This window comes from Arthrobacter alpinus (assembly GCF_900105965.1).
In the GTDB taxonomy this organism is placed as follows: Bacteria; Actinomycetota; Actinomycetes; order Actinomycetales; family Micrococcaceae; genus Specibacter; species Specibacter alpinus.
Genome location: NZ_FNTV01000001.1, coordinates 3,499,510 through 3,555,821 on the forward strand (window position 1 = coordinate 3,499,510; position 56,312 = coordinate 3,555,821).

The window sequence follows — 56,312 nt, forward strand, 5'->3', positions numbered from 1 at the left end:
CGCCAGCCGCCCGCGCGACATCGGCGATGGACGGACCCCTTTTTGCGTGGCTCGTGCCGGATGCGGACGGGCCCTCCCCGGCCGGGAAATTATTGGCAGTACTCTTGTCATTTCCTTGCGTGGTCACGTAAACATGTTAGTCTGCCTGAATCGATGTTTGCGTAAACATTTGTTTGTTTGAGTGGCGAAAATGACGGCGTGACAGTATCGTGGCGGCCAAGCGAAACGACCCTGGCGCGCACTCGGATCCGCTCTTGTCTCAAGACCTGAATAGGAAAATCAATGTCTCTCTTTACCATCGGCGAGCAGGACTTCCTGCTCGATGGGCAGCCTCACCGCATCTTGGCTGGCGCTTTGCATTACTTTCGAGTTCACCCTGATCAGTGGGCGGACCGGATCCGCAAGGCTCGACAAATGGGACTGAACACCATTGAGACCTACGTGGCGTGGAACCTGCACGCGCCCAGCGAGGATGTCTTCGACCTCTCCGGCAGACTCGACCTGGGCAGGTTCCTCGATCTCGTGGCGGCCGAAGGAATGCACGCTATTGTCCGGCCAGGGCCATATATTTGTGCCGAATGGGACAACGGTGGCCTACCAGGTTGGCTGTTCAGCAAAGGGAACCCAGTCATCAGGTCATCGGACCCGGTTTACCTGAAGTTGGTGCGCCGCTATCTGGAACAGCTGGCACCCGTCCTGGTACCCAGGCAAATTGATGCGGGCGGTCCCATCGTCCTGATCCAAATCGAGAATGAATATGGCGCCTACGGCTCGGACGGGGACTATCTAGAGCAGTTGGTGGAACTGAACCGCGAAATTGGCTTGACGGTGCCATTCACCACGGTGGACCAGCCCGAACCAGACATGCTTGAAAATGGCAGCCTGCCGACGCTGCACAAGACCGGATCGTTTGGCTCATGCGCCAGGGAACGGCTGGCCACTCTGCGTCAACACCAACCCATCGGGCCCTTGATGTGTTCGGAATTTTGGGTGGGCTGGTTTGACCATTGGGGAGCGCATCACCACACCACCAACGTTCAGCAGTCGGCACATGAACTAGAAGCCATCCTCGCTGCCGGAGCGTCTGTCAATGTGTACATGTTCCACGGCGGAACCAACTTTGGGTTTACCAACGGTGCCAATGACAAGGGCGTCTACCAGCCCACTGTTACCAGTTACGACTACGATGCCCCGTTGGATGAATCTGGCCAGCCAACCGAAAAATACTGGGCCTTCAGGGAAATCCTGGGCCGTTATACGGAACTTGATCATCAGGACGTCCCGGCTGCCCTGCATCCCGGCCACGCGTTTGAGGTCTCCTTATGCCAGGAAATTCCACTCTGGAATTACCTTGATGCGACAGCCGCCTGGTGGCAGAGCCAGGACCCGGCAAGCACGGATGATGTGGGGCACTTTAGTGGATTCTCGGTGTACCGGAGCGAAATCGAAACAGTGGAACGCTCCGTCCTCGCCTTCGATGAGGTCCGTGACCGGGCCCAGGTGTTCCTGAACAGGGAGCACATCGGGACGTTGTCCCGAGATCAGCGAGAGTGCGCGCTGGTGCTGCCCGCGGGCGCCTCAGGGACGCTTGAGATCCTGGTTGAGGATCAGGGGCGGGTGAACTATGGGGACCGGCTGGGTGAAGCAAAGGGGCTGATCGGCCAAGCCCGGATCAATGGAGTCCGGCACAGTGCTTGGGAGCTTTCGCCGGTCCTGCTGTCAGACGTCAGCGAGCTGGCCGGCGCTTTGGCTGCGCTTCCCGAGACGAAGGCGCAGGCGTTGGCGGGGCCGGTCTTTGCCCGGGGCACCTTCGATCACCCGGATGAATCTGATCTCTTCTTGGACACCCACGATTGGACCCACGGCATTGTCTGGATCAACGGCTTCTGCCTTGGCCGATACAACGTGCGCGGGCCGCAGCGAACGTTGTATGTCCCTGGCCCACTACTGACAGCCCGCGGCAATGAAATCATTGTGCTGGAGCTGCAGGCAGCAACTCGTGCCGTGGCATCATTCGTCGCCGAACACGATCTGGGGCACACGGAGTTCTAGCCCGGAGCGGAGCATTGCTTAGATGAAATCCATCTCCACCTGGAGAAAGGATTCGGCCGAGACGATGGCACCGACAAACGCGTCCTCCTCGGTAGGGGACTTTCTGGGGGTTCGCGTGTACCACTCGTGAAGGTCCGTGTGGACCCGGACAACCCGACCCTCCGCGGGTGTATAGAACAGGCCGAAGCGTTGGACCGGCCATTCCGCCGGGGTCTCTATTCCCACGAGAAGGGCGGCGTTAAGGGCCGGGTTGTACCACTGCGCGATGGGGCGGCGCCGATCTTCGAAGAACAGACCCGCCGCGTATCGGCCTGCCGCAATGGGCCCCATGGCCAAGCACAGACGTTCGCGCCATAACGGCAGGATCACTGCGTCATGACGTTGCCAAACTGCTGGGACCAGGGGTTGGTCGCTGCGAGAGCCCACGGATTAATTCTAGCCATTCCGGCTGTTCTGAACAGAGGGCAGTACATCGAATTCCCGAAGGGCGAGGGAGCGGCCTATTCGCAGCCCACTCCGTCACCATCGCGGTCAAACTTTGACTCGAATCCTGGCTGGCCGGCATGGATGGGTGCGGCTCCCGCGGCACGCACGGCCGTGCAGTTCTGGTAGTAGGGCGCCGCCGCTGGCACCTCGACCAGCGGGGCAGGTGCAACTGGCGGGGCTGCCACAACAGGAGCTGGCGGAGCGGCAGCTTCCACCGGGGCTACGGGTGCAAGTGGCGCCGGCGGTGGCAGGATGACCGGTTCAACCGGCGGTGGCGTCTGGTTGGTGGGAACTTCAATGTCGTTACAGCTGTCCAAGACCTTCGCCATGGAATCGTGCTCTGCCGCCGTTACCCATAGGCTGTACGTTGCCTTGACCGAGATCTGCCGGGCCACGTAATCGCAGCGGTAGGCCTTGTTCGGCGGCAGCCAGGTGGCCGCGTCTCCGGCGCCCTTTTGCTGGTTCGTGGGGCCGTCCACGGCCAACAGGTTCAGGGGATCATTGGCCAGAGCGGTGCGTTGTTCCACGCTGAGCTGCTGGGCGCCCTTTTGCCATGCGTCATTGAGTGCCACCACGTGATCGATCTGTACGGCGCTGCTAGTTGTTGAACCGCGCACAAAGGAGATGGTCTCGGCCGTGTAAGGATCGGCTAGAATTCCGGTCAGGATCACGCAGTTGCGCGTTCCAGTTTTGATTGTTTTGGCCGTCAGATCGCGATCAAGGATGTCGTTGCGGGTATCGCAACCGTTCCTGTCCACATCGGCCCATGCCTGGCCAAAAGCCTCACGACTGTACCCCGTTTTCGGCGCCCTGCCCTTGATGGGCAAGGTGGCAAGAACCTCGCGTGCCTTGGCTGCGAAAGCCGGCTGTACGTTGGCGGCCAGATCGGCGTTGCCGGCGTCGGGAACATTGTCCCCATCCACGGGTGCCACATCATCCTCGGTGGGAGAAGGGCTGGGACTGGGTGTTGGGGACTGTGTAACCACGTCCGACGCCGGAGCGGACTGTGGTGCCGGAGCGCCGCCGCACGCCGTGGTGATGAAAAGGACGGAGGCAAGCACCGAACCCATGATGAAATCAGTGGCGCCAAAGCGGCGGTTGGGACGTGCAGCAGGCAAGGCGGAGTTCTCCCCAAGTAAAACGAACGGTGAACCACCAGCTTATCCGGCACCACCGAGAAGGAGGTCCACCGGACCCGCCCCGCATCGCGGCTACGGCGGGAGGGTCAGGCTAGTTCGGCCAAAATGCTGCGCAAGATCTCCTCGCCCGCCAGAACACCCCGCACGGAGGTGAGGCGCAGATGGGACGCCAGGTATCCGGCGTCGTGCAATTCACCATGCAGGGGCCGGAAAGCCAGATCAGCGCTTTGCAGCATGCCCTGATCCAGCAGGGAATCGCCGGCGGCAATGACGGTGTCGGAGCCGGTGCGGCGGCCTACTTCGGCCAAGGTGTCAGTCTTGTTGATGGGCAGCGGCACGCAATACAGCTTGCGGCCTTGGATGGAGACGCTCCACCCGGCGTCGGCACATACCTGATGGAGCTCGGCCACGAAGGAATCAGGCATGGACTCGCGGTCAATGATGGCGTAGACAAACAAGTCCTCGGCCCGGCGCAGGCGCAGAATCCACGGGGCAAACTCCGGATTCGACAGGTGGGCCTCGATGCTTTCGAGCGGAGCACAGGCGGCCGCCATCTTGGCCGAGAGTTCCGTGTGCCAAGCCGCATCGGGAACGCCGTTGTGCAAGAGCACGCCACCGTTCGAGGCAACCGCGTATTCGGGCACCGGACCCGGCAATTGCACGCGCTCATACTGCGCTTGTGTGCGCGTGGTGACAGGTACGAAGGTCGCGGCGGCCTTCACCGAAACCAGCAGCTCCTCCGCTGCGCGGGTCATGTAGGAGAGTGGGGCGCCGTCGTACACCTCGGCAACAATGAGTGACGGGGCGTCCTTGTCGGCGCCGGTGAGCCAGAGCGCGTTTTTGGAGTAGATCAGGGTGCGGTCAAGATCGCACGCAACCAAGGTGGAAGTGCTCATGCGTTGTGAACCGCCTTGCCATCGGCGCCCACGGCGCTCTTGTCGAATTGAGGGTGGATCAAGCCAACGCAGCTGTAGGGCAGGCCCGGGACTTCCTCCACGGGGACGCCACGCTGTTCGGCGAGCAGCAGAACATGGGCCACATCGGCCCGGGCCTCGGGGTTGACCAGAACACGCCACGGCACCCGGCGCAGCAACACCCGGGTGGTTTCACCGACGCCGGGCTTGACGAGGTTCACGTTGTTAATCCCGTACTCGGTACTGATCCGTTCCACAGCCTCCCAGCCAATCCAGCTCGGCTGGGGTTGGGCACTCTGGTGCTCGGTGCACTGGCGCTCAACTTCTCCCCGGACGTACTCAAAGTGGGAAGCGATGGCGGCCAAGAAGTCATTGGAAACATCGTTGGCGGCCAGCTCGGAGTAGAACTTGGCCCCGTGGAAATCGTTCGGGCCAATGTGCTCGAGATTGAAAACTGTGCGGGACACCAGGCCCGACACCGTGGAATTCAGGCAGGCCGACGGAATCAGATAGTCCTCACGGGTGCCAAACATGGAGACGCAGTGACCCGGATCGGCCAGGACGGCAAGATCATCCGGGAAGCGAACGCCGGAGCTGGCGGCAAAGTCATCCAGGGCGGCGGTGAGCTCGCGTGAGATGGCGCCCTTTCCCGTCCAACCATCAACGAACAGGATCCGGGCGGGATCGAAGTTGGCGGCCAGATACCGCAGCGCGTTTTGATCAAGGCCCACGCCGCGCACAATACTCATGGTGAAATGCGGCAGCTCAATACCGTGGACCGTCTGGGCCCAGCGGCGCATGAGGACACCGATGGGGGTGCCGGCACGGGCCAGCGACACCAACACCGGTTGCTTGTCCCTGGCAGCCAGTGCCAGCTCGGTCACTACGCCAACCGCTGTAGCAATCCGGGTGCCGGCGCGCTGCACAGCCTCCTCATACAATGCCTGGTATTCGGCGCTGGGGGAGTACTCCACCGGCAATGATTCGGCATAGTTGGCAGCCCCTGACTGAATGGCGCGTTCACGATCGGCCGTGGGCGCCTCAAGGGCAACGTGGCTCAAATCCTTCAACAACCACACCACCTCATCGGCCGCATAGGATCCGAAATCCGGCCCGGTCAGTGGCGTGGGCAGGGTTGGCAGACTCATGAGGCATCCTCTGGTTGGCTATGGGCTGCGGCGGTGGGTGAATCAACGCAAAGCAGAACAACGACGGCGTCATTGGTGACCGCCCGCAGCGCCACTGCCAGCGGCGGCAGGCCAGGGACGGAGCTGTGCAGAAGTTCGGTGCGTTCCGTGCCCGGTTCAGGGAAGGCCACAATGGTTCCGGGACGTTGCCCCGAACCATTGAGGTTGTAGGCGAAGCGCGGCCCCGGGCCGTCGTTCGTTTGATCATGGCTCGCAAAGGTCAGTGCGCTGGCGATGGCGTAGGAGTCCCTGTCGAGTGGAACGATCGGAGAACGGGTAGTGGTGGAGAAACGCACGTCGCCATCCGGGCGCAGGCGGTCCAAAGCTTGGGCCACAGCCAGCGGAAGGGACATGTTTTCTTCACAGCCCAGCACCACGAACGGGCCCTGACAGCCGGCCTCGTCCAGTTGTCCGGATAGATGCCGGGCAATTGCCGCGACTGTGGCCAATAGTGGCGCGGAGGCGTTGCCAAAGCGGTCACTGCGCACGGGGGAAATGAAACTGCTGGCGATCTCGAGAATCGACACTCTACCGGCAACGTCAACCGACGGCTTTGTTTCCGGCAGGCCCTCGATCAGGGCGGCGGCGCGGCCCAAAATATCCGTTCCAAGCTCGATCCATCCCGTTCCCAGGGCGGCCACGGCGATGCGGCAGCCCAGCTCGGTGGCCAGCGCGTCAAAGCGTGCCCGGTCTGCTGCACTGCGCAGATCGATCAGCGCAGCCACCACATAGACCGGATGCGGCACCAAGGCGTGAAGCTCGCGAATGGTGTTGATGACGGTAGAGCCGGTGCTGAGCTCGTCGTCCACCAAAATCACCGGTCCGCCACCGTCAAGCCAGCGTGGATCCGTGGGCACCATGGCATGCGAGGTGGCGTGGGAATGCCCCTCCTCAAAGCCGGCAACAGGCACAACCCCCGGCGTCGCATGGCGGGTGGAGTGAATGTAATAGGCGCCGAGGGAGTTGGCCACGAGGCGCCCCAGGCCAGTGGCCGTTTCTGCATACCCAATGACGACGGCGTCCGGCACCTCGGTGTGCAGCGGTGCCACGAGCTCGGCCAGGGTGGAGATCGCCTCGTGTCGCTGCCCGGTGGGCTGCTTCAAAACGGACGTGAGCGCGTCCGCCGCTGCGGTGAGAGTGGCGGCCGGCAACGGGTGGGTGGTCCCGGCGTCGGAAGTTAGCCTGAAAAGTTCCCCAGCAGTGAAGGCACCCAGGAGTTCCCCCGCCGCAATGACCAAGGCGGGCTCGGTGGGCACGTGCTTGGCGAGGACCCGCGAGACCAGCAGATGGGCACGCTTGGGATTGCGGCGCAGAGCCAGCCCCACGAGGTCCTCAACGGCTACGGCGCTTGCGGGATCGCTGTGAATGGCCACCCCGAGTGCCTCGGCGACAAATGTGCCGGTCCAGGGGTGGTTGGCAGTCTTGCTCATGCCATGCTCGCTTCCAGAAGATCAACGAACGTGACGTTTGCCGCGGAGACGCCAAATGCGTCAGCCCGTAGAAGCGTGCGCCTTGCCCAGGCTTGGTGCGGTTTCATCTCGTTCATTTTGTTGCCGTAGGGCGAGGCTGCCGCGCCGCCATTGACATTGCCTGCGATCGCCAGCGCGTCGAGGTATTCCTCGTGGCTGACAACACTCATGGCGTGAACCAGAGCCACATGCGTGGGGTGAATGACTGTCTTTCCGAGCAGCCCATTGGCCAGGTCCAGCTCGATCTCGCGAATCAAGGTGTCCAAGTTTGCCGTCATGATGCGTTGGCGCAATTGTTGTTCCTGCAAACCCGCAAAGGGTGTGACTCGCAGCTGTGGCCGGAGCACCCGCTCGGTGTTGGAATAGTGTTCCCAGACAGGACCGGAGATGACGAAACCGCCCTCGGGCCGGCCCAAAACGTTGACAATATCGCCAATGACTCCGGCCACCACGTTGACGTCATAGATGGTGAGGTCGCGTGAGCGGCGCAAGCCAAAGGCGCTGGACATGTCCGTGGCGCCAATTCGCACGGACAAGATGTCCTTGCGGTTCGCGGCAAGCAGGGTGTAAACATTGGTCAGGGCTGCTGCGCGGGTCTCCAAATGGATCACGGCGGGAGACTCAAGAATGGGCATGAGCCGCAGCCGTTTGGTGCCGGCCGAGGCCGGGCCGGGCACTGCGCCGTAGTCCTTGCCATCGGACCTGCCGTCGAGGCCGAGCTCGGCCTGAATCGTGTGGAGAGCCGCAATGAAGGCCGCACCAGTGCCGGTCTCGTTGTCGAATTTGGGAATCACAAAGCCGGTCAGCACGCCCGTGGCGCTGCCGGCGCGGCGGGTCACGGACAGCATCTGTTCCGGCGTCCGAACACGCACAAAGAGCAGCGGCAGATCCTCGTCGCGGGCGGCCAGATCCGAGAGGGTCGCCACCACGTTTTCTTCAGCCCTTGCCACGTCGGCGTCGGGAATTGAATCCTCAAGGCACAGCACCATGGAGACACAACCGAGGTCGCGTTGCCGAAGCACATCCTTGACGAGATCGGGCCGGTTGGCAGGAGTGTACAAGGTGCCACCCAGCGCCACAGCCTGCAGATCCGGGGAACTGACCGCCGTTAGTTCAACGGGCATCCGGTGAAAAAGCGAAGTCATTTGTGAAGCGGTCAATGAACGAAAATGTCGCATGGGCCCTTTCAAACGGTTATCGACAGGTCACCTATTGGGACTGCCGGGCGGTGCTTTGGCAACGGTGCATTAACGGCCATAGGCCGAGGACGGCGCCCTGTGGGTCATGGAAAAATCGAATTCCTGCCAGATTGCCACGTCCTGCCAATCGAGCGGCACAGGTTCGGCCCGGAGCTCGAGCACATTGCCGATCCGGTGGACAAGAAGGACCATCTGGGTTCCCTCGGCGGCTGGCGGCAGCGCCACGGTGTCGCCCGAGAAGAGCCTGACACCCATGGCGGAACTGCTGCGGTTGATGAAAATGGCGCGACGCAGTTCCCGCACGTGACGCAAGGTGATCAGCGCATCGCTGCCCACATAGCCCACCAACTCGCGATTTCCGCTGGTCTCCACGGGGCTTCCGGCCTTGTGGCCGTCGGCGGTCTGGGCACCAACCACTCGACGGACGCTTTCCCAGACAACGGCTGTGCTGCCCGAAACAAGCAGGGTGCCCACGGAGGATTGCAGCGGTGAGAGCCGCAAGGCCCGATCCACCAAATTCAGTTCATACACGTCCTCGATGGCAGGCGCCGGGAAAAGCAGCGCTACCTCGTGATCCTCATGTCGGGCCTTTTCACGTTGCGCCACAAGTTTTTTGGCCCGCGGCCCCATGGACGACGCCGGAGCCCCGCCTCCCAGCACCAATCCGGCCGAACGCTGTGGCGGCGTTGCCTGGGCAGGCGGAGCCGCGTGGGCCGCTGCCTGCGGTGTGGACCGTAGTGTCAGGGATGGTGCCGCGGGTGCCACCGGAACAGCTGGTGCCAACAGCGGCGCGTTGGCGCCTTGGCTGATTGCGGCTCCGGCCGTGGGAGCCGAAGCTTGTGCCGACGCAGCTTTGATGCGGCGACGCAGGAACGTAATGTCGGTGCGCGGAGAAGAAGAGACGTTCACGGGGCCGCCCTACAGGCTGATTCCGTAGTCCTTGGCCACGCCGGCCAAGCCTGTGGTGTACCCCTGGCCCAGGGCGCGGAACTTCCAATCATCGCGATGCCGGTACAGTTCGCCGAAGATCATGGCCGTTACGGAGTCCACGTTGGTCACGGACAGGTCAAAGCGCACCAATTCCCGGTTGTCAGCCGTGGCCACCCTAATATGGGCGCTGCGAACCGAGGCAAAGGTGCCCTGACCCCGGAATTCGGGGTCTACATAAGCCAAGAAGATGATCTTGGAAATGTTCGCGGGCACCTGAGACAGCTCGACATCGATCTGTTCCTGATCGTCGTCGTCAATGAAGGTGACCGAGGCATCCGCGCTGACCAGCTGGTTGAAATAAACCAAATGATCATTGGAAAGTGCCTGACCGGAGGAATCGCACATGACGGCGAAGGGCACCAATTCGGCCTGAGGCCCCCGGCTGGGGATGGCGTCCCAGCCCATGCCAACCACAACGTGGTCAAGGCCGGGATTTTCGCCGGTCAGGGCAGCATTGGCCCCTGCCACTAGTGTTGCCAAGATTGGCCCTCCAAACGCAATGGGTCCCTTTCGGAAGCTGGTTGTTGCAGTTGCAAGGCAGCATCCTGGGCGGAGAACTTGTCAGCCAGGAAGCGCCCATGGGTGGAGAGTTCCTCCACGGCGCCGATGCGGATCTGATTGAGCAGATCCCCAAGGGTTTGTTCAAGGGTTGCCAACTGCTCGGCAAACATGAACGTTGCGGAGGATTCCTCCTCGTGATGGACAGGGGGGAGCGCCAGATAGGCCTGCAGGGGTGTTGGTACATAGCTGCAAATCATGGCATTGAGCAAAACCCGTTGCTCAGTGGAGCATCCCCGGATGCGAATGTCGGCAACGGCGTCCCGCATGAGATCACCCAAGTGGCGCAATTGCGACATCAGCAGGGGCGGCAGAGTGCTCCCCGACCTGCGTACCGATGCACGCAAGGAATCCACCGAGGCGCCCATCTGGGCGATTTCCTCGGTGACCGGGTCAACGGTGGGGACAGCAGGCACGGCAGGTGACCCGCCACCACCAAATCTGCCCCCGATAAAACGGCCAATCATAGCGCTACCCTTGCTTCCTCGAACGTTCTTCCAGCCTACTCGCGATCAGTCTGGCGTGAACGCTCCAGGTACGGCTTGGCCTTGGCCAGGCCGTCCTCCAGCGCGTGCACGGTGCCTTCCATGTTCTTAGCGGCCGAGGCCCGGAAGGTGTCGATGGCATCCATGGTTGCGAAAACGTTGTCAAACGCCTTCTGCAGAGTTTCCACACTCACGCCTGAGCTGGCCGCTTGCTGGTGGATGCGAACCGTCTGATCCTTGAGCATCTCCGATGTCTTCAGGATCATGTTGTTGGTGGTTGTGTTGATGGCGTCGATTTGGTCCAGCACCATCTTCTGGTTGGCCAACGCCTGGGCAACGATGACGGCCGTGCGCAGCGCCGAAATGGTGGTGGTGCGCGCCCGGTCAACACCCTTGATCAACTCGAGGTTGTTCTTGCGGATCAGGTCCATGGCCAGGTAGCCCTGCACCGAAACGGCCAGCTGGGTCAGGATGTCCTGGTGGCGCTGGCGGATAGGGTAGAGAACATCGGCTTCAAGTTTCTGGGCCTGGTCAATCTGGCCCGAGGCGCGGGTTGCGTCGATCTTCTCGACACAGGCAGCATCCAGGGCCTTGGCGAACACAGCGTATTCGCTCAGGCTCTGCATGGTCTCCCACAGCTTGATCTTTTCTCCGGCAAGGGAGGCGTTGTCCTTGAGGAGTTCGTCCTGACCCGCCATGAGGGACTTGATGATGGCGTCCAACTGGGTCTGGGCGGATTCATACTTCTGGAAGTACTTGGCCAGCTTGTTGCCGCCGGGAATGAAACCCAGGATCTTTCGTCCAACGCCAAGATCGGCATTGTTGGGGGTGAGGTCTTCAACCGTGGTTCGCAGATCGTTTAGGGTGCCGGCCACCTGGGCCTGAGCGCTGTTGCCACTCTTCTTAGCCCCGGCCATAGACGTGGTTGAACGCTCCAGCATGCGGCTGGAGGCATCTGAAGACGTTGTCATTTCCGAGCCAGCCAGCTTGGAAATGCCATCGACCTTGGTGGTGAATTCCGGGCTACGAGCATCGAACGTGGCGATCTCGGCAATAAATTCCTTGGCCTGGCGGCTGATTTCAACCTGACGCTCAGCCGGAACTGGGACCATGCCGGGGGCTTCTTCAGCCGCAACGATCTCCGGGGCGTCCGGCGCCTTCAGGACAAGGGCTGTTTCGGATTCGGTGGGAGGGGTCAAAGGTGAAGTCATTGTTGGATCCAATTTCCATTTGCGGGTGGTCGAGGAGAGTGGCACTGTGCGCATGCCCCACACATTTGCCGGTGTTGGGCCCACGCGCCCAAGTGGCCCCAAATCCAGACGCGCCAGCGGCTGAATTTGGGGAGGGCCTGGGGATTAGCCCAAGGGAACGCCGAAATCGGTGGCGATGCCGGCCAAACCGGTAGCGTAGCCCTGGCCTACGGCCTTGAACTTCCACTCAGCTCCGTTGCGGTAGATTTCCGCGAACAGCATGGACGTTTCAGGGGCTGCGTCTTCACTGAGGTCAAAGCGCACGATTTCAGCATCGTTGCTTTGGTTCACAACACGGCAGTAGGCGCCGCGTACTTGGCCAAAGTTCTGGCGGCGAGCCTCAGCCTGATCGATCGAGACAACGATGACAACGCGCTCAACGTCCGCGGCAACCTTGGTGAGGTCGATCAGGATCTGTTCGTCGTCGCCGGCGCCGTCGCCTGAACGGTTGTCACCGAGGTGAGTGACGGAGCCGTCTTTGGCAGCGGGCTGGTTGTAGAAGATGAAGTCATCACCCGAACGCACCTTGCCCGTTGCGGCCACCAGGAGCGCCGAGGCGTCCAGGTCGAAGGCTTCGCCGGTTGTGGTGCGCGGATCCCAGCCCAAACCAACAACTGCTTGCTGCAGTCCTGGATCGGTCTTGGTCAGTGAGAGGTTGTTGCCTTTTGCGAGCGTCAGTCCAGCCATGAAATCAAGTCCTTACGTTGGGGATTTACGAGGGTTTAGGTGCTGCTACTAGTCCAGAACAATTCCGTAATCGGTTGCAATGCCGTGCAACCCGCTGGCGTAGCCCTGGCCAACAGCGCGGAACTTCCACTCTGCACCGTTGCGGTAGATCTCGGCGAAGATCATGGTGGTCTCAGAGGCGGCATCCTCGGACAGGTCGTACCGCACGATCTCCGTTTCGTTCTCCTGGTTGACAACGCGGCAGTATGCGTCGCGAACCTGGCCAAAGTTCTGGCCACGGGCGTCGGCCTGATCGATCGAAACTACAATGACAACCTTGTCGATATCTGCAGACACCGTCGCGAGGTTGATCAGAACCTGTTCGTCATCACCGTCCCCCTCACCGGTTCGGTTGTCACCAAGGTGTACAACCGAACCGTCCTTGGATTCGAGCTGGTTGTAGAAAATGAAGTCATCATTGTTGCGCACCTTGCCGCGGTTGGTGACCATGATGGCGGAAGCATCAAGGTCAAATGCGGCGCCGCTCGTGGTGCGCGGGTCCCAGCCCAAACCAATCAGGGCCAATTGCAGCCCGGGGTCTGCCTTGGTCAGGGAAAGGTTGCTGCCCTTGGACAATGTCAAAGATGCCATGAAAACTGAACTCCTCTAATCGCTAAGCGACGCTAACAAAATGATGAAAAATGCGGTTGGCGAACCCTAAAGGGTTGCGGCTGCCGGCTGAATCAGGTCCATTGCAGTGCGGCCGTTGGCGCGGTCACCGATAGCGGTGAACTGCCAACCCGCGCCCTCGCGGGATACTTTGGCCATGATCATTGCCGTGTGGGTGCCGGAATCTGTCAGTTGGAAACGGGCAACCTCGGGGGATCCTGCCGTGGAGTCGTCAACGAGGCGGCAGAAAGCATTTGCGACGGTGTCAAAGGTCTGTCGGCTGTAGCTGCTGATGACAAAAACGATCTGCGCAACGGCCGGCGAGACCGCGGCCAGGTCAACAAGAATGACCTCGTCGTCGCCATCTCCCTCGCCGGTCAGGTTATCGCCCGTGTGGCGGGTAGAGCCGTCCTTGCTCTGCAGCTGGTTGAAGAACACCGTGTCGAGTGCCTTGCCGTTGGCATCGAAGAAGATGGCCGAGGCGTCCAGGTCAACATCGGCTGCCTTCTTCAGGCCACCAAAGAGTCCGCGCTTGGCGGGTGCGGCAGAGTCCCAGCCCAAGCCCATCCGCACTCGGGTGAGTGCAGCGCCGTCGTTCTTCTTCAGTGAAAGGGCCTGGCCCTTTTGCAAACTAAGTCCCATAACGTTTTTACTCCTTGTGAATTAGGTGAGGAAACAGTGGTTCGTCAGCTGGTTAGCTGGTCAACTTTGGGTTGCGCCGCCGCGGCGAGGCGCTTGTTGCGGGCAATAGAGGACAAGAAGGCGGCGGCGATGAACACTACACCGATGATGCCGGTGATGACCTCGTTGACCTCAATGCTGATAGTCAGAAGCAAGATGATGGATAGCGCGCCGATGGCCCAGTGCGCGCCGTGATCAAGGTATTCGTAGTCGTTCAGGGTGCCTTCGCGAACCAGGAAAACGGTTAGCGAGCGGACAAAGATGGCGCCGATCAAACCAAGGCCCAGGGCGATGATGATGGGATCGGAGGTAATGGCGAATGCGCCGATGACGCCGTCGAAGGAGAAGGACGCGTCAATAACTTCCAAGTACAGGAAGAGCATGAAGGCGGCCTTGCCCACGGCCTTTCCAACGCCCTTGGTGGGCTGCTTGTTGGATTTCTCAATGATTGCTTTCGCCTCGGCGTCGGTGTCTGCGGCGTCCGTGTCGCCGTCGCCGTCGACGTCGAAGAGCTCGCCCAGGCCGTTGACCAGCAGGTAGGTGACCATGCCCAGGATCCCGGAGATCAGGACGTCAACTTCCTTGCCGGGGCGAACCATGGTGGCCGAGACAACAAGGATGACCATGGCAATGGCCATGGATGCCCCGTGGAGGCGGCCAACGAATGCCAAGGGCTTTTCCAGGAATCCGAGCCAATGGATTTCGCGCTCTTCAAACATGAAGTCCAGGAACAGCATCAGCAGGAACACGCCACCAAATGCTGCAATCTGCGGGTGTGCGTCATGGAGCAGGTAGGCGTAGCTGCCTTCGGTGTGGATATCGCCCTTTTCCAGCGCCAGCTGGATGGCCTGCACCGGGTTGAGGTTGGCCGTGACGCCTACAATCAACAGCGGGAAGGCGATGCGCATCCCAACAACGGCAATCAAAATACCCACGGTCAGGAAGATTTTTTGCCAGAACGCGCTCATCTTCTCCAAGATGCGCGCGTTGACCACAGCGTTGTCAAAGCTCAGGCTGACTTCCAGAACACCGAGAATCGCGCACAGAATCAGCGCTTCGATGCCGCCATAGAAAAACGCGACAACCAGCGCCACGGCGGTGATCCCGAAGGACCATCCAAAAGTTTTCATGAACACGCGCTGACAAGCTCCTCAAGAGTTCCCCGGAGATACATGGGGGATGGGTGGTCGATGTGGGATTGTCCACACGCGGCCCGACGGCTCACGCGCGGATCGTTCAAACTCAATTATCTCCATTCACTCTATATATTCCTAATGGTTGGGGCACCGAAAAGGTTCCCCAATTCTCATTAAAGTGACCCTTCCATGCTGCCCTAAGTGGCCAAGAATGGGGGCGTGGAATTGGATTTTCACTACGGGGTGAATTAATGATGAAAAGAGGTGTTGACGCACCCACGTCATGAGGCCGTGATTAGGGGCACCAAGAACCGGGACACAGTATGGTCAGCGCAGGAGTAAGTTTGCGGCCCGCCGTTCAGGCGAGTGAATCTTCCCTCGAGTTGAGAGTTGGTTGATGGCTGCAGCTTCAATGGCGAATGGGGGCGCAATCATGACCGAGATTTCGTTGGATGCAAAGGGACAGATCAGGCTCGACATCCTGACCCAGTGGGCACTTGAGGCGGAAGTGGCCGGGCACCCGGTACCCGAACGCGTTGACCTTCAAGTCATTGCCCACACGAAGATTGTGGCAATCGAGGGAGCAGGCGCCGCACTCGTTCAACTCTGGGAGCCAACCATCAGCTGGATGCTCAAGCAGGCAGGGTTCGGGGTGATTGATCCATTCAGGCACCTGCCGGAGGAGCTACTCAAGCCGGTTGGCCACGCGACGCTGCCTGCCGCCGTCGTTCCGGTGGAGCTCGCTCCCGCTGCCGTCGTTTCCGATTCCGTGCCCGGGGGAAAAGCTCCGAACGCGGCGCCGGCGGCCAAGACACCCAAGTGGGAAACGGCGGCTCGGGAGCAGGTGCGGGATGCCATCAAGCGTTACATGAAGCCACTTGAGGCCCTGCGCGCCCGTGACGCCAATGAAGGCGATACCCGGCTCGTGGTGACCGACATTCTGTGTGAGGGATTGGACTATGACAAGTTTCGGGACCTGACCACCGAATACATGGTGCGCCAGGATTTTGCCGACTACGGCGTGCGGATCGACAAGCAGCTTGTGGCGTTTATTGAAGTCAAGCGGATCAGTCAGAAACTCAATGAACGCCATCTACGCCAGGTCCAGATGTACGCGGTGAATGAGGGCATTGAATGGATGGTCCTGACCAACGGCTCGGTATGGCAGGCCTATCATCTGACCGGTGGCCTGCCGGTGATCGTTAATATGGCCTTTGAAATTGACCTCCTGGGCCCGGCGTCGCTTGAGGAAAAGTCTGAGCTGATGTTCCTTTTGCATCGTGAAGCGCTCAAGCGGCGGCGCATAGATGAATCGTGGAAGCACCGTGCGGCCACCGAGCCTAAAGCCCTGTTGGAGCTCATTCTCTCCGAGGTCATGCTGGAGCAGATCCGCAAGGAAGTGAAGCGCCGAACTGGGATAACGACTACTCAAGAGGCGCTGGGTGAGGTCATTCGAACCGAGATCGTGGACCCCAAGCTCATCGCTAAAATTTACAAGAGCTGACACCACAAGCACCTAAAGTAGAGGGCATGACAACGCAAGAATTGACGCTGCCCAAGGCCGAACTCCACCTGCACATCGAGGGAACCCTTGAACCGGAACTGATTTTGGAGATGGCGGAGCGCAATGGAATCGTCCTGCCATTCCCGACGCTGGAGTCACTGCGTGCACAGTACGAGTTCACTGATCTGCAATCTTTCCTGAACCTGTACTACGCCAACATGGCTGTCCTGATCACCGAAGCCGACTTTGCCGACATGACACGTGCCTACCTGCGCCGAGCCCAAGCCGCAGGAGTTCGGCACGCCGAGATCATGTTTGATCCCCAGGCCCACCTGGCCCGTGGCGTTGAACTTACAACAGCTGTCGGCGGCATCGCGGCAGCCCTGGCTTCAAGCGAGGCCGATTTTGGCATCAGCACGGGGCTCATCGCCGCATTTCTGCGGGATGAATCGGAAGCCTCAGCCTTGGAGGTCCTCGAGGCTCTGCTAGCCATGGAGGCGCCGATCATCGGCATTGGCTTGGATTCTGCCGAGGTGGGGAATCCGCCGTCGAAGTTTGTCCGACTCTTTGAGCGTGCGAGGAAAGCAGGGCTTCACCTCGTCGCCCACGCTGGCGAGGAGGGACCGGCCAGCTACGTGACGGACGCCCTGGACCTGCTGGGTGTTGAGCGGATCGACCACGGAATTCGCTCAGTCGAAGATCCGGCCCTCGTGGCTCGGCTCGTTGCGGAGCAGGTGCCGCTAACTGTGTGCCCGCTGTCCAATGTGCGCCTGCGTGCGGTCAACACCCTGGCCGATCACCCCTTGCCACGCATGGTCGAGGCCGGCATGAACGTGTCAGTCAACTCTGACGACCCGGCCTACTTTGGTGGCTATGTTGGCACCAACTTTGCGGCGTTGGAGAAGGAATTTGCTTGGGGCGCCTCGGTTGCCCAGACGTTGGCCAGCAACTCCATCCGTTCATCGTTCGCCAGCGACGCCCGCAAGGGCGAAATGTTCGCTGAGCTCGATTCCTGGGTTGCCGCTCAGGGCTAGCCGTCGCCGAAGACGGGGTTGAACCGCACTTTCCGGGCGTCTCCTCCACGAAGACGGGGTCAACTCGCGAACCGCCCCACAAGATACGCCGTTCTCGCGGGTTGGCCCCGTCTTCGCGGTCGGCGACGCCGCGGCGTCCTCGCTAGGCCAGGGCGGAAAGCTGACGAGCGGCCGCGGTTACCGGGCCGATCTGTTCAATGAGCAGCACGGCTCCGAGTCCGCACATGATGATGCCGCTGGAGAGGGTTACGCCGCGGGCTGCACCGGGTCGCGAACGCAGCAGCTTTCGCGAGCCTGCGGCCACCAGTGTGTAGATAACGGCCGTTGACAGAACGAAGGACAGGCCGAGAATTGCCGATTGCAGCGGCACCGATAAGGCCGCATCGGTCTTGATGAACTGCGGGGTCAGGGCTACGAAGAGCAGCAGTCCCTTCGGATTGATGCTGCTGGTTCCGAATCCCTGCAGGAAGGATCCCCACGCCGAGCGGGAGGCGTCCGGGGCGGCGACCGTCCCAGCAGTGGTTGCAGTGGGAATTTCGCCGTTAGGCCCCACGGTTACGAAACCCGCTCCGCGCCAGGACTTGGTGGTCACGAACCCCAGCCACAGAAGGTAGATGGCGCCCGCTACGGTCAACCACAGCAGCAGGCTGGGGATAGCCGCCATGAGTGCGGCGATGCCCGCCGCCAGCAAGACCGTGTGCAGGACGTAGCCACTGCACAACCCAGCCACGGCGGGGACAAAGCTGCGACGCCCAAGGCCCGCAGCAATGGCGAATGCCCAGTCCGGACCTGGCGTGCAGGTCAAGGTGATGGCGACGATGAGGAATCCCGTGAGGGCCTGCGGTTCCATGATGCTCCTGCCGGGTTGTTGGGCTACGGCAAGCTTAGGGAAACATTTGCAAGAAGTGCTTACCTTTTTGACCCCGAATCCGGGCCGTGGCGATAAACTAATTGCGTGATTGATGCAATTGATAAAGAAATTTTGCGCACCCTCCAAAATGATGGACGCATGAGCGCCACGGCGCTTGCCGCGGAGATTGGGCTGACGGTTGCGCCGTGCCATCGCCGCCTGAAGGACTTGGAGGGCTCGGGTGTCATTAGCGGGTACCGGGCGATCGTGGATCCGGTGGCCGTGGGACTGGGTTTTGAGGCACTGGTCTTTGTCTCGTTGGCCCAGGTGGACCGCGCCACGATCGATGAATTCGAAGCCGAGGTGTCTGGCAATCGCCGCATTACATCCGCCCAGCGCCTTTTTGGCGATCCGGATTACATTCTGAAGGTCGTGACCAAGGATCTCGATGACTACCAAAAGTTTTACGACACCGAACTGACCAGTCTCCCGGGCGTTCTGCGCCTGCGCTCCACCTTGGTCATGAAGAATCTCAAGCCCAGCGCTGGCCTGCCGCTCTAGCTCCTGTCCTGCCAAATTCGCGTCGAAGTCAGGCGTAACAAGGCAGCCATTGTCCCTTGCAGGGACAGGAATTCGGCAACTTAGGGTGTGGTCAGTCCACATCATCCGCGTTTTGCCCTACAGTGGTGACCATGAAAATTGCGCTCTTTGCCACCTGCATCGTTGACGCCATGTATCCACGCACCGCACAGGCCACTGTGGCGATCCTGGAGCGGCTGGGGCACGAAGTTGTATTCCCTCCCGGGCAGGCCTGCTGCGGCCAGATGCACGTGAATTCCGGCTACTTCAAGGAAGCCCGTGCCGTTGTTGCCAACCATGTGCGGGCCTTTGACACGGAAGATTACGACGTCGCCGTGGCGCCTTCGGGGTCCTGCGTCGCCAGCGTGAAACACCAGCATGAGATGGTGGCGCGCCGCTGTGGTGATGCCAAGCTGGAAGCCCGGGCCGCCGCTGTTGGTGCCAAGACCTACGAACTGTCCCAGCTGCTGACTGACGTCCTGGGCATCACCAACGCCTCCGAGCAGCTGGGCTCCCACTTCCCGCACAAGGTCACCTACCACCCCAGCTGCCACGGCATGCGGCTGCTGCGCTTGGAAGACAGGCAACTGAACCTACTGGCCAGCGTTGGTGGAATTGAAATGGTGGAACTTCCCGAGGCTGATCAATGTTGCGGATTCGGCGGCACCTTCTCCATGAAGAACGCGGACGTTTCCAGTGCCATGAACGCAGACAAGGCAGCCAATATTTGTAGCACCGGCGCGGAGCTATGCTCCGGCGGCGACGCCAGCTGTCTCATGCACATTGGCGGTGGGCTTTCCCGGCAGGGGAGCGAGGTTGGGACCCTGCATTTCGCGGAGATCCTGGCCAGCACGCTCGAAGAGCCAGCCGCCGTCAATGGCTCAGTCAAACTGGCAGGGAGCAAGCGATGAGCAACAACACCTTTCTGGGCATGCCCGCCCTCCCCGTCTACGGCCATGGCAACCTCAACGCCACCGAACCGTTCCCCAAGGCCGCGCACCGCGAACTGGCCAACACCCAGCTGCGAGCCAACCTGGGCCATGCAACCCACACCATCAGGGACAAGCGCCTGAAAGTTGTGGCGGAGCTGTCCGACTGGGAGGACATGCGCAACGCCGGAAGTGCCATCAAGGACGCCACCATGGCGAACTTGCCAGCCCTGCTGGAGCAGTTCGAGGCCAACTTCACAGCCCGTGGCGGAATCATTCACTGGGCCCGCGATGCCCAGGAGGCCAACGAGATTGTCACCGCCCTGATCCGGGAAACCGGGGAAACCGAGGTGGTCAAGGTCAAATCCATGGCCACCCAAGAAATCGGCCTCAACGAATACCTGGAAGAGCAGGGCATCGCCGCCTACGAGACCGACCTGGCCGAGCTTATTGTGCAGCTTGACCACGACAAGCCCAGCCACATCCTGGTCCCTGCCATCCACAAGAACCGCAGTCAGGTCCGTGAGATCTTCCTGCGCGAAATGCCTGTGGTGGATCCGAATCTTACGGATGAGCCGGCCCGCCTGGCCGAGGCCGCGCGCAAGCACCTGCGCAAGAAGTTCCTCTCCGCCAAGGTGGCAGTCTCCGGGGCCAACTTTGGCCTGGCTGACACGGGCACGCTGACAGTGGTTGAATCCGAAGGCAACGGCCGCATGTGCCTGACCCTGCCGGAAACCCTCATCACCGTCATGGGCATTGAAAAGCTGCTGCCCACCTGGAGCGACCTCGAGGTGTTCATGCAGCTGCTGCCGCGCTCCTCCACGGGTGAACGCATGAACCCGTACACTTCGCTGTGGACGGGCGTCACCCCCGGTGACGGCCCGCAGAACGTGCACCTGGTCATGCTGGACAACGGCCGGGCCGCAGCCCTGGCCGATGAATACGGCCGAACGGCGCTAAATTGCATACGCTGCTCGGCATGTATGAATGTTTGCCCCGTGTACGAGCGCACCGGCGGACACGCCTACGGCTCCACCTACCCGGGCCCCATTGGCGCCATCCTGTCCCCACTCATGACGGGCATCAAGAGCGAAGAAAACAGTTCGCTGCCTTACGCCTCCTCACTGTGCGGCGCCTGCTTTGACGCCTGCCCCGTGAAAATCAACATCCCCGAAATCCTTGTCCACCTGCGCGGCGAGGACGTGGATTCCAAGCGCGCCAAGCTCAAGGTGCCCTCCCAGATGGACCTCATGATGAAGGGGGCCGAGTGGGCATTTTCCAGCGGATCGCACCTGAACCTGTTGGAAAAAGGTCTGCCCCTGGGAAAGCTTGCAGCCGGGCGCAGCAAGGTCATCAAGAAGCTACCGGGCATCGCCGCCGGCTGGACGCAGAGCCGGGACATTCCAGCCCCGCCCGCCCAATCGTTCCGCACGTGGTGGGACAAGGAACACAAGCCGGGTGCCGCCGTCGTGCCGGCTTCCACAAATAGTGAAGGGGAGCAGCCGTGAGCGCCCGCGAGGACATCATGAACAGGATCAAGTCGGCCCTGCGCGACGCCCCGGGGACCCCCGAGGTGCCCCGGGACTACCGCCGGAGTTCAGACATGACGGCGGAGCAGCGGCTCGATCAGCTCGTGGACCGGTTGGTGGATTACAAGGCCAACGTGTTTGTCACGCCCGCCGCGGAGGTGCCCGCCAAGTTGGCTGAACTGCTGGCCGGCAGCTCCTCGATTGTGGTGCCGCACGGACTGCCCCAAGAGTGGCTTTCCGAGGTGAAGAACGACGCCGGGACGCTGGTAGTGCACGTCGACTCACCGGATACGCGCCTTGCCACCGCCGAGCTGGATGCCGTGGAGGCCGTGGTGACGGCAGCGGCGGTGGCAGTGTCGGAGACGGGCACCATCATGCTCGACGGCAGTGCCGATCAGGGCAGGCGAGTGATCTCGCTGGTCCCGGACAGGCACATCTGCATCCTGCGTTCGGAACAAATCGTGGAGGTGCTTCCGGAGGCGATTGCTCGGCTGGAAGCAACGCGACCACAGACCTGGATCAGCGGGCCCAGTGCCACGAGTGATATTGAGCTGGAACGCGTCGAGGGCGTCCATGGTCCGCGCACGCTGGACGTCATCATCCTGACGTAGCGGTCCACCCCAAAGGTTCCCAAGTTTCGCCTGCCGTGGAAACATGGCTGGCATGAGGTCTTCGGAGTTGTTGGTGGATGCATTTGGCAGGATCGACACGATCGTTTTGGGTGTCTTGGACGGGCTGGACGCGGACGCGATGAATTGGCGCCCCAGTGGAACAGGTAACTCCATCGGGTGGCTGGTGTGGCATTTGTGCCGCATACAGGACGAGCAAATTGCTGATGCAGCTGGTACGGAATCGGTGTGGCGTGTCGGTGAATATGCCGAGCGCTTTGGGTTGGAGCTTAGTCCGGCCGACACGGGCTACGGGCACTCTGCCCATCAGGTTGACGCTGTTCGCTTCGCGTCAACCGTGCTGCTGGAGAATTACCACGACGCGGTGCTGGCGCGGAGTCTTGAATTTGCCGGTGCCCTTGAGGATTCCGATCTGGACAGGGTTGTGGATACTCGATGGGACCCTCCAGTAACTCTTGGCGTTCGGCTCGTCAGCATCATCGACGACTGTGCCCAGCATGGCGGACAAGCCAGCTATGTCAGGGGCCTTTCCGAAGCGCTGCCAAAACGTTCCCAGGACCGACTGCCGTTGCTATGACGGTGCATCAGTCGAAGTTCATTCCGGCATCGGCTCCCATGGTCAGGGTGGTGCTGGCGCCGTCGAGCTGTTCTCGGATGATGTCCGCATGCCCGCTGTGTTGGGCCGTTTCACGCAGAATGTGCAGCAAGATTCTGCGCACCGTCCAATACTCCCGTCCGGACTGCCATGGTGCACTGGGCAGCGGAATCAGGAGGTCAAGATCCTCGATCGAGGCAATCGCCTCGGCCGTGGTGTTCGCCCCGGCTTGGTAGTTTTGCAGCAACTTCTCAAAAGTTTCCTCGGGATGCACAGTATGGGATTCCAGGCCCTCGTCCATGTTGAAGACCGCGTCTTCATCGGCTTCCTGGAGGGTCTTGATCCAGCTGGCCTCTACTGAAGCAACGTGTTTGACCAGGCTGCCTAGGGTTAGCTGGCTTGTGGTGCTGCGGGTCCGGGATTGTTCTTCTGAGATGCCGCGCATAGGGATGAGAAATGTGTTGCGTTGATCTGCCAGCATCGCGACAATGTCGACGAGCTCACCGGTGGACGGTTTGGAGGTTATATCCATGATGGGTTCCTTTGTGGCTCCAGAATTGGTCCGGGAGGGGATCCTCGCGTGCAGTTCAAGCCTTGGCGGATGTGGAGTGGCTTCACCACCCAAACTAGACGGCACCGGATGTGGGCGGCAAGGGTTGATGGATGCTTAGGCGCCTCGGCCTACTTTTCCCAGGGTGCCTTGAATGGAAAATACTTCTCCAGAAAGTCTGTGACGATTTCACGTCGCCGCGATGGGCTGGCATCGCCATTGCTGCCGTCATTCAGGCATAGGAAATCGGCGCTTCGTTGGGCCAGGATCCGTTCAAGCGAGGCCAATCCGGCAGTGTTGGAGGTGTCGACATAGATGCCCTTGCCATCCTTTTGCATGACGGCTCGGCCGGTCAGCAGGGCGTAGTAATGGTAAAGCGAGTTGGTCACGGAGATATTGCTGGCGGCCCTAAAGGTGCTGGCCGCAGTGGCGGAAAATTCCGGCGTGAATTCTTGTTCCAGTTCCCTCAGTACGGATCTGCGCAGCGGTGCGGCGCTGTGTTCCAGATGATGCGTGGTGAAGGCCCCGAAACGGTCCCACAAGAGCTTGCGGTTGACGCGGGCTGAGTTCTCAAAGCCGCTCCGCTCGGCCTCGTTTTCACCAAGGCCAATCCTGTTGGGCGAAAGCATGAAGCGGGTGATTCCGCCTGCAGTAAAGAACATATCCGGGGAGATGGGCCGGCCAAAGAACATGTCGTCATTGGAATATAAGAAGTGTTCGGACAAGCCCTCAATATGATGCAATTGCGATTCCACTGCCATGGAGTTGTGCGTTGGCAGCACTGAAGCATCCGCAAAATGCTCCTGGCTGCGCACCAGAGTGACCCTAGGGTGAGCTGCCAGCCAAGCTGGCGCGGGGGAGTCCGTGGCAATGAAGATGCGCCTGACCCACGGGGCAAACATATACACGGAACGTAACGCATATTTCAACTCATCAACCTGACGGAAGCGTGATTCATGATCGTCGCCGTCGCCAAGAACTGCATCTGCTTCAAGGGCCCGCCGGGCTTGTTGGTACTCGGCGCTGCTGCCGTCCACCCAGGAAAAAACCATGTCAATGTCAAAGCGGATATCAAAGACATGGTCGATGAACATGTTCTCGATGGTGGGCCAATGGAGTCCGTAAAGTTCAACCGAGCTGCGGGCGGCATCCGTGCGGTCGATCCTGCGCCGGGTGAGTGAATTTTCCAGTGGCAGATCGATCTCGTCTTCGGAAAAGGACCAGAGCTCGAGCTGGACGCCCCACGCCGCGCCAAAGTAGAGGCCACCCACCGGGTCCACCCGCGGCCGGAACAGCCGCATGATGCGCGTCTTGGTCGATCTGGCCAATGACCCGTCAGCCAGCAGCACGGTGGACTTCCTGGTGTCGACGCTGCGGGCATAGAACGGTTCATTGTCGAATCCCTCCGCCAGCGCCCGCTGGAGATCCTCACGCAACAACGCGTCAATGGCCAGCACGGGGCGAAGATCGTTCCCGCGCACCAAGAGATAGTCGATCGAATGCTCTTCGAGGATGCTCCGAATGGAGAGGAGGTCGGCCACCATGGCTTCATGCGGTGTCTGTGGTGCACTCCGGGCACCAAAACGGGCAGCGCCATTGACCAGCGCCAACCTCCCTCGGTGTAAAACCACATCTTCCCGAGCCAGAATTGCTTCCGCCCCCGGTGACATCTCCAAGGGCCTGTGGAGATGCGACGAGCCCTTGGAGCGGCGACTGGGTGGCGTGGACAAGGCGGCCTCCTGTTCGGCTCGGGTGGACGCGTGGGTTGACCAGCTGCTACTGGCTATTGCTGGCGGCGCGCTTTCGATTGAAGAGCAGGGCAACAGCGATCCCGGCCAGCCAGAAGTCCTTGGCCAGAGGTGTGCCGGCAACCGTTGGGCGGACCCCGTCGGCCTCGGTCATGCCCGGCGTCTTGAGGTAGGTGGCAACAAGGCCGCCAGAAAAGGCGCCCAGGGCCAGCCCGGCGAGGCGGCTGGGAATGAATGGTGTGAGGATCAGGGCGCCGAGGCCGATCTCGGAGTAGCTTAGGTACTTGCCAAATTGTTCAGGCTTCAGATGGCCCACCTGCGGGATTGCGCGTTGGGCCATTTCCTGTAAGCCGGCTGCGTGTTCCGCCGGAAGGTTGAGTTTGTTGATGCCGGAGTTGAGGATGAACCCTCCCGAGACAAGGCGAAGTGCTGCGTTGCTGATGCTGAATCCCATGGTGAACTCCCGTGCGTCGTGGCGGCGATTGTTGTTTCAGCCTAGGGTTGCGAACCAGTCATGGCTAGTCCCGTGGCCCCAGCGTCGCGGCGAGTCCCGCGATTATTGCCTTTAGGCCCACTTCAAACGCCGCGTCGGCGTCATTTCGCGTGGCAGCGCGTGCACCTCGACGTTCGACGGCGGAGCTGAAGTTTGGCGCCTGGGGTGCCAGTTCGCCGGCGTCGAAGATATTGGCTGGGGCATTGACGTCGTAGGCGGATCCGTAGATGAACGATTCCAGTGCCACCACGGCGTCGATGACCGATTCTGGTGGCCAGCCCGCCGCTAAGAATCCTACGGTGACAGCCTCATACATCGTGACGGTTGCCGGGGCATTGGTGACCGGCAGCAGTGCAATGACGGGTATCAGCGGCAAGTGTGAGGCGAAGACGTCCCGGTAGGATCGCGCCCAGGTGCTTACGGCTGTTTCCCAAGGTTCCAGCGCGAAGGCGGAAACGTCCACGCGGCCCATGAGGTGGTCCTCCACGAGCAGCAGTACGTCCTGCTTGGACTGCACGTGGTTGTACAGGGCCGAAGGTGCCACGTTCAATGACCTCGCAAGCGCCGCCATGGTCAGCCCTTTGTAGCCGTCGTGGCTGACCAGCTTCAGCGCAGCCTTGGTGATCCGGGCGGAGCTGAGCAGTGCCCGCGGCGGGCGACCTGCCCGGCGTCGTGCTTGTGCGTGCGGCTCTACGGGCTCGGCCAAGGCCAGCTCCCCTTTCCGGCGCAAACAAGGCGCAAGATTTTTCGGTCAGCCCTTTACGGGCGGTGGTGATGTCCATTACAGTCTATTCTAAATGAACGACATTCATTTAGTGAAGCGGGTCACCAATGCTTCGCATGAGAGGGAAACATGACATCGGCAGGAAATCAGTCAATCGACCGCGACGTCGTCATCATCGGCGCCGGACCGTCAGGGCTGACCGCAGCCCGCGAGCTGAAAAAGGCCGGCCTGAGCGTGGCCGTCATCGAGGCGCGCGATCGTGTTGGCGGGCGCACCTGGTCCAACACGATCGACGGCGCCTGGCTTGAAATTGGCGGCCAGTGGGTCTCGCCAGACCAGACCGCGCTGATCGGACTCCTCGGGGAGCTCGGCCTTGACACGTACCCCCGCTACCGCGACGGCGACAGCGTCTACGTTGCCCCCGACGGCACCCGCACCCGCTACACGGGCGAGATGTTCCCCGTCTCCGCGGACACCGAAGCGGCCATGAACAAGCTCATCGACACCCTCGACGCACTCGCGGCCCTCATGGACCCCGAAAAGCCCTGGGACCACCCGCAGGCCCGCGAACTCGACATCATTTCCTTCCACCACTGGCTGCGCACCCAGTCCAGCGACGAGGAGGCCTGCAACAACATTGGCCTGTTCATCGCCGGCGGCATGCTCACCAAGCCGGCCCACGCCTTCTCCGCGTTGCAGGCCGTGTTCATGGCCTCCTCGGCGGGTTCCTTCTCCAACCTGGTGGATGACAACTTCATCCTCGACAAGCGCGTTGTGGGCGGCATGCAGGGCGTCTCGCTCGCCATTGCCGCTGAACTGGGCGAGGACGTCATCCTGAACTCTCCGGCCCGAACCGTCCGTTGGGAAGAGAACGACGGCGGCTACCGCGCCACCGTGATTGCCGACGGCGCCACCGTCACCGCCAAGCGCGTGGTCATGGCCGTGCCGCCAAACCTGTACAGCCGCGTGTCCTTTGACCCGCCGCTGCCGCGTCGCCAGCACCAGATGCACCAGCACCAGTCGCTGGGCCTGGTCATCAAGGTCCACGCCGTCTACGACACCCCGTTCTGGCGTGCAGACGGCCTCTCCGGCACCGGCTTCAGCGCCTCCTCTCTGGTCCAGGAGGTGTACGACAACACCAACCACGAGGACCCCCGCGGCACACTCGTTGGCTTTATCTCCGACGAAAAGGCCGACTACGCCTTCACTCTCACAGCCGAGCAGCGCAAGAAGGAAATCACGGCCTCCCTGGCCGAATTCCTCGGCGACGCCGCGGCAGAACCGGTTGTCTATTACGAATCCGACTGGGGCTCCGAAGAATGGACACGAGGCGCCTACGCCTCCAGCTACGACCTCGGCGGCCTGCACCGCTACGGCCCCGACCAGCTCACCCCCGTTGGACCCATCCACTGGTCCTGCTCCGACCTCGCCGCCGAGGGCTACCAGCACGTTGACGGCGCAGTCCGCATGGGCCAGTTCACCGCCGCGAAGCTGATCGCAGAGCTGGGGTAACACCGTGGGCATGGGCGGCAGTCCGGCATTTTTCCGGCGACTATCCGACGCGTCGGCCGCGGGCGGCCCTTGGCGTCTCCTTTACGTCGCCTACAAAAAATGCCGGCACTGCAGCCCCAGCCATAATCTGCCAGCTGCGGGCGGGTGGGCCACGGAGCGGGGATGGATTTTCAAGGTCGCTCAGCGACCGAGGAAATCTTACTGCCCGCGAGTGACCCGGCCGTTCGCAGCCGGGACAAGCACCATGACACAGACGTCCTGAGGAGGACCCTATGCGGTATGTAGTTGGATATGCGGCCAATGCCCGTGGCGGCGATGCCGTCAACCTGGCCGTGGCGCTGGCCCGCAGGCAGGGTGCTTCCCTGGATTTGGTGATGGTGATGCCCGAGGATTCGCCCTACAACGGGGTTTATCCGCCTGTGGCCGGGTTTGGTGACATTCTGGCCGAGCAGATTTCACATTGGATCGATGAGGGGCTGGCCTTAGTCCCGGACGACGTCCCGGCACAGGCCCACATTCGCCGCGGAGAATCAGAGGCGGAAGCCCTGATAGCTGCTGCCGAGGAATTGGGGGCTGAGCTGCTGGTCATCGGGGCCAGCAGCTCAGGATTGTTCAAGCGCTTCTCCATCGGCTCTGTGGCCAGCGCCCTGCTGCACGCCGCCACGGTTCCTGTGGTGCTGGCCCCTTCGGGCTATAGCCGCACGGATCCCATCACGCGCCTGACCTGCGCGCTTGGTACCCGGGCCGGGGCTGAAGACGTGCTGCGCACCGGGCTCGAGATGGCCAAACGCCGTTGCCTGCCACTGCGGCTCGTCTCGCTCGTAGCCCTGGGCCAAGGTGATGCAACAGCCAGTATCGAGGAAGCGCGCGCCCATCTGCGCAGCGTTGCGGAAGCCAGCCAAGGCCTGGCCGCGGCCGACCTCGACAAACCCGAGATCGACGTCGTTGTTGGTCATGGGCGGACCATTGAGGACGCTGTGGACGGGCTGAATTGGAAGAAGGGCGAGATCCTGCTGATTGGCTCCAGCCGCCTGGCCCAGAACAAATCCATCTTCTTGGGCAGCACCGCCAACCGAATCCTGCGGGCCCTGCCAGTTCCCATGATTGTGGTGCCCCGCAATTTTGAATTCCCTACCAACGAGGTGACGAAGTGAGCACACCAAAAACGGCCGTGAATGCCGCTGATCGTGGCTTGAGCGAAAAGGGCCTGAAGGCCGGGTCGGTGGGGCTGATTGGCGCCGTCGTGATTGGCGTTTCCTGCATCGCCCCGGCCTACACGCTGACCGCCGCGCTAGGGCCAACAGTTTCTGAGGTGGGCGTGCACCTGCCGGCCATTTTCATTGTGGGGTTCATCCCCATGCTGTTGGTGGCGTTGGGCTATAGGGAACTGAACAACGCCATGCCGGACGCCGGAACGTCCTTCACCTGGGCATCGCGCGCCTTTGGCCCTTGGATTGGCTGGATGGGCGGGTGGGGCCTCATTGCCGCCACCATCATTGTGCTGTCGAACCTGGCCGCAGTAGCCGTCGACTTCTTCTACTTGATGCTCGCGCAAATCTTCAGCAACGATTCCCTGGCAGACCTGACAACTGTGCTGCCGCTGAACATCGCCACCACTTTGGTCTTCATCGCTGGGGCCTGTTGGATTTCCTACAGGGGAATGGAAACCACCAAGACGTTCCAGTACGTTTTGGTGGCGTTCCAACTCTTGGTGCTGGGCTGGTTTGCCATCGCAGCCTTCGCCCATGTTGCCAATGGCACGGCCTTTGATGCCACAACCATCACGGCCGACTGGTTCAACCCCTTTGCCGTTGAATCGTTCTCTCAGTTTGCGGCGGGTGTTTCCCTCTCGATCTTCATTTTCTGGGGATGGGATGTCACCTTGACCATGAATGAGGAAACCAAAAATCCCGAGAAGACCCCGGGCCGTGCAGCCACCGTAACGATCCTCGTCATCATGGCCATCTACATGACGGTGTCTCTGGCCACGTTGGCGTTTGCCGGTATTGGCACCGAGGGGCTGGGCGCCGGAAACCCGGAAAACCAAGGCAGCATTTTCGCTGTCCTGGCCGGACCGGTCATGGGCCCGTTCGCGATTCTGATGTCCCTGGCCATCTTGAGCTCGTCGGCGGCGTCCCTGCAGTCGACCTTCGTGTCGCCGGCTCGGACCTTGTTGTCCATGGGGCACTACCGCGCCTTGCCCAAGAGCTTCGGCAAGATCAGTCCCACGTACAAGTCACCGAGCTACGCAACCATCGCAGCAGCAGTCGCAGCGGCAGCTTTTTATGTGATTACCCGCACGCTCTCGGAAAATGCCCTCTGGGACACCATCACAGCCCTGGGCATGATGATTTGTTTCTACTACGGCATCACGGCGCTGGCCTGCGTTTGGTACTTCCGCGCAGAGGCATTCCGTGGAGCCCGCAATTTCTTCTTCAAGTTCCTGGCACCACTTGTGGGTGGGGTCATCTTGTTGGTCATGTTCTTCAAGACCGCCTACGACTCCATGGATCCTGATTACGGCTCGGGCTCCAACATTGGTGGTCTAGGCCTGGTCTTTATCCTCGGCGCAGGGGTGATCCTGCTTGGCGTGGTTCTGATGTTGATCATGAACTGGCGCCATCCGGAATTCTTCAAGGGCCAGGTGCTCAGCCGGGCCAGCCAGATCTACAACCCGTAACGGGCCATACGGAAAATGCCGCCGTTCGTGCTAAATGCCGCCGTTGCAACGGCGGCATTTAGCACGAACAGCGGCATTTTTGCCGTACGTGGGTTTAGCTCTGCGGGCGGCGAGCTGCTTCGCGCTCTTTCGCCAGCTGGGCCTCGGCGCGGGCCTTGGCGTGAACGGCGCGTTCCTCAACCAACCACGCAGGGGGTGCCTGCAGCAGTGCGGTGATGTCCGCACTGGTGAGCGGCTCGGTGATGTTGGACCGGTTCAGGCCGCCAATGGAGATGTTCAACTTCTGCGCAATGACGGGGCGCGGGTGCGGTCCGTTGCGGCGCAGATCCTCCAGCCAGGCCGGCGGAGTTTCCTGCAAAACCTTGAATTCCTCCCGGCTGATCGCGTTCTCTTGGAATTCCACGGGAGCTGCGGGCAGGTGGATGCCCAGCTTCTTGGCCGCGGTGGCGGATTTCATTGCTTGGGGGGAAGGTTTAATGCTCATATCTCTAAGGGTACCGGTGCGCGCGCGGTAGTTTAGGGCAAAAGGGTGCGTTAGGGTAAACAGGTGTCTGAATCCCGCGAACTTACAGTGACCTTTGTCCCGGGTGTGACCCCCGGAAAGTGGATCCACCGCTGGGAGGAGCGCATGCCCGGCGTGCCCCTCGTGGCGAAGCCGGTTCCCGAATCCCACCAGCTGGATGCCGTGCGCGCCGGCGAGGTCAATATGGCGTTCGTGCGCCTGCCAGTGGACAAGACTGGATTGCACGTGATTCCCCTCTATGAGGAACTCTCCGTTGTAGTGGCACCCAAGGACCATCCCATCGCGGCGTTTGACGAGCTCGCCGTGGAAGACCTGGCGGACGAATACCTTCTCGCCGACCCGGATGATTTCCCGGAATGGCGGGATATTTCCACCGAAATCGCGGCCGGAACCCGCAAGCCATTGCCGCCCATGGCCTCGATAGAGGAAGCCTTGAACCTAGTTGAAGCCGGCCTTGGCATCCTCATTCTGCCCATGTCCGTGGGTCGCCATTTCAGCCGCAAGACCCTGCGCTCGCGACTGCTTCATGGCGTGGCGCAGACCACCGTCGCGTTGGCCTGGATCGACTCTTTCTACCCACTGCCTGAAGAAGACGAAGCTGTCATTCAGGAGTTTGTCGGTGTAGTCCGCGGCCGCAGCGCCAACAGCTCCCGCCAGCCTTCCGTTCAGGCCAAGCAGGATGCTGCCCCCAAAAAGGGTGCCAAAGTTGCCAAAGGTTCGACGCCGGCCCGCACCGCTGCGGGCAAGGGCAAGTCTGCTGGTTCCAATCTGCGCGGAGGCGGTCGCCCCGGCGGCAAGGCCAGGGCGCAAAAGCGCGGCCGCCGCTAAGTGCGGCACAACTTGAACAACAAAAACGCCGGTTCCGCATCATGCGGAAACCGGCGTTTTTTGTTGGGACACTGGGCCCACAACTCCGAGGGCCCCCAATGCCGGGTCGCTAGCGACCCGGCATTGGGAGGAGTTGGTGATCAGTGTGCAGAGGTGTCGATCTGCTGCTGCTTCTGCTTGTTCACCAAGGTCTTGACCTGGCCAAGATCGGAAACAACGTTGGCCAGCTGCTTCTTGGAGGTGGGCCACTGGCTTCCCTTGAAGTTGTTGGCGTCGGGGCCTTCCCAGCGAACAGACTGAGCCTTGCTGTCCAGGGTCGACATCACCTGGGTGATCTGATCGATCGCCTGTCCAAGCTTGGAGACCAAATCCGCCATGTCTGCGGGATCGTTACCAATCATTCCACCTGCCATGATGCACATCCTTTTCTAAAAGTGTTGTTGCGGCGTTGCCGCTCCGGTGTCACCCTGTCCGGGAGATTCCGGCTGAGCGATTACTAAGAATCTATCCCGCCCCGGCCCAAGGCGTCGATGGGGTGGGCTACCCATGTAGGACTGCCCATGCCATTGTGACGCCTCCACTGGCCTTCGGAATCATTGACAGTCCATGGGGGCCGTGCCATATTGACGGCAGGGGCACGGTACCCATTCATGCCAGGGATTGCCGGCCCGAAAAGGAGGCGCGGCCATGAAATCGGCACTGTGGGAAATAGAGACCTTTGACTACCACGCGGCGGGGGAGCCCTTCCGGATTGTTCCTGCGCTGCCCTTTACAATCGACGGTGCTACAGCCTTGGAGCGTCGCGAGCACGCCATGACGGGCGACGCCAACAAAATCCGAAAACTCCTCGTAAACGAACCGCGGGGGCACGCCGCCATGTACGGCGGGTTCATTGTGCCGCCTAACGATCCCGGCGCCCATTTTGGGGCCTTGTTCTGGCATCGTGAAGGATTCTCCACGGTCTGCGGCCACGGGACCATGGCGCTGGGCACCTGGGCCGTTCGCAGCGGCATGGTCCGGGCCCCGGACGACGGCGAAACGGACGTGGTGATTGACACCCCGTCGGGGCGGGTCACCGCGAGGGTGATGATGGCCGGGGGAAAGGTTGCCGAGGTCGCTTTCCACAATGTGCCCTCATATGTGGTGGCCCGGGACATCGAGGTCAAGACGGCAGACTTTGGCCGGTTGCGTGTAGACCTGGCGTGGAGTGGCGCACTGTACGCCTCGCTTCCTGCTGCCGCGGCGGGTCTGGAGGTCACGCCGTCGAACCTGGCAAAGGTGGTTGCCGCAGGGCACCAAGTGGCAGCAGGTTTAGCCAACGAGCAAGCCGTGCACCACCAGGCCGATTCGCGATTGTCCGGCGTCTTCGGGACCATCTTTCACGAGCCGGTGGCGCATTCCGGCCCCGGTCTGGCCCAACGAAATGTGAGTGTATTTGCCGACGGGCAGGTGGACAGATCACCCAGTGGGTCCGGGACCGCTGCCCGTGTTGCCTTGCTCAGCGATTCCGGTGAGCTGGCCGAGGGCGAGGTGCTTGAGCACTATTCCATGATAGATTCGCGCTTTGCGGCACGTGTTGTAGACCAGGTCCATGGACCCGGTGGCGGCTTGGTTGTAGAAGTCAGTGGCCGCGCCTTCCCAGTAGGTGAGGGGAAGTTTACCCTGGACGCCGACGATGAATTGGGACTGGGGTTTGTGCTCCGGTGAACTGCACGCTGATTATCTAGCAGTGCTGAGATGAAAGGCAGTACTGGCATGGAACACAGCACCGAGAAGCGCCGCAACCGAGGATGGCGGCACTTATCCATTGCCAAGGTCCTCACGCTTGGCACCTCACCCATACCGTCGTGGGTTGCGTTCGTGATGGCTTTATTTGTCACAATTTCTGCCTTTGACGATGTTCGCCTGTTCATCATGACGGGCCCAACGGGGGACCACCCATGGTGGGTGCTTGCCGGAACCATTGCCTACTTGGGCCTGTGGATGGCGTTGGCCTTCCTGCCCAAATTGGCACCCTATGGCTTTGTGCTGTTGTTGGTCACCATGTATCCCCAAGAGGCACCCGGCGGGGCGATCCTCCTGGCATTCGGGGCGCTCGCGGTTGCTGCCTACCGGGTTTCTGTACGCGGGCTCGTGGTCATAGTTGGCGCTTTTTTGGTGTGGCAGATGGCGTGGACCACGGGCATCTCAGCCTTGGGACCGGCTGGGCTCTGGGGACTTTTCCCTGCTACCTTGATGCTCGTGACGCCGGGACTGGCCGTGAAGTTTCAGCGCGAACGGTCCTTGCAAACAGCGCGTGCTCAGATGGCGGCCGAAGAGGTTGCGGCGAAAGCGGCGCTCAATCAGCGCACGGAACTGGCCCGCGAACTCCATGATGTGGTTACCCACGGGCTAACCATGATTGCAGTTCAAGCAAACTTGGGCACCCTCTCCAAAGAAGAAGGGGAACAGCACCGGGCGCTAAGTGAAATTGGCCAGATGGCGCGCAACTCGCTAGATGACCTGCGCCGTCTCCTGCAGACCATACGAGCCGACGATCCTCCGGTTTTGCCTTCCATGGAGGCCGAAGTTGCGCCCAGCTCGGCAACAATCGACCTTGGCCAGAGTGTGGCCGATGCGCAGAAACGGCTCAGTGGCCTCGGGTTTCCGACGGTGGTCACCACCTCCGGAGACTTGGACCGCACCCCAAACGGCCTGCGTTCCACAGTTCTTAGAATCTTGCAGGAGAGCTCCACCAATGTTGCAAAACATTCTGGGGCCGGCACCGATTGTGAAATCTCCGTAGACGTGCACGAGGACAGTTTAGAGCTCTCGATCAGGAACCGGGTGACCTCGGGCAGGCCCAGGCTGCCAGTTTCTGGCACCGGGCTGGTGGGGCTGCGGGAGCGGACATCGCGCCTGGGTGGGACCCTCGAAGCCGGGCAGCAGCGCGGCTACTGGACTGTTCGGGCAGTGCTGCCGTTCAAGAGGCGTGAAACGCTCCACTAAGTTGTGAAGCCTGATTCTTCTCAGACGCAGGAGCCGATGCACCAGGGCCCAGGCTTGTCCACTTGTCTTGTCCGTGTGGACAGATTTTGCCGATTCTAGCCACAAGGGCCCTGTCCATTTGGCTAGATTGCATCAGAAATGTTGCTGACTGCGCGCTCGAGTCCGTAGCGTCAGAAGAGCGCGGTAGGGGCACTGAACAATCTGCTTGCATCACCGAGCATCTCGCCAAACCAGTCCGAAGGAGAAGACGATGAAGGCTTTACGCGTATCTTGCACTGGTCGTAAGGCACAGCCCGGGGCGTCAAAGACACCCGGCATCTGGCCAACGGGCACCATTCCTGTATTCGGAGTCTGATTCCGAGTACGTAGACTGTCAACATGAGTGTGAGCGCTGAAGAAACCGAGCTTATTGCCACGTCAGATCCAATCGACGTGATCATTGTTGACGATGAAAAATTCGTGCGCGGGGCGTTGCGGACTTATTTGTCCCAGGCTGCAGACTTAGTGGTGGTGGGTGAAGGCGAGAACGGCGCTGACGCTGTCCGCCTCGCGCACGAGTACCACCCGGATGTCATGCTTATCGACATTCAGATGCCCGTTATGGACGGCATTGCCGCCATTCGGAAGATCGTGGCCCAGATCCCAGAGATCCGAATCCTGGTGGTGACTGGGCATATCTCCGACACCTACCTCAAAGCAGCCCTGATTGCAGGAGCCAGCGGGTACGTTGTCAAAGACGCAGAGCCAGGGCGAATCGTTGCCGCCGTGCGGGAAGTCCACGCCGGTGACTGCCCGATAGATCCTGCTGTGACCCACCTCCTTGTCGCAGATGTTCGCAAGAGTCTGCCTGCCCGCAGGCCCCGCCCTGACATCGATCTTTCGGATCGGGAAACCGATGTCTTGCGGCTACTTTGTGAGGGGCGCAGCAATAGCGAAATCGCAGCTGCGCTCTTTCTCTCCGAGTCCACTGTTAAGTACCATCTTGTCCGTTTGGGCAGGAAATTTGATGCCCGCGACCGTCTGCAATTGGTGATCACGGCGCTTAGAACGGGGGTCGTGGCGTAGGGGGCTGATAAAAAGACTGTCCAAAAGGATAGGGGGTGAGTTGTGCTCTGCCTGTATACCTTGCGGCGCCTGAGACTTATGCTGGGGATCATCCACGCCACGGTGGGCCATGCTCACCCCGTTGAAAGGCTCCTGTCATGAAATCACCTTTTGTCACTGCGGGTGTTACGGCAGTCATTGCAGTAGGTCTCATTTTGTCTCCCGGCCTTTCTCCGGCGTCGGCCAGCACAGGCGATGAAACTGTCTCAACCACTACAGCCACCTCCCAGGTTATGAATTCTGGTTCCGTAGCCTCGACGTACGGCGTTTGGTACTTGCCGTGCAGCTTTGCCGGTCTCCGGTGGTGCTAGAAACCACCAAAATCATTGGTTCGGCGCCCCGGCGGAACGAGCCTGCCCCCTTTGGGCGTTCAACGTGATGATCAAACGATCAGCGGAAGTGTTGGGGGACGCCCATAATTCACCCTCTCGCGTGTCGCAGTTGTTGCTGCGCGCCGTGGCATCGGGCTGACACACGAGCGCCCTTCCCTCCGTTGGTTTTCCGGCCGTCGGTGGGAGGGGCGTTTTTGTGTTTCCAAATGTTTTTCGTAACGTGCAGTTCCAGAAGGAGCCGCACCGGTGCGATTTAGCGTTCCGTAAGCGGCTTGCGGGCCAGCCACGCGGCCACAACGGCTCCGGAAATGTTGTGCCAGACGGAAAATACGGCAGAGGGCAATGCTGCAAGAGGCGAGAAATGAGCCGTGGCCAAGGTCGCGGCCAACCCCGAGTTCTGCATGCCGACCTCGAAGGCGAGGGCTCGGCGTGCCTTGGCATCGAGGCGTCCCAGCTTTCCAGCCAGGTAACCAAGGCCCAGCCCGAAACCGTTGTGCAGGATGACTGCAAGGAAAACTATGCCACCGGCTGCAACGATCTTGGACGCAGATCCGGCCACCACAATGGCCACAATGACGGAAATGACCACGGCTGAAATCCAGGGCAGCACCGGGAGAACAAAATTCACCAGGCGGTTGAGGAAAAGCCGTGCCAGCAACCCCGCGATGACGGGTACGAGGACGGTCTTGAGGATGTCGACCATCATGGCGCCGGCGTCAACATTGAGCAAGGAACCGGCAAGGAAGAGCGTCAAGGCCGGCATGACGATGGGTGCAATGAGTGTGGATACGGTAGCCACGGCAACTGACAAGGCCACATCACCCTTGGCGAGGAAAGCCATCACGTTCGAGGCTGTGCCGCTTGGTGCGCAGCCCACCAGGATGACGCCGGCGGCCAGTTCCGGGGTCAGATGCAGTCCCATGGCGATGAGCCAGCCAACCCCGGGCATGATGATGTAGTGGGCGCACAAGCCCAGGGCTACGGCCCACGGGCGCTTAGCCACGGCCGTAAAATCGGGCAGCGTCAGCGTGAGCCCCATACAGAACATGATGATCCCCAGCAAATATGGCACGGATGGAGCCATGGGCTTGAAAGCGCCCGGTAGCAAGAATCCAAGGACGCCGGCGACAACCACCAATAGCGGGAAAACGGTGACGGCGATCAGAGCGGTCCGGTCTGCCGGGGCGGGTTCTGTGGTCTTTGACGTTGCAATGGTTGACTGAGGCACCTAATAATCTTGCACCTTGCCGGCCACGTGACCGAATCAGTCCACTATGTGCAACAGCTTAGAACCCCTGGGCCTTGCGGTAGCGCTGCATCTGCTGGTGGCGACGAACCAGGCTGTCACGGCGTGGAGTCTGCTCCAATGAAACTTCCTCCGCCGTCAGGTCGATGTGTTTTTCGCCGAACTGCCACAGCAGCAGGTCATCGAGCAGCCGGTCGGGGCCGGGGGAGTACCTATGGTCCAGCGCCTTACGGACGTTGGAGATGATTTCCGGTTGCAGCAAGGCCGCCAAGTCCATTGTTTTGCCCAGCCCGTGTGCTGCGACCAGCTCGGCAGCCCAGCCCCAATCGTCGTCGGCCTTCCTGTCAACGTGCGGCAGCAAGGTCTGCCAGACGGCCTTGATCCGGTTGGGCGTCAGCGAAACCTTGCCCTCGCCGTCGGCGTCCCAATAGCTTGTGACGGTTTCATACCTGTCATGGAGCTCGGAAAACGCCGATTCGACGGTCTCCAGCATGGCAGCGGTGGCCGTGAACTGCCTGTCAAAGTACGGGCTCCACGCGCGCGGATCCTGAGACTTGAAACGGATATCGTGCTCAATTTCGCTCCATGCATGGGCAAAAATGGTGCGAATTTGGCACTCGAAAAAGTAGCTGCCATTGGGCTTGTTCTCGGGATCGAGCAGCTCCTGGTAGCCGCGGACCACATCATTTTGGATCGTGCGCAGGATCAAATGACGGCTGGAATATCCGTAGGTGCCGGATTCAATGGAACCAATATCCTTCTCTGTATCGCCGCGGCAGTCGAAGATGTTCCGCTTGCGCTTGATCAGGTTGGCGGCTTCGGCGTTCTCCCCCGGCAGGGTGGTGATGACGCGCACGCCCACCATGTCGGTCAGGTTGCGTAGAGGTTCAGGGAACAGCAGGGTCGGAGCAGCATCCGGTTCGGCCACCATCCTGGACGCCTTTTCCCTAAAGGACTCAACGGTCTTGGTGCGGCTCGTGACGAAAAGCGGTTTGTCTTCGGCTTCGGACAAAATCTCCCGGACCAGAGACTCCATCTCAGCGGTGACCTTTTCCAGGGCAGGCCGTGTTCGCTCATAGTCTGCCACTGAGGCGCTGACCGCCGGACGCAGTGATTCATCGAGACGATCCCAGTTGCTACCCATTACCCGAGCCTAAACGCCCGAGCAGGCCGGATGCGAGCAGCACCGCCGACTGTGACACAAATTCTCGATTAACTTCTGTTCCATGCGGTCGTTGGCGGTGTCACGGCGCCGGTGGTGCCCCGGTACTGTTCCGCACGATCAGCTCCGGAACCAAGGTGACCGGGGGCAGCTCACTCCTTGCAGGATCCAGCCGGTGCAGGAGCCGTTGGACGGCCAGTTTGCCGATCGTCTTGAACGGTTGAGCAACTGTGGTCAGCGACGGGTAACTGAATTCGGCCAGTGCGACGTTGTCGACGCTGACGATGGAGATGTCCTGTGGGATTCGCTTGCCGCTTTCATGAAGTGCGCGAATCAATCCGAAGGCCATCTCATCGCTCGAGACGAACATTGCCGTCAGATCAGGGATGCGGGCCGCAATGAGCCCATTCTTGTACCCCGATGCAGGCGACCAATCGCCCTGCAGCTCCGGAGGTGCAGCCTTTCCTGCCCGTTCCAAGGTGGTCCGCCAGCCCTCGCTGCGGTCGCAAGCTTCGATCCAGTTTTGTGGGCCGGCCAGATGCCACACCGTCTCATGGCCAAGGTCCAAAAGGTGTTGCGTGGCCAGCTCCGCGACGAGGGCCTGATCGATGACAAGCAGTTCACTTGACTCGGTTCGCGAGCCGTCAAGGGTGACGATCGGCGTCGTGGTGCCGATCCGCTCTACGACAGGGCTCGAGCGGATCATGGGAACAGCAAGGATGATGCCGTCGGCGCCACGATCCACGAGCCCCTGCACGGCAGTCTCGATGGCGTGGTCATTCATGGAGGAGATGGGCGCACAAATGACCGAATGGTCCAGTTGAGCCGCTGCTAATTCAATACTGCTGACAACAGTGGACCGTGCGTAAGAATCGGTGTTGAAGAGGACCAGACCAATGATTTGAGTCCGCCCCGTGGAGAGGCTTCGGGCCGCGTAATTACGGTGATATCCAAGCTGGCCTATGGCAGCTTGCACGCGATCCCGTGTGGCCGGCCGCAGACTGTGATGACCATTTAGCACCCGCGAGACGGTTTGCGGTGAAACCCCAGCAATCCCAGCAACATCACGGATGCTGGGAGGACGTGTGGGTGGGTTGCTCATTTGTTGTTCCAAGCTGCAAAGGTCATGTCAAGAACTGTAGCTAGGACTGTGGAGGTTGAGCGCCATCCCCAACCGCCACAGCGCCAAGACCTGGAGAGTTCCCTGCCCTTGATGGTGACCACGTAAAAAACGACGGCGGACCAGGGCGAGTGCCTCAATGCCCGTCAGCTCACCGGGCCTCGCGGTCAAGTCCGTCACAATGTGACAAGTGCTCTTCACAAAAGCGCAACCTTTCGAAGGATGAAGACTTCTTCGTGTGGCCCTTCAGCAATGGCCTCTACCGGGGCACCCTAGAGTGGAACGGCGAATTTGGTGCCCTTGGGCTTGCAATTTCCCATGGCACCGAACTCATTACAGCTGAAAAGCGGCCCCGGTGAGAGCGGAATCACTTGAAAGAACGTGCCTGAAACTTCATGTTATCGAAAACCTGATCCAGCGAGTGAGATCTGCATCAGGCCTGGCTAGAAGCATCTTTCAGATGAGGGAGGGTTGGTCACCGCCGTGCTCTTTTGAACGGCTTGCCCTTGTAGCTGGCCTTAAGATGGTGCCATGTTGACTGTTATTGGTGAAGCGTTGATTGATGAAGTGGTGCGGATGGGGCAGGACCCTGTGCCTCACGTAGGCGGAAGCCCCATGAATGTGGCGGTGGGTTTGGCTCGATTGGGCCATCCTGTGCAGTTCCTCGGCCGATTTGGCCAGGACGCCTACGGAGACATGGTGGCGGGTCATCTTCACGCCAATGGCGTCATGGTTCCCTTGGCTGCCGATTCGCAAGCTACTTCCGTTGCCCGGGCCGTGCTCGACGCAGATGGCGCGGCCACCTACGAATTTGATCTGGATTGGTCGTTGCCGGAACTGGGGGCCGGAGCCGCCGGAACCGCACCGAACTACATGTTGGCAGCTACAACTTTGTTGCACACCGGTTCGATTGCCACCATGTTGGCGCCAGGGGCTGCACAGGTCCTGGATGCCGTGGTGCAGGCCCATCCGCACGCCACGATCGCCTATGACCCCAACTGCCGCCCCAGCATCATTGCCGACGTGTCCTATGCCCGGGATCAGGCGGAGAAATTCGTGCGCCTGGCCGACGTCGTCAAGGCCTCCGATGAGGATCTGGCGTGGCTGTACCCCGGCGTTGACCCTAAGGAATCGGCACGCGCGTGGCTTGCCACTGGCGGTTCGGAAGGCCCCGCCATCGTGGTTGTCACCCAGGGTGGAGACGGCCCGTGGGCAGTATGCGCCGCCGGCGAAGTTTCCTGCGCGGTGCCGCCCATCCGGGTTGCCGACACCGTAGGCGCCGGGGATTCCTTTATGGCAGCGTTGCTCTCCACCCTCGTGGACCGTGAACTCGATGGCGCCCAGCGCCGTTCCGAGCTGCGGTCCATGAGCACCGACACGCTCTCCGAGGTGATCGGCTATGCCGCACGGGCCGCCGCCATCACTGTGTCCAGGGCTGGCGCCAATCCACCCAGCCGCGCCGAACTGCAGGACTAGCGACAGCGCGCGTCCGCCGTACGGCGCGAAGTTGGATAGCCTTGGGTATGCGTTTAATTGCCAGTGACATTGACGGAACCATCTTGGGCCACGACGGCCGGATCAGCCGCCGCACGGTGGATGCGTTCGCGGCCGCTGCCGAGGCCGGTGTTGAAATTGTGTTCGTGACAGGGCGACCGCCGCGCTGGCTCGAACCGATCCGTGAGCAGCTGGGCCATGCGGGCACCGTCATCTGTTCCAACGGCGCCGTGAGCTACGACCTGGGCGCCGAAAAAGTCCTCGGTTCCCACCTCTTGCCGTGGGAAACGGTTGAGAAGGTACGCGGAATTGTCAAAGAGCTGGATCCGCAGTCGTATTTCGCGCTGGAGTCGCTGACCGGACTCCACGTTGAAGAAGGCTTCTTTGGCTCCAGAACCCCGGCCAGCAGCGCTTCCGTGGTGCCCGCCGTCCTGACCCCTGGGATAGCCGACGCCGGCATCGTAAAAATGCTCGCGGTTCGCCACACCGGCAATGCCGACGAATTCCTGGAGCTTGTTTACCCGCACATCGGGGTATTGATTGGCGTGACGCATTCAGCGCCGGATCTGGCCCTGCTGGAAATGGGGGCGCGCGGCGTCAACAAGGCAGTCACGCTGGCCGAGTACGCCGCGGCCCGCGGGATCGACGCCGCCGACGTTGTGGCCTTTGGTGACATGCCAAATGACATAGAAATGCTGGGGTGGGCAGGTTCCGGGTATGCCCTTGCCAGCGGCCATCCCCAGGCCCTGGCCGCCGCAGCCCTGGTGGCTCCACGCTTCGAGGACGACGGCGTTGCCCAGGTCATCGAGTCCCGCCTGGCCGCGCTTCGCCTGGCCTGAAGGACGGAGCGACGTTGACCAAGACAGTGAAGCCGTACCTGGCCTCCCAAAATCCCCTTGCGATCGCACATCGCGGCTATTCTCGGGAAGGGTTGGAGAACTCCCTCAAGGCCTTCAGGGCGGCCCTTGAGCTTGGTTATCACTATGTTGAAACGGACATCAACTCCACGGCCGACGGCGTCGCGGTTGTCTTTCACGATTCGACCCTGGACCGGACCACTGACCAAAAGGGTTCCATCTCGGAATTGCCGTGGTCGAAGGTAAGCACGGCCCGCATTGGCGGGACTGAGCCGATAGCCACCTTGGATGAGTTCTTTGCCGCGCTGCCAACGGCGCGCTTCAACATTGATGTCAAAGACGCCGGATCCGTGGCGCCACTCGTGTCCGCGATCGAGCGCTACAGTCTGCATGATCGGGTGTGCATCGCCTCATTCTCTGACAGGCGGCGGCGCAAGGTCCTGGCCGGGCTCACCCGACCGGCTGCAAGCTCTCCGGGTAAGCGACTTCTGATGGCCTACTTCTTCCTCGAGGCCTGGCTGCCAAAGGCCATGCTTCGCGCGCTCATGCGCCGCGTTGATGTCCTGCAGATTCCGCGAAGCTTCAAGAAGCTGGAGTTGGTCACGGAGGCCAAGGTTCGCAGGGCGCACGGGCTGGGGTTGAAGGTTCATGTGTGGACCATTGACGATCCGGCCCGGATGCATGAGCTTTTTGACTTGGGCGTGGACGGCATTATGACGGATCGGTCCGATCTTCTGGCCGAGGTCATGCGCCAGAGGGGCTACTGGACGTAATTTTTCAGTGGTGTCGGTGTGCGGTGGCAGGATGGGGGCATGCGTATTCTCATTGCCCCTGACAAGTTCAAGGGGACCCTGACCGGCCCGGAAGCGGCCGCGGCCATGGCCGAAGGTGCCCTGCGTGTTTACCCCGATGCCGTGGTGACTGCCCTGCCGATTGCCGACGGCGGTGAGGGGACCGTTGAGGCTGCCGTGGCGGCGGGTTATTCGGAGCGGTTTAACACCGTGATTGGCCCCATCTTGAAGCCCGTAGGCGCCGTGTGGGGGTTCAATGAAGACAGCAAGGTGGCTGTGATTGAAACCGCACAGGCCAGTGGCTACCTGCTTAGCGAACCTACCGTTGAAAATTCATTGCGTGCCCATTCCTACGGTTCCGGCCAGTTGGTGGCCGCCGCATTGGATGCCGGGGCTGTGGAAATCATCATTGGGCTGGGCGGCTCGGCCATGACCGACGCCGGAACGGGCGCCTTGCGTGCCCTGGGCCTTAAATTGCTGGACGTTCACGGGAACTTGGTGCCTTTGGGCGGTGGCCCCTTGGCGGATGTTGTGGCAGTGGATGCCTCCGGCCTGGACCCGCGCTTGGCGGGCGTGAAGGTTCGGATGGCCGTGGATGTGGATAATCCCCTCTACGGCTACAACGGCGCTGCCCACGTATTTGGCCCCCAAAAGGGTGCCGATCCGGACGCCGTGGAGTTGCTGGATGCGGGCCTGCGAAACCTGGCATCGGTGGTGCGGGAGTCTACTGGGATCGACATTGACATTCCCGGGGCTGGGGCAGCCGGTGGCTTCCCGTCCATGTTTTTGGCCTATGCCAAGGCCACCGTGGAGCGCGGCTTTGACCTGGTCGCGAGCCTCATCGACCTCGAATCCGCACTGGATCAGTCTGACCTCGTCATTACCGGTGAGGGTTCCCTGGATGCGCAGTCGTTGTCCGGAAAGGGACCCCTCGGCGTTGCCGACGCTGCGCACGCACGGGGACTTCCCGTCGTCGTGGTTGCCGGAAGGATCACGGTGACGCCGCAACAGCTGGCCAAGCACGGCGTTGTTGCTGCCGTCAGCGCCACGGATGTGGCTGGTTCTCCCGAGGCGGCGCTGGCCGATGCTGCGCGGTACACCACTATCGCGACATCCGAGGCGCTCAACGGCATCTGAGCGCCTCGGACGGACAGTGGGGCTAGGACTTTCCGAGCGTTGCCTCGGCGGGCTGGTCATCGGGATCCAGCGGGTTGGTGGCCGTACCACGCCACTTCGCCAGTGCGTTCATGCCGTGGTAAATGATCAGTGCGGCGGCGGTGCCCAGCGCAATGCCCTCAAAAGTGAGGTTCCCTGCGGTCCAGGTGAAGTTGGCGATGCCAATGATGAGCGCAACGGCGGCCGTGGTCAGGTTGATGTTGTTGGAGAAGCTGACCTTGTTCTGAACCCAGATGCGCACACCCAGCACGCCGATCATGCCGTACAGCAGGGTTGCCGCGCCGCCCAGCACGCCCGCGGGGACAGTGGCGATGACTTCGCCAAACTTGGGGGAGAAGCTTAGGAGCAGTGCGGCAATGCCGGCCACCCAGTAGGCGGCCGTTGAGTAGACCTTCGTGGCCGCCATGACGCCAATGTTTTCCGCGTAGGTGGTGGTGCCGGAACCGCCGCCGAAGCCGGCGAGGGTGGTGGCCACGCCGTCGGCAATGATGGCGCGGCCCGCGTACGGGTCAAGGTTTTCACCCGTCATGAGTGCCACCGACTTCACATGCCCAATGTTTTCGGCAACCAGCACCAGCACCACGGGGATAAACAAGCCCAGAACGGCGAAGTGGAAAGTTGGGGTTTGGAAGTGCGGCAGGCCGATCCAGGCTGCCTGATCGATCTTGGAGAAGTCCACTTCGTTGCGCAGCACGGCCACACTGTAACCAACAATCACGCCCACCAGAATGGCCAAGCGGCCAAGGATTCCACGGAACAGCACGCTGACTAGGATGATGACCAACAGCGTGACCAGAGCCGTGACGGGGGCCAACTCAAAGTTATTCCGGGCCGACGGCGCAAGGTTCAGTCCGATCAGGGCCACGATGGTTCCCGTGACAGGTGCCGGCATGAGCCGGTTGATCCAGGAAGATCCGAACTTCTGCACCAGCAGGCCAAGAACGGCCAAGGTTACGCCGGCAATAACCACGCCTCCGAGTGCGCCGGCCACGCCGAACTGCTGCTGGGAGGCCAAGATCGGGGCAATGAAGGCAAAGCTGGAACCCAGGTAACTGGGCACCTTGCCACGGGTTAGGACCAGGAAGAACAGGGTGCCAATGCCGGAGAAGAACAAGGTGGTGGCTGGGGGCATGTTCGTGATCAGGGGGACCAGGAACGTTGCGCCGAACATGGCGACCACATGCTGCATGCCAATGCCGATGGTGCGCGGCCAGCTCAGGCGTTCATTAGGGGTGACAACCTGGCCCGGCTTGATGCTGCGCCCGTCTCCGTGAATGCTCCATTGTGTGCCCAGCAAACTCATCCGCTTCTCCGATTCTGGGCCCACGCATGTACGCGGCCCGCAGATAAGAATATCGGACGGTGTTCACGGGTGCGGAATATGGCCTTCGTTGGCCAGGAGAACCACGCCGAGAAGATCGTTCAGCGCGTGCGCCAGATCCGGATGAGCTAATTCATACCGGGCCCGGCGGCCTTCGGCAATGGCAACGGCCAGTCCGCATTCGCGCAGGCAGGAGAGGTGATTGGAGATGCTTTGCCGCGAGACGTTCAATTGTTCCGCCAAATCGGCCGGATACGCAGGCGCCTTGGCCAGGTTCATCAGGATTTCTGCCCGGGTGGGATCGGACAAGGCATAACCAAAGCGGGCCAACACGGCTGCATTGCTAATGGGCTTCATTCTCAATATCATACATTAGTTGCTGAATTCATCTGACGCTGTACTATTGAGGTATGTCAGGACACGATCATTCCCACTCCCACGCAGGCGCCCCGGGCGAAAGTCACCAGGGCCGCATTGCCGTGGCACTGGGAATCACCCTGGCGGTTTTTGTTGTCCAGGTTGTTGGATCCGTCCTCACCGGATCGCTCGCACTGCTTTTCGATTCGGCGCACGTCCTGACCGACGCCGGAGGGCTCGCGATGGCCCTTTTGGCGGCACGCTTGATGACCCGGCCCGCAACCAGCAAGCGCACCTGGGGCTTTGCCCGCGCGGAAGTCTTGGCAGCAACGGCGCAGGCCGCCGTGCTTCTCGCCGTTGGCCTTGTGGTTTTGGTGGAGGGAATTCAGCGGCTCTTCAACCCCACCGAGATCGCCTCCAACGAGATGATCATTTTTGGTGCGATCGGCCTACTGGGGAACATCATCTCCATGTTTGTGCTGTTGGGTGGGCGCAACAAGAACTTCAACATGCGCGCAGCATTCCTCGAGGTCATCAATGACGCACTGGGCTCGGTGGCCGTCATTGTCGCGGCGATCGTCATCTCAACCACCGGCTGGATGCAGGCCGACGCCGTGGTGGCCATGCTTATCGGCGCGCTGATCCTGCCGCGTACCGTGAAACTGCTGCTGGAAACCATCAGCGTGCTGCTCGAATCAACGCCGTCGGGCCTGGACTTGGATAATGTCCGCGTTCACATTCTGGAACTTGAGCACGTCATCAGCGTTCACGATCTTCACGCGAGCCAAATCGCCACGGACCTTCCCGTCCTGTCAGCCCATGTGGTGGTGGACGACGAATGCTTCTACGACGGCCACGTCCCTCAACTGCTCGACTCCCTGCAAAGCTGCGTGGCCGGGCACTTCGAGGTCAGTGTTGAGCACTCAACGTTCCAGCTGGAAACCGCCGCCCACGCTGAACACGAACACGGCGCGCACCACTAACTGCAGGCTCCTTGGCTGTGGTGACCGCTTAAGCCAGGTGGCGGAGCCGGCATTTTTTGTAGGCGACGTAAAGGAGACGCCAAAGGCCGCCCGCGGCCGACGCGTCGGATAGTCGCCGGAAAAATGTCGGGCCGCCACAGCGGTCCGGCCGGTGCCTCGGTGCTAGGAGATGACGCCGTCCACGAGGGCCTTGGCCTCGGCCTGAACCTGGGCTAGGTGCTCGGCTCCCTTGAAGGACTCGGCGTAGATCTTGTAGACGTCTTCGGTGCCGGAGGGTCGGGCCGCGAACCAGGCGTTCTCGGTGGTGACCTTCAGGCCGCCGATGGCTGCCCCGTTGCCGGGAGCCTCGGTCAGCTTGGCCGTAATATCTTCGCCAGCCAGGGTGGTGGCCGTGACGTCGGCGGCTGAGAGCTTGCCCAGTGCCGCCTTCTGTTCCCGGGTTGCGGCGGCATCGATGCGTGCGTACGCTGGCGCCCCAAAGCGGTCGGTCAGCTCACCATAGTGCGCCGAGGGTGACTTGCCCGTGACGGCCGTGATTTCCGAGGCCAGCAGGGCCAGGAGGATGCCGTCCTTGTCCGTGGTCCAGACCGAGCCGTCCTTCTTCACGAAGGAGGCGCCGGCGGATTCCTCGCCACCGAAGACGCCTTCTCCGGAGAGCAGGCCGGGAACAAACCACTTGAAGCCCACGGGGACCTCGACGAGCTGGCGGCCCAGGTCTGCGGCCACGCGGTCAATGATGGAGGAGGACACGAGCGTTTTGCCCACACCGGCGGTGGCGGGCCACTGCGAACGGTGCGTGTACAGGTACTGAATGGCCACGGCCAGGTAGTGATTGGGGTTCATGAGCCCACCGTCCGGGGTGACAATGCCGTGGCGGTCCGCGTCGGCGTCGTTCCCGGTGGCAATGTCGAAGGGGGCACCGGCCTTGAGCTTGTTGATCAGCGATGCCATGGCCGAGGGGGAGGAGCAATCCATGCGGATCTTCTCATCCCAGTCGAGAGTCATGAAGGCCCACTGCGGGTCAACGGTGGGGTTCACAACCGTGAGGTCCAGGTTATGGCGTTCGCCGATTTCGCCCCAGTAGTCCACCGAGGCACCACCCATGGGATCCGCACCAATGCGAACACCGGCAGCGCGGATCGCATCCAGGTCCAGCACGGAGGGGAGATCGTCAACGTAGCTGGAGAGGAAATCGAACTTGCCCGTGGTTGAGGCCGCCATGGCCTCGCTGAGCTGCACACGCTTTACGCCGCGCAGATCATTTTCCAACAGTTCGTTGGCGCGGTTGGCAATCCACCCGGTGGCATCGGAATCGGCCGGACCGCCGTGAGGCGGGTTGTACTTGAAGCCGCCATCGCCCGGGGGGTTGTGCGAAGGTGTCACAACGATGCCATCGGCAAGGGCCTCGGTGCGGCCCTTATTGTGCGTAAGGATGGCGTGCGAAACAGCCGGTGTGGGCGTGTAGCCGTGTCGGGCGTCGATCAAAACCTCCACGCCGTTGCCTGCCAGAACCTCAAGGGCCGTGTTTTGTGCCGGCTCACTCAAGGCGTGGGTGTCCTTGCCCATGTACAGCGGGCCCGTAATGCCCTGCCCGGCGCGGTACTCCACAATCGCCTGAGTGATGGCGGCAATGTGGCCCTCATTGAAGGAAGTTTTCAGTGAGGAGCCGCGGTGCCCGGACGTGCCAAAAGCCACGCGCTGCGCCGGATCACTGAGATCGGGCGAAAGATCGTAGTAAGCATCCAGCAATGCAGAAAGATCAACAAGGTCTTGGGGAAGGGCAACAGTGCCCGCGCGGCTAGCCATGGTTCCAGCATGACAGAGCCGCGGGCCGAATAGCACGCGCTGCCCATTCTATGAACGGCGATTACCATCCTGTGACACTTTTAATGGAAGTTCCCCGGGATATAGGAGACAAGCTGCACTACGATGAGAGGCAACTTTACATAACCGAATTACCCCGTCACGGGGCACAATGTTCAGCAGGAGCCAACCGTGTCCAACCAGCCAGAGAACCCCCAGCCCCATGAGGGTCAGGCGCCCAGCTACACGCCGCCGGGGTACAACGCCCCCGCCGTACCGCCGCCATATCAAGGCCCGCCGGCCAATCAGGCTCCCCAGAACCCCTATGGGGATTCGAACCAACAATTCCAGCCCCCTATGTACGGCGCACCGCAGGCGTATCAAAACCCGCAGGCCTACCCGGGCCAGCAACCTTACCCAAATCAGCAGTTCCAATACGGCTCGTACCAGGGCGCCCCGGGCTACATGGGTGCCGCTATCGGCCCGCGCGGACTGAGCCTGACCAGCATGATCCTAGGCTTGGCGTCCCTCGTGGTGGGGGTTGGATTCTTCATTGTTCCGCAGATCGTGGGCATCGTCCTGGGGCATCTGGGTTTGCGCAAGGAAAACCCGCAGGGTCGGGGCTTTGCCATCACCGGCCTGATCACCAACTACCTGGCGCTGCTGATCTGGGGTGGCATCTACATCATCATGATCTTTGTTATTGCAGTCTCGGAAAGCGGTTCGAGCTACTAAATAACCATCGGCGCTTTCTGGAACAGGGCGTCCCTTAACTGCCGGCGGCATCCTGGCCTTTCGCGCAAGCGACGAGCCAAGATGCCGCCGTCAGTCCTTTAATGCTGTGCCTACATGATGCCGGCCATGAGCTTCTTGATGGGCTTCTTGGCCAGGAACAGCGCCACGCCGAAGCCGATCGAAACCAGGCCGATGGCCAGGAAGTACGGGGTCTCGTTGGCGGGGTCATACCACTGGGCAAGGACGCCCGACATGGCGGTTCCGAGCGAGACGGACAGGAAGAACAGCGCCACCATCTGCGTCTGGAAGGCGGCCGGGGCCAGTTTCGTGGCCAGGGACAGGCCCACAGGGGAGAGCATGAGCTCGGCAACCGTGAAGAGCAGCAGGATGCCAACGATGGCCATCATGGGCACCGCGGCCATGCCGGAGAACGGGATGAACGCCAGGTAGGCCAGACCCATGACCACCAGGGACACGGAGAACTTCACGGGGGTGCCGGGCTGGCGGGCGCCCCACTTGGTCCAGATTGCTGCGAACACGCCGGCCAGGACAATGATGAAGACCGGGTTGATGGAGGTGACCCAGCTGGCCGGAACTTCCCAGCCGAGGATGCTCCGGTCAAGGCGCTTATCCGCGTAGAGGGCAATGACCGTGAACTGCTGCTGGAACAGTGACCAGAAGACGGCGCTGGCCAGGAACAGCGGGATGAACGAGTACACCCGGCTGCGATCCACTCCGGTTACCGACTTGTTGGAGAGGATCACGGCAAAATAGGCGATGGCAGCCAGAATCACGAATGTCACGATGATCCACTTGAGGTTCTCGGCCGTGATGAGCTTGAAGGCAACAGCCAAAACGATGACGACGACGGCGGCCGCGGCCAATATGCCAACCTTGGCATATTGGGTCTTGGGCAGTGGGTTGGCAACGCGGTGTGCCGTTTCCGGCAAGTTCTTGCGGGTCAGTCCGTACTGGAGCAGACCAAGGGCCATGCCGACCGCGGCAGCGGCGAAACCAACGTGGAAGCCCCAGGTAACCTGCAACCAACCGGTGATGAGTGGTCCAATGAGGCCGCCAATGTTGATCCCCATGTAGAAGATGGAGAAGCCTGCGTCGCGGCGCTCGTCATCCTTGGCATACAGAGTTCCCACCAGGGATGTGGCGTTTGCTTTCAAGCCGCCCGAACCGATGCCGATCAGGATCAAGCCGGCGGCAAGTCCGGCAGTGCCCGGAATCAGAGCCAGCGACAGGTGTCCGGCCATGATCAGGATTGCGCTGTAGAAAAGGACCCTTTCGGACCCCATCAAACGGTCGGCAACCCAGGCGCCAAGAATGGTGGAGAGATACACGCCACCGCCATAAGCGCCGACGATTCCCAAAGCGGTGCCTTCATCAATACCGAGGCCACCCTGGGTGACCGAGTAGTACATGTAGTAGGCCAAAATGCCCTGCATGCCGTAGAAGGAGAACCGTTCCCACAGCTCGACGCTGAAGAGGTTCAACAACATCTTCGGCTGTCCAAAGAAGGAAGTGTCGCGGGGGTTTGGCGGTGTCTGGGCCGATGCGGCGGGACTCTTTTGTGAACTCACAGCTTCAATTTTTGCATTCTAGTCACGAATCGTCACAATCCTGGAAAGATTGACAAGCGCGCGAACGACTTCGCTTCGCTCAGCTCAGGTCCCTCGGGCACTAGCGCCGTCGTGCCCTCCCAATCCTCGCTTCGCTCGGCTCGGGTCCCTCGGGCACTAGCGCCGTCGTGCCCTCCCAATCCTCGCTTCGCTCGGCTCGGGTCCCTCGGGCACTAGGCTTAGCTGCAGGATTTATCTTTACCTGGTAGGAGTAAAACATGTCAGATGTCATGAGTGTCAGCGTCAATGAACTGGCCGCGGATGCGGTGATTTTGGATGTCCGCGCGGACTACGAATGGGAGGCCGGGCACGTCGAAGGTGCCATCCATATCCCGCTCGAGCAGTTGCCGGCGCGTTTGGATGAGCTTGACCCTGACACGGACCTGAACGTCATTTGCCGTACGGGCGGCCGTTCTTTCCGCGCAACGACGTGGCTAAACCAAAACGGTTACAGTGCGTTCAACGTCATTGGTGGCATGGGTGCTTGGTTTGAGGCGGACAAGCCCATGATTTCCTCCACCGAGGAAACCCCGCGCGTCCTTTAAATTACTTCCCTTATTGCTGCAACGAACAGGTGCCCCCATGATTTCCGTGCCCAATAATTCCGCATTGCCCCTGACATTCCTTGGGCCGGAAGGGACCTTCACCGAGTCCGCCCTGTTGCAGGTTCCTGGCGCTGCCGAAATGGAGCGGGTCCCGTCAACCAACGCCGCTTCTGCGCTGGCCAAGGTGCGCAAAGGTGAAGCATTTGCAGCCATGCTCCCCATTGAAAATTCCATCGAAGGCGGCGTCCCGGCAACCCTCGACGCCATCTCCAACGGTCTGGAACTGCGGATCCTGCATGAAGTGGTGGTGCCGGTCAGCTTTGTTTTGGTGGCACCGGCGGGCGTGGCCCTGGCCGACATCACCGCCGTCGGCACCCACCCGCACGCTTGGGCGCAGACCCGGGACTGGTTCGCCGACCACCTGCCGTCGGCCATTCACGTTCCGGCAAACTCGACGGCGGCTGCGGCACATGCGCTCGTGGCGGGCACCGACGCATTCCAAGCTGCCGTCTGCGCGCCCCTGGTCGCTGAGCAGACCGGATTGAGCATCCTCGCAGCAGGCATCGAGGACAATATTGGTGCCGTAACCCGCTTTGTCCTGGTGGGTCAGCCAGGTGCACTGCCGGAACCCACAGGGGCCGACAAGACGACACTGGCAATTCCTCTTCCCGAAGACCACCCGGGAGCCTTGATGGCCATCTTGGAACAGTTCGCCAGCCGCGGCGTCAACCTGAGCAGGATTGAATCCCGCCCCACGGGACAGTTCCTGGGCCACTACATTTTCAGCGTTGATGTTGATGGGCATGTGCGCGACGCCCGCGTGGCCGATGCCTTGCGAGGATTGCACCGGGTCAGCCCGGACATGCGCTTCCTGGGGTCCTACCCCCGTGCGGACAAGCAACCTCCGCTGATCCGCTCGTACAACTCGGATGCGGCGTTCGGCGAGGCCGCATCCTGGGTGGAATCGCTGCTGTAGCGAACTAAACCAAGTCCCTGGTTTTTAACATGCCGCGACCCACAACAATGAAGACGGCAATCGCGAGGCAAACGGGCACAAGGAATCCGAAGAATTCGCCGCTGAGGACCACCTGCGTGAGCAACTTGGTGGCCAACAAGGCGCCGGTACTGGCAACGCCGAGCTTGGGGGTAAACCCCTCGAGCATTCCGCGCCGCAAAAGCATCAAGATTCCGGCACCCGCAACAGTCACGGCGATCGCCAAGCCCAGCATGGACAGCAACAGCAGATACCACGGGGCAAACAAGATATTCGTGAGGACTTGGGCAAATGACCCCAAGGATTCCAGAACACCCAAAATGGTTAAGAGGACGCCGCCGGGGAACTTGAAGTTCAAGGCTTCGGCTGGCAATTGAAGAGAAACCGGTTTTTTGCCGGTTGATTGGCTGGACGGCGGAGCTGACGGTTGAATTTCCGAACTGTCCGGCGACGGGTGACTCACGGGGTGACTCCTGGTCCACAAGAAATGCATTTGGTAACAACATCAAGATTACGCTGTGCCGGGACCCTTTCGCCGCCGGGCTTGCGAACCTATGATTGGCCTATCTTCAGGAATTGACGTCTAGGCCGGGGAAGTTGGCCTTATCAGGAAAGAGGTGACCCAGCCATGACTCCGCAATCAGAACCGGTGCGTGTGGAAAAGGACAGCGGCCAGGACGGAACCATCGTCAATCCTGGTGCGAAAGAAGGCCGGGATACCTCAGTTGGCGATGAGGGTGACGACGCAAACGAGTTGCGCTTTGACGAAGAGACCCGCCTCATTCGAGAACAATCGCAACGCCCCGAAACGGACTAGTCCGCTTTAGGCGGGATTGTTGGGTGCGGCAACGCGAACAAGCACGGATTTGGGCTCCACGCTGACCTTCACACACGTGGCCGGGCCCGACGGGTCGCCGTCGATCTGGGTTTCCACGGGCATGATGGTACGAATCGTCAGGTTCTGGGAGCGGTAAAAGTCAATGACCGGCAGATTGTTCTTGTGCCGGAACACCACTTTGCCAGCCATCGCCATCCAGCCCAGTGCGCTGCGCGGGCTGACCACCACAACGTCCAGGACGCCGTCGTCAATCAGGGCGCCAGGGACAAAATCAATCCCGCCCGGCAGCAGGCCGCAATTGGCGAACATGACCGAACGGACCTTGCGCTGCTGCGCCGGCTCATCGTCCAGAGCAATGCTGACCTTTTTGCGTGGCCCCGCCATGTGCCTCAGGCCGGCCTCGCTGTAGGCCAGCCACCCAACATGTTCCTTCAGCTTTGAATTCGTGTCGCTCATGACCTCAGCATCCATGCCAAGGCCCGCGATGACCATGAAGGAATGCTTGGAAACGGCACCGGTGACGCCGTCCTCGAGCTCCATGAGGCCCGAGTCGATGTGGCGCTGGTGGCCAAACAACGCGGTCTGGACGCTCCCAGCAATATCCGTTACGTCAAGATTCAGGTTGCGGGCCAACAGGTTGCCGGTGCCCAAGGGAACTATGCCAAGGGGCACCTCGGTGTGGCGCAACGTCTGGGCCACGGCGCGGACTGTGCCGTCCCCGCCGCCCACAATAACGACGTCGGCCTTGGCAGCCAACGCGGCCTGCGCCATCGCGAATCCCGGATCCTCAGCTGTTGTTTCAAAGAAGAGCGGAGCAGGCCATTCTGCCTTCGAGACGGAGCGGGTGATCAGGGTTTTGGCATCCTCAACACCGCTTTTGGTGGGGTTGAAAATGAACGCCACCTGCTGCTGCGCCAAATGAATTTTGTGCGGTGAATCGGCCACCGTGCTGCGGGTGTGCTTTTGCGCGAGCTTGCGCACGCCCAACCAGCTGATAGCAATAACGAGCACAAGAATGACCACAATGATGGCGACAAGAAGTTCAGTTGGCATGATTCACTAACCATATCCCGTGAAGTTGCATTGATTCGATAGGCTTAGGGCGTGATCGATGTACGAGACCTCTGCGAAAATCCCGAAACTTACCGTGCCAGCCAACGTGCGCGTGGTGCCCAACCGTCTGTGGTGGACGCAATCATCGCCGCTGACAGCTCCCGGAAGTCGGCGATCACCTCCTTTGAGGCCTTGCGGGCCGAGCAAAACGCGTTTGGCAAAAAGGTAGCCAAGGCCAAGGGCGAGGAAAAAGCCGCCCTGTTGGCCGAGGTCAAGGAGCTGGCAGTCGCCGTCAAGACGGCCTCCGCCGCTGCGGACGCCGCCGCCGCCGAACAAGACGCCCTGGTGCGCAGCATGCCCAACCTGGTCGCCGTTGGGGTCCCCGAGGGTGGCGAAGACGACTTTGTTGTGGTCAAGACCGTTGGTGCCCCGCGTGAATTCCCCGACTTCGAGCCGAAAGACCACCTTGAAATCGGCGAGCTCATTGGCGCCATCGACATGGAACGCGGCGCCAAGGTGTCCGGTTCACGTTTTTACTTCCTCAAGGGTGTGGGCGCCCGCCTGGAACTGGCGCTGCTGCAGATGGCCATGGATCAAGCCATCGAAGCCGGTTTCACGCCCATGATCACCCCCACCCTGGTGCTGCCAGAAACCATGGCAGGCACAGGATTTGACGTTGCGCACGACGCCGAGATCTACCGCCTGGCCGAGGACGACCTCTACCTTGTGGGCACCTCCGAGGTGGCCTTGGCCGGATACCACGGCAACGAAATCATCAAGGTTGACGAGCCTGTTCGTTACGCTGGCTGGTCCTCCTGCTACCGTCGCGAAGCCGGTTCGCACGGCAAGGACACACGCGGAATTATCCGCGTGCACCAGTTCAACAAGGTGGAAATGTTTGTATACACCACTGTTGAAAACGCTGCCGAGGAACACCAGCGCCTGCTCGGGTGGGAAGAGGATATGCTCGCCAAGGTTGAGCTTCCCTACCGTGTGATCGACACCGCCGCCGGTGACCTGGGCATGTCCGCATCTCGCAAGTTCGACTGCGAGGCATGGGTTCCCACCCAAGACGCGTACCGCGAACTGACCTCCACCTCCAACTGCACCACGTTCCAGGCCCGCCGCCTGAACATCCGCGAGCGTCTCGTCACGGACGACGGCGGCAAGGGCGGCACCCGCGCCGTGGCCACGCTCAACGGCACGCTGGCAACGACCCGCTGGATCGTTGCCATCCTTGAGCACCACCAGAACGCCGATGGTTCGGTCAATGTTCCGGCAGCTCTGCGCAAGTACCTTGGCGGCATGGAAGTGTTCCCGGTTCTGTAACTTCGTAGTTCCTGATGAACGCTTAGGTTAATACTCACACTGTGCACATGGCTGTGAATATTAACCTAGGCGTTCATTTCGTTAAGCCATTAATGGGCTCCTGGCGCCGAAACAGACGGAGGCCCGTTGAGGTAGACCTTGCGGCCCGTCTTTTTCGGCAGGGCACCGTCTGACTCGAGATGTTCACCGCTTTAATGGCTGCAGTATGTGGAATTTTAAGGTCAATCTGATTCACTAGAACTATGACAATGACAGTAAACACTGCAATTGCCGGCATCGATGACCGGTCCGCTAACAAAACAAAGTACCTCGTAGCCCTTGATGTAGACGGCACGCTGGTTGACCACGACGGCAAAATGACCGACGGCGTTCGAGACGCGGCCAGGGCCGTTGTTGACGCCGGTCACCACGTCATTATCGCGACGGGCCGCTCACTCGGTGCGCTGCTTCCCATCGTGGAGATGATCGGTCTGCGCACCGGTTACGGCGTCTGCTCCAACGGCGGCGTCACGATCCGCCTGGATCCGGACTTGGCTGACGGCTATGAGGTCATTGACCGCATCACCTTTGACCCGGCCCCCGCCCTCAACGCCTTGCGCGACCGTGTTCCCGGCGCCCGATTCGCCGTGGAGGACGCAGAGGGCAACTTCCTGGCAACCTCCCGCTTCCAAGACGACAGCTTTGGCATCGAGGCCCGCGGCGTGGACTTCCACCACCTCTTGGACGCAAAGGCCGTCCGTGTTGTGGTCAATAGCGCCGAGGCCAGCACGCAACAATTTGCCGACGCCATCGCCGCAGCCGGGCTCAGCGGAGTCACCTACGCGATTGGATGGAGCGCCTGGCTGGACATCGCGGCCGCCGGTGTAAC

At 61.0% G+C, this 56,312-nt stretch carries 57 protein-coding genes (2 of these 57 only partly in view); 26 read left to right on the forward strand and 31 right to left on the reverse strand.

Annotation, left to right across the window (positions count from 1 at the left end):
• On the reverse strand, positions 1 to 127 hold the start of the coding sequence (locus BLV41_RS15940) for a LacI family DNA-binding transcriptional regulator (RefSeq protein ID WP_074712448.1). Its footprint begins 965 nt before the window's first position; the window shows 127 of its 1,092 coding nt (coding positions 1–127); it begins with the start codon at positions 125 to 127; its stop codon lies off the left edge, out of view.
• 155 nt (positions 128 to 282) lie between these two features.
• Here BLV41_RS15940 and BLV41_RS15945 point away from each other — a divergent pair, with 155 nt between their 5' ends.
• Positions 283 to 2,052 carry a glycoside hydrolase family 35 protein gene (locus BLV41_RS15945; RefSeq protein WP_074712449.1) on the forward strand — a complete coding sequence of 590 codons (1,770 nt, stop codon included), beginning with the start codon at positions 283 to 285 and terminating at the stop codon, positions 2,050 to 2,052.
• A gap of 18 nt (positions 2,053 to 2,070) precedes the next feature.
• Here BLV41_RS15945 and BLV41_RS15950 read toward each other — a convergent pair whose 3' ends face one another.
• The 14 genes from BLV41_RS15950 to BLV41_RS16015 form a co-directional block, all read right to left on the reverse strand.
• Complete coding sequence (locus BLV41_RS15950; RefSeq protein ID WP_074712450.1) at positions 2,071 to 2,478, reverse strand: hypothetical protein; 408 nt, start codon at positions 2,476 to 2,478, stop codon at positions 2,071 to 2,073.
• A gap of 74 nt (positions 2,479 to 2,552) precedes the next feature.
• Complete coding sequence (locus BLV41_RS15955) at positions 2,553 to 3,656, reverse strand: GmrSD restriction endonuclease domain-containing protein (protein ID WP_074712451.1); 1,104 nt, start codon at positions 3,654 to 3,656, stop codon at positions 2,553 to 2,555.
• A gap of 107 nt (positions 3,657 to 3,763) precedes the next feature.
• Complete coding sequence (locus BLV41_RS15960; protein WP_074712452.1) at positions 3,764 to 4,573, reverse strand: HAD family hydrolase; 810 nt, start codon at positions 4,571 to 4,573, stop codon at positions 3,764 to 3,766.
• The gene (locus tag BLV41_RS15965; protein WP_074712453.1) at positions 4,570 to 5,739 is read right to left on the reverse strand and encodes a cysteine protease StiP family protein; all 1,170 of its coding nucleotides are present in this window, start codon (positions 5,737 to 5,739) and stop codon (positions 4,570 to 4,572) included. The genes BLV41_RS15960 and BLV41_RS15965 overlap by 4 nt, the downstream gene beginning before the upstream one ends.
• The gene (locus BLV41_RS15970) at positions 5,736 to 7,208 is read right to left on the reverse strand and encodes a phosphoribosyltransferase domain-containing protein (RefSeq protein WP_074712454.1); all 1,473 of its coding nucleotides are present in this window, start codon (positions 7,206 to 7,208) and stop codon (positions 5,736 to 5,738) included. The genes BLV41_RS15965 and BLV41_RS15970 overlap by 4 nt, the downstream gene beginning before the upstream one ends.
• On the reverse strand, positions 7,205 to 8,392 hold the full coding sequence (locus BLV41_RS15975) for an HpcH/HpaI aldolase/citrate lyase family protein (RefSeq protein WP_244516939.1): 1,188 nt from the start codon (positions 8,390 to 8,392) through the stop codon (positions 7,205 to 7,207). The genes BLV41_RS15970 and BLV41_RS15975 overlap by 4 nt, the downstream gene beginning before the upstream one ends.
• A 102-nt stretch (positions 8,393 to 8,494) precedes the next feature.
• Positions 8,495 to 9,355 (reverse strand): hypothetical protein, encoded by an 861-nt coding sequence (locus BLV41_RS15980; protein ID WP_074712456.1) that lies wholly within the window; start codon positions 9,353 to 9,355, stop codon positions 8,495 to 8,497.
• A gap of 9 nt (positions 9,356 to 9,364) precedes the next feature.
• Positions 9,365 to 9,916, reverse strand: a complete 552-nt coding sequence (locus tag BLV41_RS15985; RefSeq protein ID WP_170835487.1) for a TerD family protein — start codon at positions 9,914 to 9,916, stop codon at positions 9,365 to 9,367.
• The gene (locus tag BLV41_RS15990; protein WP_044569910.1) at positions 9,904 to 10,461 is read right to left on the reverse strand and encodes a hypothetical protein; all 558 of its coding nucleotides are present in this window, start codon (positions 10,459 to 10,461) and stop codon (positions 9,904 to 9,906) included. Before BLV41_RS15990 ends, BLV41_RS15985 begins: the two co-directional genes overlap by 13 nt.
• A 35-nt stretch (positions 10,462 to 10,496) precedes the next feature.
• The gene (locus BLV41_RS15995; RefSeq protein WP_044569914.1) at positions 10,497 to 11,690 is read right to left on the reverse strand and encodes a toxic anion resistance protein; all 1,194 of its coding nucleotides are present in this window, start codon (positions 11,688 to 11,690) and stop codon (positions 10,497 to 10,499) included.
• 144 nt (positions 11,691 to 11,834) lie between these two features.
• Positions 11,835 to 12,416, reverse strand: a complete 582-nt coding sequence (locus BLV41_RS16000; protein ID WP_044569918.1) for a TerD family protein — start codon at positions 12,414 to 12,416, stop codon at positions 11,835 to 11,837.
• Positions 12,417 to 12,464: 48 nt separating this feature from the next.
• Positions 12,465 to 13,046: a TerD family protein gene (locus BLV41_RS16005; RefSeq protein ID WP_044569922.1), complete on the reverse strand. Its 582-nt coding sequence runs from the start codon at positions 13,044 to 13,046 to the stop codon at positions 12,465 to 12,467.
• A 66-nt stretch (positions 13,047 to 13,112) separates the two neighbouring features.
• Positions 13,113 to 13,706: a TerD family protein gene (locus tag BLV41_RS16010; RefSeq protein WP_074712458.1), complete on the reverse strand. Its 594-nt coding sequence runs from the start codon at positions 13,704 to 13,706 to the stop codon at positions 13,113 to 13,115.
• A gap of 44 nt (positions 13,707 to 13,750) precedes the next feature.
• Positions 13,751 to 14,875: a DUF475 domain-containing protein gene (locus tag BLV41_RS16015; protein WP_342028219.1), complete on the reverse strand. Its 1,125-nt coding sequence runs from the start codon at positions 14,873 to 14,875 to the stop codon at positions 13,751 to 13,753.
• 439 nt (positions 14,876 to 15,314) lie between these two features.
• Here BLV41_RS16015 and BLV41_RS16020 point away from each other — a divergent pair, with 439 nt between their 5' ends.
• The gene (locus tag BLV41_RS16020) at positions 15,315 to 16,385 is read left to right on the forward strand and encodes a type I restriction enzyme HsdR N-terminal domain-containing protein (RefSeq protein ID WP_170835488.1); all 1,071 of its coding nucleotides are present in this window, start codon (positions 15,315 to 15,317) and stop codon (positions 16,383 to 16,385) included.
• Between the two features lie 26 nt (positions 16,386 to 16,411).
• A complete protein-coding gene (locus BLV41_RS16025) occupies positions 16,412 to 17,419 on the forward strand; it encodes an adenosine deaminase (protein WP_074712461.1) in 1,008 nt (335 codons plus the stop codon).
• 142 nt (positions 17,420 to 17,561) lie between these two features.
• On the opposite strand, the gene BLV41_RS16030 is transcribed toward BLV41_RS16025, so the two are convergent.
• Positions 17,562 to 18,269, reverse strand: a complete 708-nt coding sequence (locus tag BLV41_RS16030) for a LysE family translocator (RefSeq protein WP_074712462.1) — start codon at positions 18,267 to 18,269, stop codon at positions 17,562 to 17,564.
• Positions 18,270 to 18,374: 105 nt separating this feature from the next.
• On the opposite strand from BLV41_RS16030, the gene BLV41_RS16035 reads away from it, so the two are divergent.
• From BLV41_RS16035 to BLV41_RS16055, 5 genes are all read left to right on the forward strand, one after another.
• Positions 18,375 to 18,830, forward strand: a complete 456-nt coding sequence (locus BLV41_RS16035; protein WP_074712463.1) for an Lrp/AsnC family transcriptional regulator — start codon at positions 18,375 to 18,377, stop codon at positions 18,828 to 18,830.
• 131 nt (positions 18,831 to 18,961) lie between these two features.
• A complete protein-coding gene (locus tag BLV41_RS16040; RefSeq protein WP_074712464.1) occupies positions 18,962 to 19,759 on the forward strand; it encodes a (Fe-S)-binding protein in 798 nt (265 codons plus the stop codon).
• Positions 19,756 to 21,285, forward strand: coding sequence for a LutB/LldF family L-lactate oxidation iron-sulfur protein (locus tag BLV41_RS16045; RefSeq protein WP_074712465.1), 1,530 nt, complete (start codon positions 19,756 to 19,758; stop codon positions 21,283 to 21,285). The genes BLV41_RS16040 and BLV41_RS16045 overlap by 4 nt, the downstream gene beginning before the upstream one ends.
• The gene (locus tag BLV41_RS16050) at positions 21,282 to 21,917 is read left to right on the forward strand and encodes a LutC/YkgG family protein (protein ID WP_244516940.1); all 636 of its coding nucleotides are present in this window, start codon (positions 21,282 to 21,284) and stop codon (positions 21,915 to 21,917) included. Before BLV41_RS16045 ends, BLV41_RS16050 begins: the two co-directional genes overlap by 4 nt.
• Positions 21,918 to 21,969: 52 nt before the next feature.
• Positions 21,970 to 22,512: a mycothiol transferase gene (locus BLV41_RS16055; RefSeq protein WP_074713387.1), complete on the forward strand. Its 543-nt coding sequence runs from the start codon at positions 21,970 to 21,972 to the stop codon at positions 22,510 to 22,512.
• 7 nt (positions 22,513 to 22,519) lie between these two features.
• Here BLV41_RS16055 and BLV41_RS16060 read toward each other — a convergent pair whose 3' ends face one another.
• The 4 genes from BLV41_RS16060 to BLV41_RS16075 all read right to left on the reverse strand — a co-directional run bounded on the left by BLV41_RS16060 (position 22,520) and on the right by BLV41_RS16075 (position 26,027).
• Positions 22,520 to 23,062: a DinB family protein gene (locus BLV41_RS16060; RefSeq protein WP_074712466.1), complete on the reverse strand. Its 543-nt coding sequence runs from the start codon at positions 23,060 to 23,062 to the stop codon at positions 22,520 to 22,522.
• Positions 23,063 to 23,211: 149 nt separating this feature from the next.
• Entirely contained in the window at positions 23,212 to 24,750 is a 1,539-nt protein-coding gene (locus BLV41_RS16065; RefSeq protein WP_083360833.1) for a stealth family protein, read from the reverse strand.
• A 106-nt stretch (positions 24,751 to 24,856) separates the two neighbouring features.
• The gene (locus BLV41_RS16070; protein WP_074712468.1) at positions 24,857 to 25,282 is read right to left on the reverse strand and encodes a DoxX family membrane protein; all 426 of its coding nucleotides are present in this window, start codon (positions 25,280 to 25,282) and stop codon (positions 24,857 to 24,859) included.
• Between the two features lie 64 nt (positions 25,283 to 25,346).
• On the reverse strand, positions 25,347 to 26,027 hold the full coding sequence (locus tag BLV41_RS16075) for a TetR/AcrR family transcriptional regulator (protein WP_244516941.1): 681 nt from the start codon (positions 26,025 to 26,027) through the stop codon (positions 25,347 to 25,349).
• A gap of 147 nt (positions 26,028 to 26,174) precedes the next feature.
• Between BLV41_RS16075 and BLV41_RS16080 the strand changes: the two genes are divergently transcribed.
• The 3 genes from BLV41_RS16080 (at position 26,175) to BLV41_RS16090 (ending at position 30,237) form a co-directional block, all read left to right on the forward strand.
• Positions 26,175 to 27,557: a flavin monoamine oxidase family protein gene (locus tag BLV41_RS16080; RefSeq protein ID WP_074712469.1), complete on the forward strand. Its 1,383-nt coding sequence runs from the start codon at positions 26,175 to 26,177 to the stop codon at positions 27,555 to 27,557.
• 272 nt (positions 27,558 to 27,829) lie between these two features.
• On the forward strand, positions 27,830 to 28,711 hold the full coding sequence (locus BLV41_RS16085; RefSeq protein WP_074712470.1) for a universal stress protein: 882 nt from the start codon (positions 27,830 to 27,832) through the stop codon (positions 28,709 to 28,711).
• Positions 28,708 to 30,237, forward strand: coding sequence for an APC family permease (locus BLV41_RS16090; RefSeq protein ID WP_074712471.1), 1,530 nt, complete (start codon positions 28,708 to 28,710; stop codon positions 30,235 to 30,237). Before BLV41_RS16085 ends, BLV41_RS16090 begins: the two co-directional genes overlap by 4 nt.
• Positions 30,238 to 30,331: 94 nt before the next feature.
• Here BLV41_RS16090 and BLV41_RS16095 read toward each other — a convergent pair whose 3' ends face one another.
• Positions 30,332 to 30,694 (reverse strand): DUF5997 family protein, encoded by a 363-nt coding sequence (locus BLV41_RS16095; protein WP_170835527.1) that lies wholly within the window; start codon positions 30,692 to 30,694, stop codon positions 30,332 to 30,334.
• Positions 30,695 to 30,784: 90 nt separating this feature from the next.
• On the opposite strand from BLV41_RS16095, the gene BLV41_RS16100 reads away from it, so the two are divergent.
• Positions 30,785 to 31,588: a substrate-binding domain-containing protein gene (locus BLV41_RS16100; protein WP_074712472.1), complete on the forward strand. Its 804-nt coding sequence runs from the start codon at positions 30,785 to 30,787 to the stop codon at positions 31,586 to 31,588.
• 140 nt (positions 31,589 to 31,728) lie between these two features.
• Here BLV41_RS16100 and BLV41_RS16105 read toward each other — a convergent pair whose 3' ends face one another.
• Entirely contained in the window at positions 31,729 to 32,001 is a 273-nt protein-coding gene (locus BLV41_RS16105) for a WXG100 family type VII secretion target (protein WP_058945648.1), read from the reverse strand.
• A 274-nt stretch (positions 32,002 to 32,275) separates the two neighbouring features.
• Here BLV41_RS16105 and BLV41_RS16110 point away from each other — a divergent pair, with 274 nt between their 5' ends.
• The 3 genes from BLV41_RS16110 (at position 32,276) to BLV41_RS16120 (ending at position 35,641) form a co-directional block, all read left to right on the forward strand.
• Positions 32,276 to 33,295, forward strand: coding sequence for a proline racemase family protein (locus tag BLV41_RS16110; protein ID WP_058945647.1), 1,020 nt, complete (start codon positions 32,276 to 32,278; stop codon positions 33,293 to 33,295).
• 48 nt (positions 33,296 to 33,343) lie between these two features.
• Positions 33,344 to 34,576 carry a histidine kinase gene (locus BLV41_RS16115; protein ID WP_074712473.1) on the forward strand — a complete coding sequence of 411 codons (1,233 nt, stop codon included), beginning with the start codon at positions 33,344 to 33,346 and terminating at the stop codon, positions 34,574 to 34,576.
• Positions 34,577 to 34,954: 378 nt separating this feature from the next.
• Positions 34,955 to 35,641, forward strand: coding sequence for a response regulator (locus BLV41_RS16120; RefSeq protein WP_044577763.1), 687 nt, complete (start codon positions 34,955 to 34,957; stop codon positions 35,639 to 35,641).
• Between the two features lie 624 nt (positions 35,642 to 36,265).
• Here BLV41_RS16120 and BLV41_RS16125 read toward each other — a convergent pair.
• From BLV41_RS16125 to BLV41_RS16135, 3 genes are all read right to left on the reverse strand, one after another.
• Entirely contained in the window at positions 36,266 to 37,240 is a 975-nt protein-coding gene (locus BLV41_RS16125; RefSeq protein ID WP_074712474.1) for a bile acid:sodium symporter family protein, read from the reverse strand.
• A gap of 58 nt (positions 37,241 to 37,298) precedes the next feature.
• Positions 37,299 to 38,402 (reverse strand): GTP pyrophosphokinase, encoded by a 1,104-nt coding sequence (locus BLV41_RS16130; protein ID WP_074712475.1) that lies wholly within the window; start codon positions 38,400 to 38,402, stop codon positions 37,299 to 37,301.
• A gap of 100 nt (positions 38,403 to 38,502) precedes the next feature.
• Positions 38,503 to 39,522 carry a LacI family DNA-binding transcriptional regulator gene (locus BLV41_RS16135; RefSeq protein WP_074712476.1) on the reverse strand — a complete coding sequence of 340 codons (1,020 nt, stop codon included), beginning with the start codon at positions 39,520 to 39,522 and terminating at the stop codon, positions 38,503 to 38,505.
• Between the two features lie 549 nt (positions 39,523 to 40,071).
• Between BLV41_RS16135 and BLV41_RS16140 the strand changes: the two genes are divergently transcribed.
• From BLV41_RS16140 to BLV41_RS16155, 4 genes are read left to right on the forward strand one after another with little or no spacing between them, the layout of a single operon-like run.
• Positions 40,072 to 41,016: a carbohydrate kinase family protein gene (locus tag BLV41_RS16140; RefSeq protein ID WP_074712477.1), complete on the forward strand. Its 945-nt coding sequence runs from the start codon at positions 40,072 to 40,074 to the stop codon at positions 41,014 to 41,016.
• 47 nt (positions 41,017 to 41,063) lie between these two features.
• Positions 41,064 to 41,873, forward strand: a complete 810-nt coding sequence (locus BLV41_RS16145) for an HAD-IIB family hydrolase (RefSeq protein WP_074712478.1) — start codon at positions 41,064 to 41,066, stop codon at positions 41,871 to 41,873.
• Between the two features lie 14 nt (positions 41,874 to 41,887).
• Positions 41,888 to 42,664, forward strand: coding sequence for a glycerophosphodiester phosphodiesterase family protein (locus tag BLV41_RS16150; protein ID WP_074712479.1), 777 nt, complete (start codon positions 41,888 to 41,890; stop codon positions 42,662 to 42,664).
• A 39-nt stretch (positions 42,665 to 42,703) separates the two neighbouring features.
• Entirely contained in the window at positions 42,704 to 43,819 is a 1,116-nt protein-coding gene (locus BLV41_RS16155; protein WP_074712480.1) for a glycerate kinase, read from the forward strand.
• Positions 43,820 to 43,841: 22 nt separating this feature from the next.
• On the opposite strand, the gene BLV41_RS16160 is transcribed toward BLV41_RS16155, so the two are convergent.
• Both BLV41_RS16160 and BLV41_RS16165 read right to left on the reverse strand, forming a co-directional pair.
• Positions 43,842 to 45,161, reverse strand: coding sequence for a uracil-xanthine permease family protein (locus tag BLV41_RS16160; protein WP_074712481.1), 1,320 nt, complete (start codon positions 45,159 to 45,161; stop codon positions 43,842 to 43,844).
• 63 nt (positions 45,162 to 45,224) lie between these two features.
• Positions 45,225 to 45,536 (reverse strand): ArsR/SmtB family transcription factor, encoded by a 312-nt coding sequence (locus tag BLV41_RS16165; RefSeq protein WP_044577784.1) that lies wholly within the window; start codon positions 45,534 to 45,536, stop codon positions 45,225 to 45,227.
• A 53-nt stretch (positions 45,537 to 45,589) separates the two neighbouring features.
• Here BLV41_RS16165 and BLV41_RS16170 point away from each other — a divergent pair, with 53 nt between their 5' ends.
• Positions 45,590 to 46,519 carry a cation diffusion facilitator family transporter gene (locus BLV41_RS16170; RefSeq protein ID WP_044577787.1) on the forward strand — a complete coding sequence of 310 codons (930 nt, stop codon included), beginning with the start codon at positions 45,590 to 45,592 and terminating at the stop codon, positions 46,517 to 46,519.
• 162 nt (positions 46,520 to 46,681) lie between these two features.
• Here the strand turns inward: BLV41_RS16170 and pgm are convergent, their stop codons facing one another.
• Positions 46,682 to 48,325 carry a phosphoglucomutase (alpha-D-glucose-1,6-bisphosphate-dependent) gene (gene pgm / locus BLV41_RS16175; protein ID WP_074712482.1) on the reverse strand — a complete coding sequence of 548 codons (1,644 nt, stop codon included), beginning with the start codon at positions 48,323 to 48,325 and terminating at the stop codon, positions 46,682 to 46,684.
• Between the two features lie 189 nt (positions 48,326 to 48,514).
• On the opposite strand from pgm, the gene BLV41_RS16180 reads away from it, so the two are divergent.
• Entirely contained in the window at positions 48,515 to 49,057 is a 543-nt protein-coding gene (locus BLV41_RS16180; protein ID WP_244516942.1) for a DUF4190 domain-containing protein, read from the forward strand.
• A 110-nt stretch (positions 49,058 to 49,167) separates the two neighbouring features.
• Here BLV41_RS16180 and BLV41_RS16185 read toward each other — a convergent pair whose 3' ends face one another.
• A complete protein-coding gene (locus tag BLV41_RS16185; RefSeq protein WP_139244475.1) occupies positions 49,168 to 50,565 on the reverse strand; it encodes a peptide MFS transporter in 1,398 nt (465 codons plus the stop codon).
• A gap of 338 nt (positions 50,566 to 50,903) precedes the next feature.
• On the opposite strand from BLV41_RS16185, the gene BLV41_RS16190 reads away from it, so the two are divergent.
• Complete coding sequence (locus BLV41_RS16190; protein WP_074712485.1) at positions 50,904 to 51,230, forward strand: rhodanese-like domain-containing protein; 327 nt, start codon at positions 50,904 to 50,906, stop codon at positions 51,228 to 51,230.
• Positions 51,231 to 51,267: 37 nt separating this feature from the next.
• Positions 51,268 to 52,206 carry a prephenate dehydratase gene (pheA, locus tag BLV41_RS16195; protein ID WP_074712486.1) on the forward strand — a complete coding sequence of 313 codons (939 nt, stop codon included), beginning with the start codon at positions 51,268 to 51,270 and terminating at the stop codon, positions 52,204 to 52,206.
• Between the two features lie 4 nt (positions 52,207 to 52,210).
• Here the strand turns inward: pheA and BLV41_RS16200 are convergent, their stop codons facing one another.
• On the reverse strand, positions 52,211 to 52,687 hold the full coding sequence (locus tag BLV41_RS16200; RefSeq protein ID WP_074712487.1) for a hypothetical protein: 477 nt from the start codon (positions 52,685 to 52,687) through the stop codon (positions 52,211 to 52,213).
• A gap of 165 nt (positions 52,688 to 52,852) precedes the next feature.
• Between BLV41_RS16200 and BLV41_RS16205 the strand changes: the two genes are divergently transcribed.
• Entirely contained in the window at positions 52,853 to 53,041 is a 189-nt protein-coding gene (locus tag BLV41_RS16205; protein WP_074712488.1) for a hypothetical protein, read from the forward strand.
• A 6-nt stretch (positions 53,042 to 53,047) separates the two neighbouring features.
• Here BLV41_RS16205 and BLV41_RS16210 read toward each other — a convergent pair whose 3' ends face one another.
• Positions 53,048 to 54,115, reverse strand: coding sequence for a diacylglycerol/lipid kinase family protein (locus tag BLV41_RS16210; protein ID WP_074712489.1), 1,068 nt, complete (start codon positions 54,113 to 54,115; stop codon positions 53,048 to 53,050).
• Positions 54,116 to 54,166: 51 nt separating this feature from the next.
• Here BLV41_RS16210 and serS point away from each other — a divergent pair, with 51 nt between their 5' ends.
• Complete coding sequence (gene serS / locus BLV41_RS16215; RefSeq protein WP_074712490.1) at positions 54,167 to 55,444, forward strand: serine--tRNA ligase; 1,278 nt, start codon at positions 54,167 to 54,169, stop codon at positions 55,442 to 55,444.
• A gap of 242 nt (positions 55,445 to 55,686) precedes the next feature.
• Positions 55,687 to 56,312: the 5' portion of an HAD family hydrolase gene (locus tag BLV41_RS16220; protein WP_074712491.1), read on the forward strand. Its footprint extends 220 nt past the window's final position; the window shows 626 of its 846 coding nt (coding positions 1–626); it begins with the start codon at positions 55,687 to 55,689; its stop codon lies beyond the right edge, outside the window.

Coding starts and splice junctions, on each gene's coding strand:
- BLV41_RS15945 (WP_074712449.1), top strand. CDS start 283: ATGTCTCTCTTTACCATCGGCGAGCAGGACTTCCTGCTCGATGGGCAG.
- BLV41_RS15960 (WP_074712452.1), bottom strand. CDS start 4,573: ATGAGCACTTCCACCTTGGTTGCGTGCGATCTTGACCGCACCCTGATC.
- BLV41_RS15965 (WP_074712453.1), bottom strand. CDS start 5,739: ATGAGTCTGCCAACCCTGCCCACGCCACTGACCGGGCCGGATTTCGGA.
- BLV41_RS15970 (WP_074712454.1), bottom strand. CDS start 7,208: ATGAGCAAGACTGCCAACCACCCCTGGACCGGCACATTTGTCGCCGAG.
- BLV41_RS15975 (WP_244516939.1), bottom strand. CDS start 8,392: ATGACTTCGCTTTTTCACCGGATGCCCGTTGAACTAACGGCGGTCAGT.
- BLV41_RS15990 (WP_044569910.1), bottom strand. CDS start 10,461: ATGATTGGCCGTTTTATCGGGGGCAGATTTGGTGGTGGCGGGTCACCT.
- BLV41_RS15995 (WP_044569914.1), bottom strand. CDS start 11,690: ATGACTTCACCTTTGACCCCTCCCACCGAATCCGAAACAGCCCTTGTC.
- BLV41_RS16000 (WP_044569918.1), bottom strand. CDS start 12,416: ATGGCTGGACTGACGCTCGCAAAAGGCAACAACCTCTCACTGACCAAG.
- BLV41_RS16005 (WP_044569922.1), bottom strand. CDS start 13,046: ATGGCATCTTTGACATTGTCCAAGGGCAGCAACCTTTCCCTGACCAAG.
- BLV41_RS16010 (WP_074712458.1), bottom strand. CDS start 13,706: ATGGGACTTAGTTTGCAAAAGGGCCAGGCCCTTTCACTGAAGAAGAAC.
- BLV41_RS16015 (WP_342028219.1), bottom strand. CDS start 14,875: ATGAAAACTTTTGGATGGTCCTTCGGGATCACCGCCGTGGCGCTGGTT.
- BLV41_RS16020 (WP_170835488.1), top strand. CDS start 15,315: ATGACCGAGATTTCGTTGGATGCAAAGGGACAGATCAGGCTCGACATC.
- BLV41_RS16025 (WP_074712461.1), top strand. CDS start 16,412: ATGACAACGCAAGAATTGACGCTGCCCAAGGCCGAACTCCACCTGCAC.
- BLV41_RS16030 (WP_074712462.1), bottom strand. CDS start 18,269: ATGGAACCGCAGGCCCTCACGGGATTCCTCATCGTCGCCATCACCTTG.
- BLV41_RS16040 (WP_074712464.1), top strand. CDS start 18,962: ATGAAAATTGCGCTCTTTGCCACCTGCATCGTTGACGCCATGTATCCA.
- BLV41_RS16045 (WP_074712465.1), top strand. CDS start 19,756: ATGAGCAACAACACCTTTCTGGGCATGCCCGCCCTCCCCGTCTACGGC.
- BLV41_RS16055 (WP_074713387.1), top strand. CDS start 21,970: ATGAGGTCTTCGGAGTTGTTGGTGGATGCATTTGGCAGGATCGACACG.
- BLV41_RS16060 (WP_074712466.1), bottom strand. CDS start 23,062: ATGGATATAACCTCCAAACCGTCCACCGGTGAGCTCGTCGACATTGTC.
- BLV41_RS16065 (WP_083360833.1), bottom strand. CDS start 24,750: ATGTCACCGGGGGCGGAAGCAATTCTGGCTCGGGAAGATGTGGTTTTA.
- BLV41_RS16070 (WP_074712468.1), bottom strand. CDS start 25,282: ATGGGATTCAGCATCAGCAACGCAGCACTTCGCCTTGTCTCGGGAGGG.
- BLV41_RS16080 (WP_074712469.1), top strand. CDS start 26,175: ATGACATCGGCAGGAAATCAGTCAATCGACCGCGACGTCGTCATCATC.
- BLV41_RS16085 (WP_074712470.1), top strand. CDS start 27,830: ATGCGGTATGTAGTTGGATATGCGGCCAATGCCCGTGGCGGCGATGCC.
- BLV41_RS16095 (WP_170835527.1), bottom strand. CDS start 30,694: ATGAAATCCGCCACCGCGGCCAAGAAGCTGGGCATCCACCTGCCCGCA.
- BLV41_RS16105 (WP_058945648.1), bottom strand. CDS start 32,001: ATGGCAGGTGGAATGATTGGTAACGATCCCGCAGACATGGCGGATTTG.
- BLV41_RS16110 (WP_058945647.1), top strand. CDS start 32,276: ATGAAATCGGCACTGTGGGAAATAGAGACCTTTGACTACCACGCGGCG.
- BLV41_RS16115 (WP_074712473.1), top strand. CDS start 33,344: ATGGAACACAGCACCGAGAAGCGCCGCAACCGAGGATGGCGGCACTTA.
- BLV41_RS16120 (WP_044577763.1), top strand. CDS start 34,955: ATGAGTGTGAGCGCTGAAGAAACCGAGCTTATTGCCACGTCAGATCCA.
- BLV41_RS16130 (WP_074712475.1), bottom strand. CDS start 38,402: ATGGGTAGCAACTGGGATCGTCTCGATGAATCACTGCGTCCGGCGGTC.
- BLV41_RS16135 (WP_074712476.1), bottom strand. CDS start 39,522: ATGAGCAACCCACCCACACGTCCTCCCAGCATCCGTGATGTTGCTGGG.
- BLV41_RS16140 (WP_074712477.1), top strand. CDS start 40,072: ATGTTGACTGTTATTGGTGAAGCGTTGATTGATGAAGTGGTGCGGATG.
- BLV41_RS16145 (WP_074712478.1), top strand. CDS start 41,064: ATGCGTTTAATTGCCAGTGACATTGACGGAACCATCTTGGGCCACGAC.
- BLV41_RS16155 (WP_074712480.1), top strand. CDS start 42,704: ATGCGTATTCTCATTGCCCCTGACAAGTTCAAGGGGACCCTGACCGGC.
- BLV41_RS16160 (WP_074712481.1), bottom strand. CDS start 45,161: ATGAGTTTGCTGGGCACACAATGGAGCATTCACGGAGACGGGCGCAGC.
- BLV41_RS16165 (WP_044577784.1), bottom strand. CDS start 45,536: ATGAAGCCCATTAGCAATGCAGCCGTGTTGGCCCGCTTTGGTTATGCC.
- BLV41_RS16170 (WP_044577787.1), top strand. CDS start 45,590: ATGTCAGGACACGATCATTCCCACTCCCACGCAGGCGCCCCGGGCGAA.
- pgm (WP_074712482.1), bottom strand. CDS start 48,325: ATGGCTAGCCGCGCGGGCACTGTTGCCCTTCCCCAAGACCTTGTTGAT.
- BLV41_RS16185 (WP_139244475.1), bottom strand. CDS start 50,565: ATGTTGTTGAACCTCTTCAGCGTCGAGCTGTGGGAACGGTTCTCCTTC.
- BLV41_RS16190 (WP_074712485.1), top strand. CDS start 50,904: ATGTCAGATGTCATGAGTGTCAGCGTCAATGAACTGGCCGCGGATGCG.
- pheA (WP_074712486.1), top strand. CDS start 51,268: ATGATTTCCGTGCCCAATAATTCCGCATTGCCCCTGACATTCCTTGGG.
- BLV41_RS16205 (WP_074712488.1), top strand. CDS start 52,853: ATGACTCCGCAATCAGAACCGGTGCGTGTGGAAAAGGACAGCGGCCAG.
- BLV41_RS16210 (WP_074712489.1), bottom strand. CDS start 54,115: ATGCCAACTGAACTTCTTGTCGCCATCATTGTGGTCATTCTTGTGCTC.